This window comes from Myroides odoratimimus (assembly GCF_038039805.1).
In the GTDB taxonomy this organism is placed as follows: domain Bacteria; phylum Bacteroidota; class Bacteroidia; order Flavobacteriales; family Flavobacteriaceae; genus Flavobacterium; species Flavobacterium odoratimimum_B.
Genome location: NZ_JBBPHK010000001.1, coordinates 346,030 through 403,700, shown reverse-complemented (window position 1 = coordinate 403,700; position 57,671 = coordinate 346,030). Strand labels below are relative to the sequence as shown.

Below are 57,671 nucleotides of genomic sequence, written 5' to 3'. Positions count from 1 at the left end.
GTTTCTTTACTAGCTATGCGTTGAGCACGATAGGAGATAGAATGCGTCGCACTCTCTATAAACGACTCTTCTGTATGAAGGCGTTTCCTCACCTCTGTTATCAATCTGTTAGATAATGAATCTAACTCTTGCTTCTTTTGTTTGCCTTGTGCTACTCCATATAGCCTTATCTCCTTCTCTGCTACTTCTAGCCTATGCTGTTCAAGAGTGATATACTGGGCATATGACTGCATAATACCTTCATACATCCTACTGATATCCGTATAGAACATAGCTGTCTTCTCCACGATATAAGCAGCTACAGCGCTCGGGGTCTTAAAGTATCGATTAGCCACAAAGTCTGATAACGAATTATCAGTCTCATGTCCTATCCCTGTAAATACAGGAGTATGACTCATCGCTAGTGTTACTGCTAACTCATAGTGATTAAACACATCCAAGTCTAAAGCTGACCCTCCACCTCTAATCAATACAATCACATCATATATATCGGGCTCTATCTCACTAAATGCTTCTTGTATTGAAGTTATAGCTCCATCGCCCTGCACCTGACAGTCATAATGGTCTATATGATAGACGAAATTATACTCGTTCTCTGTTAGCTGTTTTATAAAATCTACATGACCAGCAGTCCCTTTAGAACTAACTAACGCTATGCGCTGAAGCACAGTAGGTAGATACAGCTCTTTATTTTTCTGATGATATCCTTGCTCTACTAGCTTTCTTAGATTCTCCTGTTTTATGCGTTCTACTTCTCCTAATGAGTAAGACAAGTCTATCCGATGTATATTAATAGACAGCCCATATAGATTACTAAACGTGACTTCGCAGTAACACATGATCTCAGCACCGTTCTTCAATATCTCATTTGCATTCTCACCTAAGGATTTTTTAATCACATAAGCAGTAGATTGCCAGATATTCGCACGACACTTAGCTAATATAACACCATCTCTATGCTCTACGAGTTCTAGATAGAAATGTCCCTTTCGGTCTTCCTTTAGCTGGCCTATCTCTACCCGTAGCCAAAAGTAGTTATTAGATATAGCATTATCCACTATATCCTTTACTCTATGGAGGATAGTGCTTAGTCGATAATACTTATTGTCTATATACATCTGTTTAAAATCTAGAAACTCTATAGACCAAAAATACAATCTTTATTAAGATATCTAAACGAAATTCACAGTCATCGTTTCTCATTATTACATTTATGAATAGCACAAAAATAACTCCGAAAAAAGTCTAAAGTACTTTAGCGAGTAGAATTGCTATAATTTATAACAATTCCTTACTTATACCTTCCCATTTCACGAGGGTTGTCTTTTATTTTATTAGCTTCATTCTTTATGATTACTATTTGCTAGGTTATTGATCGGTAAGTGATCGGCTAGTTTATAGCACTTTTTAGCCGATCACATGCCCATCACTAGCCGACCACAATCCGACCACCCCTATAAAAACATAAAAAACACAATATCATACTCATACTTAATCGCATAATATTCTTTTAATCAGCATAACTTTTTTATCTTTGTTAACCATTAAAAAATAAATATGACTACCGTAAAAATCATCAATAAATCTAAACATTCATTGCCAAATTATGAGACTAATCAGTCTGCAGGTATGGATCTTAGAGCGAACTTAGAAGAACCTATCACACTAAACTCTCTAGAGAGAGCCATCGTACCTACAGGTCTATTTATAGAACTACCTGAGGGATACGAAGCACAGATCAGACCTAGAAGTGGATTAGCTGCAAAAAGAGGAATCACTTTACTAAATAGCCCTGGTACTATTGATGCTGATTATAGAGGTGAAATAGGTATTATCTTAGTCAATCTGTCAAAAGAACCTTTCGTGATAGAGAACGGGGAACGCATTGCTCAAATGGTAATCGCTAAATACGAACAAATCCAATGGCAACCTGTAGAAGTACTTACTGATACAGAGAGAGGTGCTGGAGGTTTTGGGAGCACTGGAGTAAAATAGATATTGTAATATAAAGATACTAGAAAATGAAAATTATTGTACCAATGGCTGGTCGTGGGTCTAGACTTCGTCCTCACACATTAACTGTTCCTAAACCATTAATCCCTATCGCTGGGAAACCAATTGTACACCGATTAGTAGAAGATATCGCTAAAGTTCTTAACGATACGATAGATGAGATTGCATTTATCATCCACGAGAGCTTTGGAAAAAAAGTAGAAGAAGACTTAATCGCTATCGCTGCTAAACTAGGAGCGAAAGGGACTATCTGCTATCAAAACGAAGCTCTAGGAACTGCTCATGCTATCCTATGTGCTAAAGAAGCTATGCAAGGGCCTATCGTGGTAGCGTACGCAGATACGTTATTCCGCGCTGACTTTAACCTAGAGAAAGATGCTGACAGCGTTATTTGGGTAAAGCAGGTAGAAGATCCTAGCGCATTCGGGGTAGTACAACTAAATGATAAAAACGACATCGTAGATTTCGTAGAGAAGCCTAAAGAGTTTGTATCTGATCTAGCGATCATCGGTATCTACTACTTTAAAAGTGGTGAAACGTTGCGCAAAGAATTAGAGTACTTACTAGATAATAATATTATCAAAGGAGGTGAATACCAGCTAACAGACGCACTAGAAAATATGAAGCAAAAAGGAATGCGCTTCGTACCTGGTCAAGTAGATGAGTGGATGGACTGTGGTAATAAGAATGTAACTGTAGACACAAATAACAGAATGTTAGGCTTCTTAGAACAAGAGGACGCTAACTATGTATCTGATAATGTAGTATTAGAGAACAGTACGATCATCCGTCCATGTTATATCGGAGAGAATGTAGTACTAGTGAATACGACTGTAGGGCCTAATGTATCTCTAGGAGACAACTGTAAAGTAGAAAATGCTACAATCAAAAACAGTCTTATCCAAACAAACTCTACGATCAGAAATGCAAATCTAGATAATGCTATGGTGGGTAACCATGCTACTTATGACGGTAAACATACGAGTATCAGTATCGGAGACTACTCTGTACTAGACTAAATCATGATATAGACGTCTCCTGTATATACCGATGATATATCTATTTGACTATATCTTCATCATTATTTAATACAGAAACAGACTCTAAAATATTAAATCCGTTTTAAACTTTATTTAAAACGGATTTTTTTTATCTATCTTGCTACTATAAAATAGTTTTAGACAATTATGAGAAAGATATCCCTACTTATTATCTGTACTTTATTTCTAGTTGTAGGATGTAAGAAGAAGAACATGGATGGTATACTAGACGAGAGTGAGGCTAGTAATGCTAAAACTGTGCTTACAATTCTAAACAACCACAATAAACAAATAGTAGACTTCACTACCACTGCTATTCGCTCTTCTGCTTCTTATGAGGCGGATAACGAATCTAAGAAGTTCTCTATGGATATCTTTATCGAAAAGGATAAACAGATCTTGCTGAACATTCGCTTTATAGGTATTCCGATAGCTAAGGTATATGTAACTCCAGAAGGAGTGCAATACTATGAGAAGTGGAATAAGGTATTCTTCAAAGGAGACTTCAGTATGCTAAGCCAATGGCTAGGGACAGACCTTAACTATACTAAGTTTCAGAATCTGCTACTAGGTCAGGCTCTAGATGCCCAATCGGGAACTAATAAGTATGAAGCATCTATAGAAGAAGGATTGCACAAAATCAAAGCGAAAGTAGAGGAAGATATCCAATCCGCTTACTTCTTCGAAGATCAAAATGGATTATTAAAAAAAGAAGAGATATCTCAGGCATCTAGCAATAGAGTTGTCACTATTTCGTATCCAGAATATAAAAAAGTGGGAAAATATACGACTCCTACTGAAATAAATATAGATGCAAGACAAGAAAAAAGCATACATTTGAACATTCGTTATGACAATGTGACTTTTAATGATAACTTGAACTTTAATTACAAAGTTCCAGCAGGTTATAAACAAGTCGGAATAAAACAATAAGATCAACAAGAAGTAATCTACAAATGAGACGAGCGTATTTATCCTTATTATTAATATGTACTGTTTTTGCTTACGGGCAAAAGAAAGAAACGCAAGAACAACTGGAGCGTAGAAAGCAGCAAATCTTAGTGGAGATAAATATTGTCAAAGATTTACTTAAAAAAGAAAAGACGAAAGAGAGAAATATTCTATTAGAAATAGATGAGAACAACCGTAAGATTAACTTAAATAGACAGTTAATAAACAATGTTCAAAAACAAATATCTGTAACGAATAGCAATATCTCTAAAACAGAAAAAGAGGTTAATACCCTAGAAGCAGAATTGGCTAAGCTTAGAAAAGACTATGCTGATCTGGTATTAAAATCATATAAAACAAAGTCTAGCCAAAGTAGACTGATGTTCGTATTATCATCAGATAACTTCCTTCAAGCTTATAAACGAGTACAGTATATGAAACAATATGCTGACTATAGAAAATCTCAAGCAGATGAGGTGAAGGCTAAAGCTGAATCTCTAAAAGAGGCACTAGCTAGACTAAGTACACAAAAAGCAAAACAACAAAAACTACTTACTGAACAACAACAGAACGAAAAGAATTTACAAGAGGATCTAGGAGAACAAAAGAACCTAATGTCTATCGTACAAAAAGATCAGCAAAAGTATAACAAACACATCAAGCAAAAGCAAGAGGAGACAAAGGCAATCGATAGAAAGATTAAGCAATTGATCAAAGAAGCGATTGAAGAAGCGAACCGTATCGCTAGAGAAAAAGCAGCTAAAGAAGGTAAGAAGACGACTAAGTCTACTGCTTCTACTAAGTCTGCTACTGCCTTTGAGCTTACTCCAGAAGGGAAGATCGTAGCAGATAACTTTAGAGCTAATCAAGGTAAGCTACCTTGGCCTGTAGCTAAGGGATATATATCTCTACCTTATGGAGATCAGCCTCACCCTGTACAGACTCAGCTGACGATACACAATAGCGGTGTAGAGATTACTACTGAGGCAGGCTCTAGAGCTAGAGCGGTATTCGGAGGGGATGTACTTCAGGTACAGGTATTACCTGGTGGTAATAAAGCTGTATTAATACAACATGGAGATTATATAACTGTTTATCAAAACTTAGGTGAGGTATCTGTCAAAAAAGGAGATAAAGTAAGTCTAAAACAAGACATCGGGTCTATCAGTACGAATAGTAATGGTCAGACGGTGTTGAAGTTCTTACTGTCTCGAAATACAGATATCTATAACCCACAAAGTTGGTTGAGCAGAAGTAATTAATTCATATATCATACTATGAGTACACAGTCATCATTCAATATATTTAAATGGGTAAAAGAGAATAAAGATTTATTAAAACCACCTGTTGGCAATAAAAACATTTACCCAGAAGCATCTGATTATATCATTATGGTCGTAGGTGGCCCTAATGCTAGAAAGGATTTTCACTATAATGAAGCTGAAGAGTTCTTCTTTCAACTAGAAGGAACTATCTATATCGATATACAAGAGAATAACGAGCGCAAGCGCATTACCTTAAACGAAGGAGATATTTATCTACTACCTGCTAAGGTACCTCACTCACCTATCCGCACAGAGAACTCTGTAGGCCTAGTAGTAGAGAAAAAGAGAAAAGACCCTGGTGCAAAAGATGGCTTAATGTGGTTCTGCGAAAATTGTAATCATAAACTATATGAGGTCTATTTTGAGCTAACAGATATAGAGAAAGATTTCTTACCTCATTTTAAACATTTCTACTCATCTGAAGAACTGAGAACTTGTGAATGCTGTCAGACTGTGATGCCTACTAATACAAAATTCGTAGAGTAGTAGATTACTGTACATTACACTCCCTGTCATATTTTTTTTTATATTAGCAAGTAACAATCAATTACAAACTATAAATAAAAAACAAATGACGACATCTAATAACCAATTTGGTATTTCGGAAGTATTAGAAAAATTAGGACTCGTGGCAGAGAACAATGGTTCTTCTACAGGTCTTAACTCTTTTTCTAATGGTAGGATTATAGAATCTTATTCTCCAGTAGACGGTCAACTTATCGGAAAAGTAAAAGCTTCTACAAAAGAAGATTACCAAAAAGTAATGGCTACTGCAGAGGAGGCTTTTAAAAGCTGGAGACTAGTGCCTGCTCCTAAACGAGGCGAAATCGTAAGACAAATAGGTGAAGAACTTCGAAATAAAAAAGAATACTTAGGTAAACTAGTATCATACGAGATGGGAAAAAGCCTTCAAGAAGGTCTAGGTGAGGTACAGGAGATGATCGACATCTGTGACTTCGCAGTAGGTCTATCTCGTCAGCTATACGGATTGACGATGCACTCTGAGCGTCCTATGCACCGTATGTATGAACAGTGGCACCCTATCGGAGTGGTAGGTGTTATCTCTGCTTTTAACTTCCCAGTAGCAGTATGGAGTTGGAATACTATGATCGCATGGGTATGTGGTGATGTGTGTATCTGGAAACCTAGTTCTAAAACACCATTATGTGGTGTAGCGTGTCAGAATATCGTAGCTGGCGTATTCAAGAAAAACAATATCCCTGAAGGTGTATGTAACCTAGTTATCGGTAATGAATGTGGTGATCTGATCAACACGGATCCTAGAATTCCTCTAGTGTCATTCACGGGGTCTACTCGTATAGGTAGACATGTATCTAAGACTGTAGCAGAGCGCTTCGGTAATACGATCCTAGAGCTTGGAGGTAATAATGCTATCATCGTATCTGAACATGCTGATATCAATATGGTATTAGTAGGAGCTGTATTCGGAGCTGTAGGTACAGCAGGACAGCGCTGTACTAGTACAAGAAGGCTTATCGTACACGAGAGTGTATATGATAAAACAGTAGATGTACTACAAAAGGCGTATGCTCAATTAAAAATAGGGAACCCATTAGATGCTACTAATCACGTAGGACCACTTATCGATAAAGCAGCTGTAAAAGATTACTTAGACGCTATCGAAAAGGCAAAAGCTGAAGGAGGTAAGGTCATCGTAGAAGGCGGTGTGCTAGAAGGTACGGGGTATGAGAGTGGATGTTATGTAAAACCGTGTATCATAGAAGGTAAGAATACTTACGAAATTATACAGGCTGAGACATTCGCACCTATCTTATACATCATGAAGTACAAAGATATCGAAGAAGCTATCGCAATGCAAAACGGAGTGCCTCAAGGACTATCTTCTTCTATCTTTACGAATAGTATGAGAGAAATGGAGTTATTCTTATCTCATGCTGGCTCTGACTGTGGTATCGCTAATGTAAATATCGGTACATCTGGTGCTGAGATTGGTGGAGCATTCGGTGGTGAGAAAGAGACTGGTGGAGGAAGAGAGTCTGGATCAGACGCATGGAAAGCTTATATGAGGAGACAGACGAATACAATCAACTATGGTACAGAGCTACCATTAGCACAAGGTATTAAATTTGACTTCTAGTCTATACTTATAAAAATAGAGGGTGCTTACAGCTAGTAAGCACCCTCTATTTTATTCTATTATCTAAGTATTTAGAATCTATATCCTAAGTTAATCCCTGCATTAAACTCAATAGCAGAGAATCTGTCATTCACTTCACTACTGAAGTTTCTCGCAATATCTGCAAAAGGATGAATCGTGAATGAGTCCCCTAAAGCCCACTTATACCCGAAGCCTACTCCAAAGATGAAGCTATTCATATCTACTTTAGTTCTGATAGATGTATCTGCTGCTTCTGACCATAGGTTCTCTTTAAAATCTCCAAAGCGATATTTTAAGAAAGGAGATACTACATAACCACTGCCATGTGCATCATTCCCTGACCCAAAATAGTAGTTATAGTTAACAACTAAACTGTTGGTATTAAACTTTTGGTTCTTCCCTCCTTTTTCTTTGTGGTAAGAAAAACGGTCGTTAATATTAAAATTAGCTCCTATCGACTGGTTATGCCCGATAAAGTGCTCATACCCGATTTCTACTGATGCTAGTGCTAGTGTATTAAACACATTCACTTTTACTTCATTAACAGCCTGTGCTCTAGCTCCTACTGTACCTACTAAGAGTAATAGTACTAAATATATTTTCTTCATATAACAAGATTGTGTGTGACAAATATAATAAAAGTGTTTTTTATTTATGGTTCCTTCCCTCCTCTTCTGGATATAGCTCAGCGACTACATCGCTCTGCCAATACTCCTTCGTCTCTATATCTAGAATAGAAATACTTCCTAAGAATGCTGCTCCAGTATCTATATTCCATACATTGGCAAAGTTCATAGGATACTTAAAACCATAATTAGTAACAGGAGTATGCCCTATAAAGATTTCATGATAATGCAACAATCTCTTCGGATATCGAATATCTTCCTTACTGATCGTTGTATCCATAGATAATACCATCTCCCATAACGTTCTATCCCAATAAAGACCTTCTTCAATATACTCGTCCTTCACTCCTCTTAAATTGGTAAAGCCTGCATGAACAAATAGTCTATTGCTCTCATCGATATAATAGTTCTGTAAGTTTCTAAAAAAATGGAGATGTTTCTCTCTCATTTCTTTTGTGATATTATCTAATGAATAGGATTTAATAGAAGCATCGCCTCCATTGCCTTCCCATAATTTATTCTCCTTACCTGTTTCTAACCAATTCACTAAAAGCGTCTCATGGTTACCTCGTAAGAAAGTACAATTATGTGTATCTTTTAAAGCTAATAAATATTCTACTACCTTCTCAGATTCACTCCACCCATCTACATAGTCTCCTAAAAAAATTAATTTATCTGAAGGGGTTACTTTTGCGCGTTCCATCACTTGTAATAACGCTTTATAACCTCCGTGTATATCTCCTATAACTAGTGTTCTACTCATCTATTTCTGTTTCATATTTCAGTTTACGCAAGATACGCATTACTTCCTTAAAGGCTATAAAGAGCTGAGGGTCATTCGAATATTTTAGATAATCTTTAACGGAGATTAGTTCATCTTTAGCATCTTCAAAACCGTTTAGGTAGCACAGCATCATATTAAAGCATAGTTTACCTAAGACACGTTCTTCCTTAGAAGTAAGTTTAAGGTTGTTCTGAAGTTTATAAATAACATTAAGACTAGATCCGTAGATATGTCCAAGGATATTCCTATTATAGGATGGTGCTTTAAATAAGACTGTGTTAGTCATAGAATAAGTCCCGTTCTCTGAGAAAGAAATCATCACTTCTTCGAATGGGTAATAACTCGTCTTATCATTCAACCCTAGATTTAGATACTCCGTTATCACAAACTTATGCCCATTATACGCAATCGTGACGGAGTCTAGATCTGAATAAAACAACTTAATCTGCTCATTGACAAACTCTATATCTACTCTAGAATAAAAAGGCATCCCCCTAACCATCTTTTTATTACCTGCCCAACAGATGATAAATTGTTCTCTAAAAACATTATACCTCGGCTTCATATCTCGATGCGTATCTGTCATAAAGGTGATAACACTATCTAAGATACTCGCTAGATCATTCTGAGAGTTCTTCTCTATGCTTTTTACTATTTCCCTATTCGTGCTACGAGGTACTACTGCATCAGGAACAGAGGTACTGCCTATTCTTACAAAATAACTTCCTTCTGCTATCTCACTGATAGATCGCTTAAACGTCGTTAGTCCGATACCCGATTGAATAGATACAAGTCCTACTACCCTATCTTTGGGTAAGTCATTAAAAGCCACATTATCATAGGTAATAAGCGGAGGATTGTCTAAATAAGCGTTGACTAAATTCTGAATCTTACTGTCATCATAGAAGTCTACACCTACTATTTCGTTATCTTCATCTTCTATCCCTACTAATAAATAGGAGCTATTGTCTGGATTTGAATTCGCTAAAGCACAGATATGTTTTAAAAACTTAGCTTTGCCCGATTTACTGTGCAGATTGAGTTGCCTCTTCTTATCATAAAAGCTATTCTCATCATAATGCGCTAGTAAATTTTTAATAAGTAATCGCTTATTAATCACAACATTCTTGTTTTGTTCTTAAAATTATAAAAAGAAACTCACAATTCAGACCTAAATCAGAAACTCCTTTGTTATATTTAACCATACATTAACAACTTAATAGAGAATATTTTTTGAATTTGCGGTAAGAATCAGAAAAGTATATTACTTTAGAAAAAAAACTATAGATATGGACACAACAGGATCTAATTATGATATCCGTGAATTAAACGAATTAATAGAAAGAGAGAGTGCATTTATCGATATCCTAACCATGGAGATGAATAAAGTTATTGTTGGTCAGAAACATATGATCGATAGACTTTTAATTGGTTTGTTAGGACAGGGGCATATTTTATTAGAAGGAGTACCTGGATTAGCAAAAACTTTAGCCATTAATACTTTATCTAAAGCAGTACATGGAACATTTAACCGTATCCAGTTTACGCCTGACTTATTGCCAGCAGACGTTATCGGTACAATGATCTATAACGTAAAAGAAAATGACTTTTCGATCAGAAAGGGACCTATATTCGCTAACTTCATTCTAGCGGATGAGATTAACCGTGCTCCTGCTAAGGTACAGTCTGCATTACTAGAAGCAATGCAAGAGAAACAAGTTACTATCAGTGATGACACTTTCAAACTAGACAAGCCGTTCTTAGTTATGGCTACTCAAAACCCAGTGGAGCAAGAAGGTACTTACCCTCTACCAGAAGCACAGATGGACCGTTTTATGCTTAAGACAGTTATAGATTATCCTAAATTAGAGGATGAAAGACTTGTTATCCGTCAAAACTTAGCTGGTGAGAAACCTCAAGTTAATGCTGTAGTAACTCTAGAACAAATACAACGAGCTCAAGAGGCTGTTAAGAAAGTATATATGGATGAAAAAATAGAGAAGTATATCTTAGATATTATCTTCGCTACTCGTTATCCAGAACAATTTAAATTAGAGAAGTTAAAACCTATGATTAGCTTCGGTGCATCTCCTCGTGGAAGTATCAACTTAGCTCTAGCGGCTAAATGTTATGCGTTTATCAAAAAGAGAGGATATGTAATTCCAGAAGATGTAAGGGCAGTAGTAATAGATGTATTACGCCATAGAATCGGGGTTACTTATGAAGCAGAGGCTGAGAATATTACTTCTGTAGATATTATTAACCAAATCGTAAATGAAATAGAAGTTCCTTAGTAGAACAAGGATAACTTTTAATATACAAAACCTATTTATAGTTAAGTGTAGATAGGTTTTGATGATTTTGTTAATTTGAAAGCTGTATAGTCATGGAAACCAAAGATATCTTAAAGAAAGTCAAGAAGATCGAAATAAAAACAAAACGATTAAGTGACCATATTTTTTCGGGAGAGTATCACACTTCTTTTAAAGGGAAAGGTATGACCTTTTCAGAAGTGCGTCAATATCAGTTTGGCGATGATGTAAGGGCTATAGACTGGAATGTCACTGCACGTTATAATGAACCTTATATCAAGGTATTTGAAGAAGAGCGTGAGCTAACAATGATGCTCTTAGTAGATGTAAGTGGTTCGGAAGCATTCGGGTCTACTGATCAGTTCAAAGAGGATATTGTACTCGAAATAGCTGCGACACTTGCCTTCTCTGCTACTCAGAACAATGATAAAATAGGTCTAATACTGTTCTCTGATCAGATAGAGTTATTCATTCCTCCTAAAAAGGGAAAAACACATGTACTGAGAATCATTAGAGAACTTATCGACTTCAAACCTAAAAGTCTAAAGACAGATGTAGGCTTTGCTCTTGAGTATCTTTCGAAGGTAGTCAAGAAGAAAGCTATTGTTTTTGTACTATCAGACTTCATTACACACTCTTTTGAACAGACTTTGAGAATATCGGCAAAAAAACACGATATTACAGGCATAAGAATCTATGATAAAAGAGAAAAAGAGCTGCCTAATGTAGGTCTTATTAATGTATTCGATGCAGAGACTCATACAGAACAGCTAATCAATACTTCTGATGCTAGCGTGAGAAAAGCCTATGCTTCTCACTTCCACAAGCAAGAAGAAAACTTTACCAAAGTATTTCAAAAATGCGGAGCAGGAACTATCAATATTGAAGTGAATGATAGTTATGTCAAAAAATTACTAGGATACTTTAAATCGAGATAAGGACAATGAAATCTAATTTTCTATATATCGCTATTATTTTTTTAGTTGCTACTTTCTCTACTCTAGCCCAAAATAGAATAGAAACACAAGTAGATACTACTGCTATAAAAATAGGAGACACCTTTCTATACACCATAAAGGCCCATTCTAACACAGGAAGTTTAATTACATTCCCTGCAACAGAACAAATAGGGAACTTTGATGTAGTAGAATCATTCCCTATTGATACGATTAAGAATGATAATACACAGGAGTTAATTAAAAAGTATCACCTGACTCAGTTTGATGCTGGTGATTTTAGTATTCCTGCTGTACCTGTTATTGTAGATGCTAAGCTATTTCACACAGACTCTATACAGATACATGTACAAGATGTAGCAGTAGATACATTAAAACAACCTCTTTATGAGATAAAGTCAATCTCTAAAGAAGGTGCTTCTTTCTCTACAGATTGGTACTATCTATTGTTTATCTTCATCGCTGTACTAGCAGGGATAGGTATCTATATCTATATCAAAAGACAACAAGAGAAGAACCTTACGGAGGATGATAAGTACAAAACTCCTTATGAGAAGGCAGTTAAAAAGCTTAAGAAATTAGAAGAGAAGAAAAACTGGAATAGAGGTGATGCTAAACCATACTATTCTGATATGAGTATTATTACTAGAGGGTTTATAGAAGATACTTTTGGAATCTCAGCAAAAGAATTGACGACTTTCGAAATTATCACTATTCTTAAAGCAACTTTAAATGATAAGAAGGTAAAACTAGATCCTGTGGTAATTAAAGAATTAAAACGAGTTCTAGAGTCCGCAGACTTAGTTAAGTTCGCTAAATCTCAACCTACTGAAGGCGAAATAACAGCAGATACTTCTAAAATACAGAATGTCATAGACAGTATTAATACAGCTTATCCTATCTCTGCTGCAACACAAACAGAGTTAATCAGAAGAAGAGAGGAAAGTAAAAAGAAAAAGAAAAGAATACGTATATGGATCCCTACAGCTATCACAGCTTTCTTAGTTGTTGTGACCGGGATAGTGTATATTATCAATACTTCTGCTAAAGAAGACTATCATTGGTTTACATTCAACAATACGAAGAAACTGATGAACAAAGAATGGATTACTAGTACATATGGTACTGCTCCAGGACTGACTATCTCAACTCCTGAAGTTCTAATCCGTAAGAATGAACCTTTATTGCAAGAAGGAAAACCAGATGGTATATCATCACTTAATCAATTTAAATATGGTGTACTAGAAGACCCTATTCACATTGTATTAAATAATGTAGTTACCACTAAGGAATATAAATATACTGATAAGGAATTGATTACTTATTCTATTTCATTGCTGACACAAAACAATAAAATAGAAAACTTAGAGTATAAAGATGAACGCTTTGAGAATGCAAATGGTATTCTTGGAACACTTGTTTATGGTGAGTTTGCATTCAAAAACCCAACTAATCAAGTAGAAGAGAAAGTAATGTTCGAAGGAGTATTAACAGACAATGGTGCTAACAAAGATCAAGTATGGATATTCTATCTAGCAGAAGATGAGATAGCTCCTAAGCTAGTAGAACGTATGTTTGATTCAATACAGTATAAAAAAGAGGAGAAATAACAATGATACAGAATATAACTTTTGCCAATCCTGAGTTCTTCTGGTTATTTATACTATTACCAATAGTTCTATTTGTATGGTATAAAAACAGAAAGAAACAGCGTGCTACTGTCAAGCTAAGCACTATACAAGGTGTACAAGAGCATACTTCACTATTAGTAAAGTTATTGCCTATTTCTATTATCTTACGAGTACTCGCTCTTAGTGCCATTATAGTAGGTATGGCTAGACCTCAAATCGTGAATGTAGATTCACAGATACACTCTACTCATGGTATCGATATCGTGATGGCTATGGACGTATCAGGGAGTATGTTAGCACGAGATCTAAAACCAAACCGTTTAGAAGCACTAAAGACTGTAGCTGCAGACTTCGTATCACAGCGTGTGACAGATCGTATAGGATTAGTTATTTATGCTGCTGAGGCATATACTAAGACCCCCGTGACAAGTGATAAATTACTTATACTAAATGATCTTAAGAGTATAAAATATGACAATGTACTAAGAGATGGTACTGCTATAGGTGTAGGTTTAGCCACATCAGTAAACAGATTAAAAGACAGCCCTGCCAAAAGTAAGATTATCATACTTCTTACAGATGGTGTCAATAATACAGGTACAGTAGACCCTACATTAGCTGCCGAGATCTCTAAAGAGTACAATATTAAAGTATATACTATTGGTATCGGTACTAATGGATTAGCAGAGTCTCCAGTAGGAATAAGAGAGAACGGTGAAATAGTATATGAGAAAATACCAGTAGAACTAGATGAAGAGCTTATGAAGTCTATTGCTAAGACAACAGGAGGAAAGTACTTTAGAGCAACAGATACTAGTAAGCTTAAAGCAATTTATGAAGAAATCAATCAATTAGAAAAAACGAAGATTGACGAACAGAAGTTCGTTAAATCTGATGACAAGTTTCAATTCTTAGTGTTACTTGCTTTTATTCTATTGTGTATTGATTTCACATTACAAAAAACATTATTCAGAGGATTCATATAATAGATTATGTGGGAGTTAGACAATAAACAATATCTTTTTCTATTTTCAATCATAGCAATATTGATCTTAATCTTTATTGGGGATATCTTGTGGAAGAGAAAGAAGCAACAATCATTTGCTACAGCTAAAGCAATTAAAACTTTGGCACCTAATCAATCTAAGAATAAACCAATCATTAAGGCTTCTATTTATCTAGTAGCTCTAATATCTATTGTAATCGCTTTAATCAATCCTAAGATAGGAACAAAGGTAGTTACTGTCAAAAGACAAGGTGTTGATATCGTATTCACACTAGATGTATCTAAGAGTATGCTAGCACAAGATATGGCTCCTGATAGATTGGCAAAGATGAAACAACTAGTCTCTCAGATTATCAATAATCTAGGACCAGATAGAATTGGTATAGTAGGATATGCAGGTACAGCATTCCCGATGTTACCTATCACTACAGATCATTATGTTGCTAAGATGTATCTTCAGACGATGAACACAGATATGGTCTCTTCACAAGGTACAGCATTTGAGGATGCTATCTATGTAGCTTCTAATTTCTATGACAATCCCAATACAAGCAAAGTTATGATCCTTATCTCTGATGGAGAAGACCACGGAGAAGAAATGGAAAATGCCATCAAAATAGCAAAAGAAAAGAAAGTAAAGATTATCACCATCGGTGTAGGAACAGAGGCAGGAGGACCTATCCCTATTAAGACACCTAAAGGCGTAGAATATAAAAGAGATTGGAACAATGAGATCGTTACTACCAAGCTCAATCCATCTACGCTTAAATATATAGCTGATGCTACTGGAGGAAAGTATTATTACGGTTCGAATACACAAGAGATAGTAGACCTTATTAAAAACGACCTTAGCAAAATAGAAAAAACAGATTTTGAAGATCAACAAATCGCAGAGTACCAATCTCAATATCAGTGGTTCTTAGGATTTGCTTTCTTACTGATCTTTATCGATTTATTCATACTAGAAAGAAAGACTATCTGGATGAAGAAACTTAATTTGTTCAATGAAAAAGAATAGCATGCGATTAATTATGAAAAACTCATTCTACATCACGATATTTTTATTGTTTACTGCTTACTCATTTGCACAGTCTGCTGGTAGAGCGCTGAGTACAGGTAATGAAGTATTCGAGAACAAACATTATACTCATGCAGAATCTTCTTATAGAATAGCTAATTCTAAAGACAGTAAGTCTGTAGCTGATTATAACTTAGGAAATTCTTTATACAAACAGCAATTAACCAAAGAAGCAGAAGCTGCCTACCTTAGAGCGATACAAAAAGCAACAACCAAAGAAGCTAAGCACCAAGCCTATCATAACTTGGGGAATGCTTATATGAAATCGAAGAATTATCAAGCAGCAGAACAAGCTTATAAAAAGGCCTTATTAAACAATCCTAAAGATGATGAGACTCGTTACAACTATGCTGTAGCGAAGAAAATGAACAAAGAGAATCCTCAAGACAATCAAGACAACAAGGATAATCAAGATCAAAACAAAGATCAGAATAAGGATAATCAGGATCAGAATAAAGACCAAAACAAGGACAACAAAGATCAAGACCAAAATAAAGATAATAAAGACAAAGGGGATAAAGGAGACCAAGACAAGAAAGATCAAGATCAAAATGATAAAGGCGATCAGGATGACAAGAACAAAGATGGTCAGAATGATAAAGATAAAGACGATAAAGGAGATCAAGACAAGAAAGATCAACCTAAACAGAATAACCCTAAAACGCCTAATCAAGATCAGATGGATCGAATATTAGATGCGATGAATAAAAATGAAAAAGATGTACAGCAGAGACTCATTAATAGAGGTCCTAAAGGTGGTAAACCAGAGAAAGGACAACCTGCTGGACAAAATGAACAAAGAAAAAAAGACTGGTAGAATACAATGAAAACACTGCGTTACTACATATTATTATTCGCTCTGATTTGCACTCAAGCAATCTTAGCTCAAATCAGCTTTGAAGCAACAGTAAGTAGAGATAACATACCGCTTAACGACAATGTTCGCGTTGACTTTGCTATGAACCAAGATGGAGATAACTTCTCTCCTCCTCGTTTTGACAATTTCACTGTAGTTGGAGGTCCTAACCAATCTGTTAGTTACTCTTGGGTAAATGGTAAAAAATCTTTTAATAAAACCTATTCTTACTTCTTACAACCGAAGAAGAAAGGAACTCTATCTATAGGTTCAGCATCTATAGAAATAGAAGGACAGGTCTATAAAACCAAACCGATTACCATCACAGTATCTGATGCTGTAGCAAAGCAAGACCCTAGACAGCAATATAATCAAGTACAGCAGAAAGCTCTAGATGAAATACATCTAGTCGCTGAGGTGACGAATCAGAATCCTTATATAAACGAACCTGTAACGATAACGTATAAACTGTACTTCAATACCAATATCGCAGGATATACAGGAAGAAAAATACCTACTTATGAGAAGTTCTGGGTGCACAATGTAGACATCCCTAGACGACCTGAAGTGAAGCTAGGTAAGTATAAAGGGACAGATTATAACTACATTGTATTAAAACAAGATGTATTAATGGCTCAAGAAGCAGGTAATCTTAGTATAGATCCTCTTGAGTTAATGATACAAGCAGAAGTTCCTACAGGTAGACGTGATTTCTTTGGATATCCAGAGTTTGGGTATATGGAGAAAGAATACAGTACAGGTAGAGTAACTATCAAGGCAAAAGACCTTCCAGAAGCAGGTAAGCCTGACAACTTCTCTGGAGGTGTTGGGACATTTACATTTAAAGTAACTCCAACTAAGACAAGCCTTAAATCAGGTGAACAACTAAACCTAAAAGTTGAAGTTGCAGGTAAGGGTAACTTGAATTTATTGACTATACCTACCCCTACAGCACACTCTGCTCTAGAGATGTATGACCCTACTAGTTCAGATAAGATTACTTCTGGAGTACACGGTATGCAAGGTAGCAGAGTGAACGATTACATCATTATCCCTCAGTATAAAGGGGATTATATGATTGATCCTATGGAATTCTCATACTTTGACTTAAGTACTAAGAAGTATAAGACTATTCACATTGACAGTTTAGCGATTAATGTACTAGAGGGACCTACCCTACCAACTAATACAGAGGCAAAAGACACAGACGTAGTAGATAAGAGCGAATTGTTCCAACCGAATAAAGCTACACCTACAGTAGTAGAAGCTTCTACTAGCACATATTGGGACACTACGTTATTCTACGTCCTTACAGTACTACCATTCGCAGCTATACCGTTATTCTTACTTGTCGTGATACAGCGTCGTAGATATGCATCAGACACTGATGGTATCCGATTGAGAAACAACAATAAACTAGCTAGAAAATACTTAGGAGAAGCGAAGAAAAACATCAATAACAAAGAATTGTTCTATGAAGCACTAGAGCGCTGTCTACACAATTTCCTAAAAGCGAAGTTAGACATGGTGACTAGTGAAATGAGCAATGAAAACATTACAGAGATTCTAACGGATAGAAATATTACTGAAGAAGCTATTAAGAACTTTATGGATATTAAGAACGCTTGTGAATGGGCACGCTACGCTCCGACTGATCAAGTTAATATCAATAAGGACTATGACAATGCAATTACAGTAATCTCTGAATTAGAAAAACAATTCAAATAGACCAACATGAAACACATCATCACTCTTTTTATATTTGTTTTGAGCTTTCATACATGGGCACAAACGGATTCTTGGAAACATCAATTTGACAAGGGGAATGCCTTGTATCAAAAAGAAAAATATAGCGAAGCGATCACAGCCTTTAAAGCCATAGAGAAACAAGAAACTTCTTCACCAGAAGTATTCTTTAATCTAGCGAATGCTTATTATAAGACACGTGATTATGTCAATGCTGTTTACTACTATGAGAAGGCCTTAAAGCTTAATCCTAGTGACACTGCTACAGAGACTAATCTAAACTATGCGCGCAAAGAGCTTATAGACGATATTACGATAGTGAAGCAGTATGATAACGAAGACATACTTCACCAGACGTTAGGGAAGCTATCCGTTGACCAATGGGCTACACTAGCTACAGTAATGGCCTTTGTCGTACTATTGTGTTTTGTGGTATATTATCTGAATCACAGCAGTACTATTAAGCGTATTAGCTTTGTATTGATGCTTGTTTCTATCCTAGTGATAGGAGGTAGCGTATACGCTGCTACTTTTGAGCAGAAGTACGCTTCTAAGACTACAGCTGCTATCTTATTTACTGAAAAGGTAAACCTTAAAGAAGACGCGAAGAACACCTCTCGTACACTAAAAGAACTACACGAGGGTACTAAAGTGTATATCTTAGAGAAAAAAGCATTGTGGATCAGAGTGAAACTAGATGATCAACAAGAAGGATGGATAGAAGAGAATACGATTAAGTATATCTAGATCGTTTCCGGTTCTTTTATATCTTGTATCATATCAATACTCTTAGAGAACAGAGATTTAACTAAGTCATATAAGCTAGGTAATAATGACTCAGACAGAGATACATATATTTTATAACTAGTTGAGTTCATTAATGTCTCATGACTGACGAACTTAAATATCGAGTTAACCTCATCGAATATAGAGAGAAAGATACTTCCTACTAAGATCACGATCAAGATCTGAAATACAGCCCCAAAGAGTCTGTTAAACAGTCCTAAGAATACCGCTTGTACAAACTTAGTTGCTAACTGAGCAATGAATCGTGCGGCTAATACTGCCAGCACAAAAGCCAATACAAAAGCGAGTAAAGGAATAGAAGGTGATTCCCATCCTAGAGAATTCATCAGAAATTCTTTAATAATATTTGAGAATTTCAATGCTCCTATTATTCCGATAAATAGAGATAGAAAAGAAACTACCGAAATAAAAAAACCATCTCTAGCTCCTTTTATAATAGCAAAAATAACGGCGATAAGGCATATAATATCTAAAAACATAAATACTCAAATATATTCTGTGCGAAGATATTACAATTCTATTAATTACAATAGAGCAGAACTGTAGTATATTTGTCACCATTACAACTAACAATATGGCAAGAGACGAACAATTAAAAGCTAGATGGGACGCTGTCGTTCAGAAAGTATCTGACCGATTCGGAGACGGAGAGACACTAGACTTAGAAGCTATCATATATTTAATCGGAGTACAAGAACTAGGTAAAATCAAAAAGAGATATAAAAAAGACGACAAAGTGAACTTAATGCATATTGCTATCTGTCGTCTGTTAGAGCCTTATGGTTATTACGAGTTTGATCACTTTGACCAGGACGGATGGCCACACTATAATGTAAAAGAAAACCTACCTAGCCTTAAAGCTGGTGAACAATCGGTTTTAATGAAAGAAGCGATAGTCAATTACTTCTTAGAAAGTAAGTTTATTGACTAACATAAGAAACAATTATAAAAATTATAGCTGTTTATAATTTTATGTCTAATTGAAAAGCAGTAAATTTGCTTTTTACTTTACTTAAGATGATAGATAAAATAAAAGAATACATCGGTGAAGCGGAACACTTTAACACCGATAATAAAGAGACGCTTGAAACATTTAGAATTAAATTCTTATCTAAAAAAGGAATTTTAAACGACTTATTTGCACACTTTAAAACGGTGCCTAATGAGCAGAAAAAAGAGTTTGGTCAAGCTATCAATCTATTAAAAAGCACTGTCGAGAATAAAGTAAAATCTATTCAAGATGAACTAGAATCTAAAGATGTGCAAGGTCTTTATGGAGACTTAACACGTCCAGGTTACCCTCTAGAGATCGGGTCTAGACACCCTATCTCAATTGTTAAGAACCAAATCGTTGATATCTTTAATAACATTGGTTTTAACATCTCTGAAGGTCCAGAGATTGAAGATGATTGGCATAACTTCTCTGCGTTGAACTTCCCAGAGTATCACCCAGCTCGTGATATGCAAGATACATTCTTCGTTCAGACGAATCCAGAACAACTATTACGTACACATACTTCATCTGTACAGACTCGTTATATGGAGAAGAATACACCACCTCTGAGAACTATATCTCCAGGGCGTGTATTTAGAAACGAAGCTATATCATCTCGCTCACACTGTATATTCCACCAAGTAGAAGGTCTTTACATTGATAAAGATGTTTCTTTTGCTGACTTAAAACAGACTTTGTTATACTTCACTAAAGAGATGTTTGGTAAATCTAAGATTAGATTACGTCCATCATACTTCCCATTTACTGAGCCTAGTGCTGAGGTAGATATCTATTGGGGATTAAAGACTGAGACAGACTACCGTATTACTAAAGGTACAGGGTGGTTAGAGATCATGGGATGTGGTATGGTTGACCCTAACGTTCTTAAGAACTGTAATATCGACCCTACTGAGTACAGTGGTTTTGCCTTTGGTATGGGGATAGAGCGTATTGCTATGCTATTATACCAAATCGGAGATATCCGTATGTTCTTTGAGAACGATGTACGTTTCTTAGAACAATTTAAATCGAACTTCTAATAAGAAAACGATATATATTAAAAACACCTCATCTGATCTAGATGAGGTGTTTTTTTATATTCTTATACATATAGACCCTTATAATCACAATATGCATCATAAGGGCTATCTATATCTAACAATAGTGGATGATTAACTAGAAGCTCTTCTTCACTCCTATCATAATACCATCTCTAGCAAACGCCCCTCCTTGATAAGAGCGTACATAGTCTATACGGAAGAAATTAATCTTACCAAATCCGAAGTTAGACAGACCTGCTGTAAACTCGTGATATGGCTTTATATCGCTTACCATCGCATTGTGGTACCCTAATACTACATTCCATCCTGTCTCTCTTAGCAATGGAACCTTATTAATCAAGAATCCCTTAAAATCATACTCAAAATGACTCTCTACATAAGACTTATTCGTACTCAGAGCATAATATGGTAATAAATTAAACGAAGTCAGTCTATCATTCGTGATGTTTAGATGAGTCTCGTTACCTGTGAAGTGTTTTCTATCCACATAAGAGATATTATCAGCACCAAAATATTTACCCATTAATACATTATACTCAAATCTCCCTTTATTGCTCACCGTTAGTCCTTGGCTAAATCTAGCTTCTAGCTTATCATACTCTAATCCTTTCTCACTGCCACTGAATCCCTTTTCATAGTTCACCTCTATCAGAGGATAGTTAGGATTGTGCATATAGATACGCTTAGTAGGATAGCTTACATAGTTCATCCCTAAGGATAGCGTAGTACCTACCCTAAACTTGTATAGATGATGATTCGTAATCGGGCTACTGTTTATATCTAGAGGAGCTAGTGGGTCATTAGAAGTATAGGCTCTACTACCCTTATAGAATGAGCCATTCGCATTATTATACAGCGGACTTCTATCCTCATACCCTATCGCACTGTGTACCTTTAGAGCTTCATTGAAGAACTGACCGTAATACCCCACATACACATCATTGTGATTATAATACTTCGCATAGTTCTTTCTCATTAATAGGGAGAATGCAGTATTCAGTAGTTCTGGTATATTCTCCTTATTATACTGTTCTATCTTACTCCCTCCTTCTATATATACTGCTGACTTAGATGCTCCCCTAAACTGGCGCAATAGCTTTCCATACACTCTCAGCCTATCAGAGGCAAACCCGTAGTCAAAACTAGCTCTACCATAAGTATACCCTATCTTATCCTTATCGTAGATAGAACCATACACAGCTGTATTCATATTGAACCCCTGCACAGTATTAAACCCAGGTTTATCCATTCCTATTAACCCTGTGTAGCCGATACTATACTTATTATCTTCTCCTCTATAGTTATACCCACCGAACACATCACCTATTTTAAATCTATTGTGTTTCTTGCGAATACTATCTTTATATGCAGGAGACTCTTTCACTAATCTTATACTATCCTTCACGCGATAATCATTCAACTCTTCTTCTGACAAAGCAAATAATCTATTCTCTTTCCAGAAATCATCCCCTTTCTTATTCACATCCTTCGCAAAGGATAAAATCTCTTTATCAAAGCTCGCTCTAGTGAAATTAGGTGTGAAATTATAGTTGTTAAACACACTTAAGAACACCGCTTGTATCCGTACTCCTAATGCTCCAAAGACTAAGTCAAGGTTCTGCGAGCGCTTCACCCAGCTCTTATTATCCTCATTATAACTAAAGTTCTGACTCACATTGATCTCCTCTATCAATGGCTGCTGTACACTTATCCCTGTTACCTTTAAATCTATACCATAGATAGCCCCTATCCCATCTACTAAGTATAGATCACCTGAGAACACAGGCTGAACTGATGACTTAGGCGTTACCTTGATTTTATTAATCAATACCCCTTGATCTCTGAAGGTAGCCTCTAGCGTATATTTATAGTATGAGAACGCTGCATCTGCTATCGGAGAGATTAGTTTAGTATCCATATCTCCGATCACGATATGATTATCATAGAAGTCATAGAAGGACTCATCCGCAGTATTAAAGCTATATCCACTATTACTCCCACTCACCTTAGATGCGATGATATGTTCCTTTAGTTTATGTGGTTTTTGATACTTTAGGCTAGACACTGTCTCTGACAGATACACTATCCCTCTACCTAGTGAATCCATACCAGATAATCCACTGCCATTCACCTGTACTTTCTTTTGAAAAAACTTAGACATCTTCAGCGTCTTCAGCATCCCCTTAGAATAAAAATCTGCAGTGAAAGCAGACATTCCTTCTGTATTCTTCTGCTTGTTCTTTATCGCTAGACGGATCAGATCATCTGCAGGATTCTTACCTGCTGTGATTACGATATCTTCTAGTATAAAGTCTTCAGACTCTAGTACTACATTTACCTCTTGGACAGCACCAGTATAAGTAATATTCTTTCGCAGCGTCTTATAGCCTAAGAATTGATATACGACTGTGTACTCTCCCTTCTGAGGTAAGCTTAACTCATATAGTCCCTGTTCATTACTTATTGTATTCTGTTGGCTTTTTTCTAGATACACCGTAGTATAACTAATGGGATTACCCTCTGAGTCTTTTATACTTCCCTTTAGTTGGCCGAATACAGTCAAACCAAACAGAAGCATAAAAAGTGTAACAAATTGTTTCATTGGTTAGGTTTTATTTAATAGTAACTATTAGACATTGTATTTATTGCGTTGTTACACCTTGACCACGATATTATACTAAATAGCAGAACACCTCATACAGACTTCATACCTCATCACATCGCTAACCTTCATATTCATTGACTTCATACCACTATATCCTCTCACAGAATAAGACAATAACTAAGTAGAGAAAGTTCTAAAGCGTTAATTAACTGTAAAAGAATTAGTCATTATAACATTAAATACACCTTTAACTCATTCTCTTTTGTATTTTTGTCAGTTCAAACTAAACTACCTATGTCAAGATTCAACCTATTAACTGTAAAAGAAGTTCGCAGAGAGACTCCTAATGCAGTATCAATAGCATTTGATATTCCTGCCAACCTAAAAGAGGAATTTGCATTCACAGCAGGTCAATATCTTAATATTAAATACCAACACGAAGGGAAAGAGATTCGTAGAGCTTACTCTATCTGCTCTACTCCTACTAGTGGAGAAGTACGTGTAGCAGTAAAAAAAGTAGAACACGGAGTGTTCTCTACTTTTGCAAACGAAACACTGAAAGCTGGTGACCAACTAGAAGTAGAGAATCCAGAAGGAAGATTCACTTTTGAGCCAAATGATTCAGTAGCGAATAACTATGCAGCCTTTGCAGCAGGTAGTGGTATCACTCCTGTGATGTCTATACTAAAAACAGTATTAGAGCAAGAGCCTAACAGCAAGTTCGTACTATTATACGGTAATAAAAATGCGGAAGAGACTATCTTCCATGACGAATTATACAAACTACAAGAACAATACGCAGAGCGCCTATTCATCCACTTCGTTTACTCACGTATTAGAGAGAACGATTCTATCTTCGGACGTATAGATAAAGCAGCGATCAACTTCGTTGTAAACAACAAACACAAAGAAAAAGAGTTCGCTCGTTTCTTCTTATGTGGTCCAGAAGATATGATCGATACTGTAAGTGCTACTCTACAAGATAGAGGAGTTGCTAAAGACAAAATCGCTTTTGAGATCTTCACTCCTAACACAGATGGTATAAATCCTGTACAGGCAGAAGGAGGTACTACTAAGGTGACTGCGCTAGTAGATGACGAAGAAGCTACTTTCGAGATGCCGAAGAGTGAAGTATTACTAAACGGTGTACTTAAAGCAGGTATAGATGCTCCATACTCATGTCAGGGAGGTATCTGTAGCTCATGTATGTGTAAGATCGTTAAAGGATCTGCTGTGATGAAGAAGAACAGTATCCTTACAGATGATGAGATAGCAGACGGACTTATCCTATCATGCCAAGCTATCGTGACATCAGACGAAATCTATATAGACTACGACGATATATAATAGATATACGCTATAATCTAAGCTCTCCCACAGTGGAGAGCTTTTTTTTGCGATAATACACCGAGGTGATAGCCTATTGCATACTATATGATTGGCTAGTGATAGGTTATTTTTAGAACTTTTAAGCCGACCACCCCCATAAAAAAAGGTAATAAAAGCACATTTAATACTTTAAAAACAACGCATAGATTGCAAATCCGCGCGATCGATATAACACAGACAGTTCACCCTGTCTATAATACATACTGTATGTCGTTGACGCAGATTTGCAGTGTCATTGGCGCGGATTTGCAGTGTCGTTGGCGCGGATTTGTAATCCGTGCCAAGATATAAAACACAATACTGATATTCAGCCCTGAAAATAGTATCGTTTATTACAGAATAATAAAGCTTATTCTCCTCGCCTAGTATATCACTAAACGCCCCCTTATCGAAGATCTTTATAGCAGAATTATACACCTTGTCATAATCCCTTTCACTTAGCTTAAATGTGAATGTATAATGACCATCTCCTATAGCTATAAGCTCATGCTCAGCCATCACCTCATATTCATCCTCTACACTTATACCTAGGATAGTCTCTATGCGAAGAATAGCTTTTTCTCTAACTTCTACATTACTACACGACAAGAATAATAACCCTCACAATAAATATAAATACGTCATTTAACTCTTAATCCCATTATTACTTATTACAACTATTTAACCTCATTTTCTTAAACAGTCTATCTCTATTATGATATAAACACTAATAATAGATCCTTCGAATACAACTTGAGTATGGTTCAGAAAAAAGGCTGTTTTCCCAATGAATATGGGGCTATATCCGAACATTTCCCGAACAAAAGTAAACCAATCTACTGCAAACAGTTAATTTACAATGTTTTATAATAAAAACATATAACCAAACTAAGCCAATAAAACCATTTTAGAGCGTTATCTCCATATTATAGCAAAAGCAGATATATTCTTATAATACTTTATTAAACTTGGAATATTAATTCTTTTTCTTTGGTGCAGATTTGCAACCTAGTTGGCGTGGATTTGCAATGTCGTTGGCGCGGATTTAAAATCCGTGCCGAGATATAAAACACAATACTGATATACTAATACTTTAAAAACAACGCACGGATTGCAAATCCACGCGATCGATATAACACAGACAGTTCACCCTGTCTATAATACATACTGTATGTCGTTGATGCGGATTTGCAGTGTCATTGGCGCGGATTTGCAGTGTCGTTGGCGCGGATTTGCAGTGTCGTTGGCGCGGATTTGTAATCCGTGCCGAGATATAAAACACATTAAAACATCACAATAAAAAAGAGTTGCATGAAGCATTACACTCTATACAACTCTCTAAGAATTACAGATAACATAACTAACTATATCTGATGTTAATAAATAGCAAGAGGCTCTCCCACCGCGTGGAAAAGCCTCTTTCAATCTATCACAACACTAAACTTACTAGTTTCTCATTTACTTGGTCAAAGTTGAATGACGTGTACACACGGTCAAACTCTCCTTTGATTGCTTCATTCATCAGGTTACCTACACTACCTTCGTGTGTATGGTTTACCTCTTTTGACGGTTGATAAGTACCTGCCTCTATCGACAGCCCTATCTCTTTATATGCTTCTCTAAAAGGCATCCCCTTTAGCACATAATCATTCACTACCTCAACGCTAAACAAATAGTCGTATTTCGGATCGCTTAATATATCTTTATTCACCTCTATATTGTCCAACATCAATTTCAGAATATCTAAACACTCTTTCAATGAAGTGAAAGCTGGGAACAAGTTCTCTTTTAATAACTGAAGATCTCTGTGGTACCCAGAAGGCAAATTAGTAGTCATTAAGGCTATTTCGTTAGGCAAGGCTTGTATCTTATTACATCTTGAACGAATAAGCTCTAAAACGTCTGGATTCTTCTTATGTGGCATAATGCTCGAACCTGTAGTCAAATGATCTGGGAATTTGATAAAGCCCATGTTCTGACTCATATACAAGCATCCATCCATCGCGAACTTAGCTAAAGTAGCTGCAATAGCGCTTAACCCTTGTGCTAAGATACGCTCCGTCTTCCCTCTGCCCATCTGTGCATAGACTACATTATAGTTCATAGACTGAAAGCCTAATAGGTCTGTAGTCATCTGTCTGTTTAGTGGAAATGATGAGCCATAACCTGCAGCTGATCCCAAAGGATTCTTATTCGTCACCTTCCACGCAGCCAGCATCATTTCTAAATCGTCTACAAGGCTCTCTGCATACGCCCCAAACCACAAGCCAAATGACGAAGGCATTGCAATTTGTAAATGCGTATAGCCAGGCAGTAAAACATCTTTATACTGATTGCTCAATTGCTGTAGAGTATCAAATACCTCCTTCGTCTTAGTCACGATCTCCTCTATCTCATGGCGAAAATAAAGTTTAAGGTCTACTAATACTTGGTCGTTTCTTGAACGTCCTGAATGTATCTTCTTACCAGCCTCACCTATTCTTCTGGTCAATAATAACTCTACTTGAGAGTGTATATCTTCTACATCATCTTCTATCTCGAATTGACCAGCTAATATCTCTTGGTATATCTGTTTTAATTCTTTTTGAATTACTACTAAGTCCTCAGCCTCCAGTAATCCTATACTTTCTAACATCTGTGTATGTGCTAATGACCCCATAACGTCAAATGCCGCCAGGTTCATATCTAACACTCTATCTTGTCCTACTGTGAAAGTATCTACATTACTATCTACAGTGGTATTCTTTTGCCATAATTTCATTTGCTACACGATTTGCGTTAACATCTCTATATACAAGGCTATTCCCTCTTCTATCTCCTTTACATAGACGAATTCGTCTGCTGTATGCGAGCGAGCAGAGTCGCCAGGTCCACACTTAAGCGATGGAATACTTAACAAGGCTTGGTCACTCGTCGTAGGTGAGCCATACGTCTCTCTACCCAAGGCTATACCCGCCTGTACGATAGGGTGATCTTTAGCTATAGACGAAGGCTTTAATCGAGTAGAACGCGCATTGACCTCACAGTCCACATGCTGTCTCACTATCTCTAATACTTCTTCGTTTGTATAAGCATCTGTCACACGTACATCTACTACAAAGTCACAAGTAGAAGGCACCACATTATGCTGTGTACCCGCATTGATCATTGTCACACTCATCTTGATCGGTCCAAACTCTTCAGATACCTTAGGGAACTGATAGGTATTAAACCACTCTATATCTTTTATCGCTTTAAATATCGCATTGTCACCTTCATTACGCGCTGCATGTCCTGAGCGCCCATGAGCTACACAGTCGAGTACCATTAGTCCTCGTTCTGCTACAGCTAAGTGCATTTGTGTAGGTTCTCCTACGATAGCGAATTCTAGTTCTCCCAATTTAGGTATTACAAATTCTAAGCCATCATTACCCGATATCTCTTCTTCTGCCGTAGCAGCGATACAGAAGTTATACTTCATCCCCTCTTTCTCATAGAAGTGTAGAAATGTAGCGATTAAAGAGACCAAGCACCCTCCAGCATCATTACTCCCCAATCCGAACAACTTGCCATCTATAATCTCAGGCTTAAAAGGGTCACGAGTATAGTCTTTATTTGGTCTCACAGTATCGTGGTGAGAGTTCAATAAGATCGTAGGCTTACTCGGATCATAATGCTTATTAAACGCCCATACATTAAAAAGCTCTCGGTGAATAGCTACTCCATGAGACTCTAAAAAATTGGCTATTAGATCAGAAGTCAAGTGCTCTTCTTTACTAAAAGATGGTGATGCTATAAGGCTTTCTAATAAAGCTATTGCCTGTTGTGATAAGTTGTCTTTCATTGTGGTTTTATATAGTTATGGGTCGTTGTCTTGTTATATTCTATTAAAGTTGAATCGTAGTACCAGCTTTTATATCTAATAGATCCTCTGCTTTCTTGATACATACCTTATCTACTCCTTGGTTGACAGCCGCCAAAGCGTTCTCTATCTTTGGCAACATACCATCAGCTATCACCCCTTGTTGTTTTAGTTGTGTAAAGTTCTCTTGATCAATGGTAGTGATCACAGAGTTCTCATCGTTAATGTCCTGCAATACCCCTTTGCGTTCAAAGCAATAGACTAAGGCTACTTTATACTTAGTAGCGAGAGCAACTGCTATATTAGAGGCAATAGTATCTGCATTGGTGTTTAGTAGTTGGCCTTCCTTATCAGCCGTAATCGCAGAGAATACAGGACTAATCCCTATCTCTAACAATTGTTGTAATCGAACCACATTCACATCACTTGCCTCAAAGTCCCCGACATAGCCGTAGTCTATCGGCTCGGTAGGGCGTTTATGACTCTGTATCAGCTTAGCGTCTGCTCCTGAGATTCCCATCGCATCACAACCTCTCGCTTGAAGTTGTGCTGTGATTTGTTTGTTTATCAAACCTGCATACACCATTACAGCTATAGGTAACATCGCTTCATTAGTGATACGACGCCCATTGACCATCTGAGTTTCTATCCCTAACTGAGTAGCCATACGCGTAGCTAATTTACCTCCACCGTGTACTAAGACCTTAGGGCCTTCTATACGAGCATAGATGTCTAAAAAAGCGTTTAACGCAGACTCGTCATCGACGATATTACCTCCTATCTTAATAACTGTAAGGCTTTGCATAATTTATTGGTTTTTAAGCATTTCTTTTAATACAGCTTGTGCTGCCCATACTCTGTTTCCTGCTTCTTGTATCACAATAGAACTATCGCTATCTAATACTTCTGACGAGATCACTAAATCACGTCTAACAGGTAAGCAGTGCATTACTTTGGCTTGATTCGTTGCTTCTAATTTATCCAAAGTCAACATCCAAGATTGATCTGTACATGTTATCTGTCCGTAGTCTTCATAACTCGACCAGTTCTTTACATATACGAAGTCAGCATCTGCTAAAGCTTCATCCTGATTAGTAGTCACTGTAGCTCCTGCTGTAAACTCCTCTTTCAGCGCATAACCTTCTGGATGAGTCACTACGAAATCTACTAGACCCTCTGCCTGAGCTCTACACATCCACTCTGCGAAAGAGTTCGGTACTGCCTGTGGCAATGCCTTAACGTGCGGTGCCCATGTCAATACTACTTTAGGTTTTTTGCCTTGAGGTACTAATTTATCTTGTGCAGCGTCATAGTTATAATCGAAGTGCTCTACGATAGTGATTAAGTCCGTGAAGCTCTGTAAGGGATGTCTTGTCGCGCTCTCTAAGCTCACTACAGGTTTGCCACAGTACTTAGCGAACTTGCTAAACAATTCTTCGCTATAGTCTTCCTCAGCATCTTTTAACCCTGGGAACGAACGAAGTCCTAATATATCACAGTACTCTCCCATCACCGCAGCAGCTTCTCTAATATGCTCTGCTGTATTTCCGTCCATCACTACGCCGTCTTTAGTCTCTAAAGCCCAACCGTCTGATGTCATATTCATCACCATTACATTCATCCCTAAATTAGCAGCAGCCTTCTGAGTACTCATCCTTGTACGCAAACTTGGGTTTAAGAATACTAAACCTATTGTTTTGTGCTTGCCAAGAGTTTCTTCTGCAAAAGGGTTTGCCTTACACGCTAATGCGCTATTTATTGCTTTAGATAGAGAAGGTATATCGTTAACGGAAAAAAATTGTTTCATTGTAATTGTCTTTTTAGAATTGTTGTAATCTGTTGTTGAATTTATCCAAGAATAAATCTGCATCAGCTTGAGTCAGATTTAATGCTGGTAACAACCGAATTACATTAGGGCTTGCATTACCCGTAAAGATGTGATCTTTCACTAATAGTTCTTTGCGAACCTCTTTTAACTCAGGAGCAAGGTCTATTCCGATCATCAGTCCTTTTCCTCTTACTTCCTGTATCTTATCTAATTTCTTTAATTCATTGATTAAGTAGTTCCCTACTTGTGCGGTATTCGCCATTAGATTGTCTTGCTTCATAACCTCTAATACAGATAAGGCTGCTACACAAGCTAAATGGTTTCCTCCAAAAGTAGTTCCTAACTGTCCATGCCATGGCTTAAACTGCTCTCCTATCGCTATCGCTCCGATAGGAAATCCGTTCCCCATACCTTTCGCCATCGTATAGATATCAGCACTCACTCCACCGTCATTCACAGCATAGAAAGAACCTGTACGTCCATATCCACACTGTACTTCGTCTGCGATAAATACAGCTCCGTACTGTGTAGTAAGACTTCTAATCTTCGCTAAGAAGCTATCAGTCGCTACTTGTATTCCTCCTACACCTTGTATCCCTTCTATAATCACTGCTGTTACTTCATCACCATAAGAGGCAAAAGCTTGTTCAAGAGCTTGCTCATCGTTAAAAGGCAAGAACACAATGTTCTCCGTTTGATTGACTGGGGCAACTATCTTTGGGTTATCAGTAGCAGAAACGGCAAGAGAAGTTCTCCCGTGAAAAGCTTTATCAAAAGCGATAACTTTCTTTTTACCATTATAGAAAGAAGCTAATTTTAAAGCGTTTTCATTTGCTTCTGCTCCTGAATTACACAAAAACAATTGATAATTGTCCAACCCAGCTACTTCCCCTAATAAGGCAGCTAATTGCTGTTGTAGAGGAATTTCTATAGAATTAGAATAAAATCCGATTTTGTTTAATTGGTCAGTTAATCTCGCTACATAGTGCGGATGAGTATGTCCGATAGAGATCACAGCGTGCCCTCCATATAAGTCTAAATACTCTTGACCGTTGTTGTCATATACTCTACTCCCTAATCCTTTTACAATCTCGATAGGGTTCAGTGGGTATACATCATATAATTTCATCATAATAAATCGTTGTTAGAAAGCCGAAGCTTTAAGTTGTAAACCTGTTTTTTCGTCTAATCCGAATAGCAGGTTCATGTTTTGAACAGCTTGTCCGCTTGCTCCTTTTAGTAGGTTATCTATCGCGCTGGTCACTAATACATCATTTCCATTCTTTACGATAGACACCAAGCATTTATTCGTATTTACCACTTGCTTTAGGTCAATACCCTTTTTGCTTATGTGTGTAAATGGATGCGATGCATAATACTTCTCATAAACATTATACAGTTCCTCTTCTGTCAAAGTCGATTCAAACATCACACTGGCAAAAATCCCTCTCGCAAAGTCTCCTCTCTCTGGGATAAACTTGATATTCTGTACATAGTCTGGCTGTAACTGTACAAGGCTTTCTCCTATCTCACTAAGGTGTTGGTGAGTGAAGGCTTTATATACGGATATATTATTCGCTCTCCAACTAAAGTGAGATGTAGTAGATAGACTCTGACCTGCACCAGTAGACCCTGTCAAAGCATTGATATAAACAGACTCAGGCATCTTAGCTGCATGTGCTAAAGGCAACAAGGCTAACTGAAGTGCTGTAGCAAAACAACCTGGATTAGCAATGTAATTCGCTTTCTTTATCTTCTCTTTATTCAGCTCTGGCAATCCGTAAACGAACTCTCCAGCTGTGTCTTTTAATCTAAAGTCTTGGCTGAGGTCTATAATCTTAATCTCCTTATCAATGTTATTCTCTGCTAAGAATACTTTAGAATCGCCATGCCCCATACACAAGAACAGTACATCGATATCCTGCATCAAGATATTCGTAAACTGTAAGTCTGTATCTCCAAACAAGTCTGTATGCACCTCATATACAGGCTTACCTGCACTACTATTAGAGTGTACAAAGGCAATCTCTACTGCTGGATGAGGTAAGAGAAGTCTTAGTAACTCTCCTCCTGTATAACCAGCACCTCCTACTATTCCTGCTTTTATTGTTTGCATAGTTTTATTGGTCTTGGTTATTAACTTTGTGCCAAATCATTACTTGGTTACCGAAGATCTTAGAGAACCCTTTTACATCTTCGCCTGTCCATGCATTGTTCATCTCTCCATAGCTACCAAACTTATTAGACATCAGATCATGCGCTGACTCAATACCTATCACTACAAAACGGTGTGGGTGTAACTCTACTGTAACTTTTCCACTTACTGTCGCCTGTGTACTACTCAAAAATGCTTCCATATCTCTCATTACTGGATCGTGGAATTGCCCTTCGTGTAAGTAGTTACCATAGAATGAAGCTAATTGTTCTTTCCAGCTCAATTGCCATTTGGTCAACGTATGTTTCTCTAAAGTGTGGTGAGCTTTCACTAAAATAATAGGTCCTGCTGCTTCAAAACCAACTCTACCTTTGATACCAATGATCGTATCCCCTACGTGGATATCTCTACCGATACCAAATGGTTGTGCCATATCTTGTAATTGTTGGATAACCTCAGTAGGTTTTAGTTGCTTACCATTTAGAGCTACTGGCTCACCTTTCTCAAAAGTAATCTCCACTGTTTCAGGAGTAACTTTAGTAATCGGTGTAGGCCATGCCTCTTCAGGTAAATATAAATGAGAAGTTAGGGTTTCTTTTCCACCTACTGAAGTTCCCCATAATCCTTTATTAATTGAGTATTTTGCTTTCTCTGCATTGATTTCAACACCGTGTTTTTGCAAGAAGTCAATCTCCTCTTCTCTACTTAACTTTAAATCTCTAATCGGTGTAATAATCTGAACATTAGGCACCAAAATATTAAAGATCATATCGAAACGCACCTGATCATTTCCAGCACCTGTACTACCATGCGCTACCGCTTCTGCCCCTATCTTCTTAGCGTAATTAGCAATAGCTGTAGCTTGACATACACGCTCAGCACTTACTGATAATGGGTAAGTCGCATTCTTCAATACGTTACCAAATATCAAGTACTTCACACTATCGTTATAGTAATCTTCTGTCTCATCTATAGTCGTATGAGAAGCCACCCCTAAGGCGTACGCTTTCTCCTCGATAACCTTCACTTCCTCAGCGTCGAAGCCCCCAGTGTTTACCACTACAGAGTGTACTTCATACCCTAATTCTTCTTTTAAATAAATGACGCAGAAGCTCGTGTCTAATCCTCCGCTAAATGCTAATACTACTTTCTTATTGTTCATGATAGATAGGTTTAAAATTAAAATAGATTCGTTTTTTTGACTGTCTTCTTTAATTGCATTTGCAATCTCTTGAGCAAAGAATACTTTTTTTGCATTCCTTTGAGTCTTTCTTTTGCTTTCGCCTTTTGGTCTATTTTATTGCGAAGCTCTTTTTCTTTGTCCTCAGGGTTCCAAAGCATAGCTGTACACAGACAGTTCTTCTTCTCTTTGCTCTGTAAAATTTGGAAGTTAACACAACTCTCACACCCTTTCCAGAACATCTCATCTTGTGTCAATTCTGAATAAGGAACAGGCTCATAGCCTAATTCTGAGTTGATCTTCATCACAGCAAACCCAGTAGTTAGACCGAATATTTTAGCCTTTGGATACTTCTCTCTTGACAATTCGAATACGCGTTTTTTAATCGCTTTGGCCAGCCCTTCTTTTCTAAAAGTAGGATTGACAATCAGTCCAGAGTTGGCTACGTAATCACCGTGACTCCATGTCTCGATATAACAAAAACCAGCCCACGTACCATCTACGTGCAAAGCGATAACAGCCTTGCCCTCAACCATTTTAGTAGCTACGTACTCTGGTTTTCTTCTTGCGATACCCGTCCCTCTGGCAAGAGCCGACTGAGCCATCTCTTCACAAATTTGTTCCGCATATCCTACGTGTGTTTCATTCGCAGGAATAACGATAAACTGATTTGAATTCATTTCAAAACAAGTGATTAGGAATCAAACGCGCTGAAATATTGATACCGAATAGGTACAACAATATACAAACTGTCTGAAAAGCATTAAAAATCAATGATATATGTACAGATATAATGCCAAAGAAGGCATTATATTAAAAAAGGCTAAAAAAGATTAAGCCCGGACGCGAGATACCCGCGATGTAGAAACAGAAGAAACCGCAACAAATGCAAGAGCAATGTTGTCAGAAATAAAAGTCATATTTAAATCGGTTTTCTTCATATCGTATTTGTGCTTAAAGAAGCATGGACAAAGTTTTCTAATTTAAATCGGATTATGCAAGCTTTTTCTTAAAAAAATAAAACAGCCCTCAATGCCTTATATACTACAAGATTGGGTAGCATAAGCGAAAAAATATTTAATAAAAAATTTACCTATATTTGTTTTAAAACGTCATATTCTCCTTCTAACCAGATGAAAACAACACTAAAAAAACTTTCTGATTCGAGAAGGTAAAACACTGTCATGAAAGTAAATTTTGCTTCTAAGTGATGCAAATCTGTTGGCATAGTGGTCGCGTAGTGATCGCATAAAAATACGCCAAAACTATGCGACCACTATGCGATCATAATCCGATCACTATGCGACCACTCCTCTCAAAATAAACAAAAAAACCCTATTCAATATCACGAATTTCGAGATACTGAATAGGGTTTATAGCTGTATTTATAATTAATTAGTAACTGATTAGACTCTTCACGTCATAATTAGCTAACTTATCTCTTCCGTGTAAGAATGATAGTTCCATTAAAAAGTTTACTTGTACTATCTCTCCACCTAAACGCTCTACAAGCTTGCAAACAGCCTCAGCTGTACCGCCAGTAGCTAATACGTCATCGTGGATTAATACCTTCTCTCCTGGTTTAATCGAATCGGTATGTATCTCTAGAATATCTGTTCCATATTCTAGTCCATACGCTTCAGATATAGTGTCAAAAGGAAGCTTACCTGGCTTGCGCACAGGAACAAATCCTGCTCCTAGCTTCTCCGCTAATAAGGTTGCAAAAAAATAACCTCGACTCTCCATCCCCACCACTCTATCGATCTTCTTATCACCTACTAATGCCAATAGCTGATTAGTAGCTTCTACCATAGCTGCATGGTCGTTTAATAATGGAGTGATATCTTTAAAACCAATACCTTCCTTCGGAAAATCTTGAATATCTCTAATATAATCTGCTATGTTCATAGTCAATATTTTATACTGCAAAAATACAATTATTTATCTGATTTTATTACTTCTATAACCTTGTCACACACGACTTGTGGATCTATCGTATGCATCGCCTTTTCGTACCCTTCTACAACCTTATTTCCATACACAGAAGTAGGTAATAACGGATACTGTGATCTATCTGCAGTGATACAATAATCTGCAGGTTGATTAAACGGAGCAAAACCTGCGTAAGGATGTGTCGCTCCCCAAAGAGTTACAACTTTCTTGCCAAGCATAGCGGCTATATGTGCATTACCTGAATCCATAGATAGCATTACGTCTAAATGCTGAATAAGATTAATCTCTATATCAAACTTCACCTTACCTGCCATCACGATTACATTATAATTATCGCGTTTTAGTTGGTTTAGTAAAGCTATCTCTTTCTCACCTCCTCCGAATAAGAAAATAATAGACTTCTCGCGTTCTGCTAAAGAATCTACTACTTGTTGCATCAGGCTAAGAGGGTATACTTTGGTATCATACTGTGCGAAGGGAGCAATCCCTATCCATACGGTATCTTTCTCTTTTACATATTGCAATAACTCTGAGGCCAAAGGAGGGGTTGCAGGAAATTGAGGATTCGTTAAGTCTACTTTAAAGCCAAGTTTAGCTAATGTGTTCTGATGATTAGAAAACATCGTAGGTAACTGTTTAAAAACTTTGTTCTCTGCTCGGGTAAGTTCTTTCTTTCCTTCTCTTCCTTTGTCTAAGGCAGCAACTTTAGTACCGCTCAAACTAAATAAAGATCTGATAATCTGTGCTCGTAGTACATTGTGAAAATCAGCAAAATAATCAACCTTAAGTTTCTTTAAATCACTAAATAATCTAATCAAACCTAAGAACCCCTTGTGTCGTTTCTTTACATCAACTGCAAAGAAATCAACTCTGTCTATATCTTTAAAAAAAGGTTTGAAAAAAGGACGAGATACTACAGTCACTCGTACATCTGGATGCTGTGCTACCAAAGCACGCACTACAGGAACAGTCATAGCGACATCTCCCATAGCAGACAGCCTAAATATCAATATATGTTTTAATTGTGCCACAACAAGTTAAATTAGGTTATGAACAAGAAAAGCGTGAATACTCACGCTTTCTATATTTTTTTATCAAAGATAATATTATTTCTTGTTTTGGTACAATACTGGGTTTAATTCCTCATCATTATACATTTTCATTTGCTTGTACACTTTCATATACTTATCTCCATTAGCGATATCATTTAATAAATCATCGATAGCTGTAGTTAAGTCTTTCTTTTGTTCTAAAAGAACGTCTAATTTAGCTTGACATTTATCTCTGTGGTCTTGAGTAGCTTCAGGTCTAGTAGCTTCTTCGTTCATGTGATAAATCTTAAGTGCTAAGATAGATAGTCTATCAATAGCCCAAGCAGGACTTTCAGAATTGATTTTAGCACCAGCCTTTACTTGAACATCTTTATGTTTTTGTAAAAAGTAACTATCTATGTACTCAACCATATCTGTACGCTCTTGATTCGAAGCATCAATTCTTCTTTTCAATGTTAATGCAGCAACAGGATCGATCTGTGGATCGCGGATAATATCTTCGAAATGCCATTGAACAGTGTCAATCCAGTTCTTTAAATACAATAAATGTTTAATATCATCTTTTGGATATGGGTTGTTGATTGGCTGGTCAACATTATCAAATTTATGATAGTCACGAATACTCTCTTCGAATATTGGAAATGCTAATTCTGAAAACATACTAATTATTTTATTTACAAATATAGTTTTTATACCTTTATCGTACTAATTATACCGAGATGAAAATTCATTATATTTCAGCAGAAAACAGTATCCTAAACCACTTTTTAGCACAACTTAGAGACGTTAATATCCAAAAAGATAGCATGCGATTTAGAAAAAATATCGAGCGAATCGGAGAGATTATGTCTTATGAGTTAAGCAAAAAATTACCGTATAAGGATATCGCTGTACAAACTCCTTTAGGAGTAAAACACACGACTTGTATTGAAGACAATGTAGTATTATGTTCTATCCTACGCGCTGGATTAGCTCTGCACACAGGTTTTATGAACTTCTTTGACAATGCTGAGAACGGATTCGTATCTGCTTATCGCCGTCATGGAAAACACGGTGAGGCTAGTGAGATATTAGTAGAATATCAAGCGGCACCTTCATTCCAAGACAAAATATTGATTCTTATTGACCCAATGTTAGCTACAGGACAATCTCTAGTGGCTGTAATCAATAAGTTAATGGCAGAAGAAAAGCCTAAAGAACTACATATCGCAGTAGTTATCGCTGCTCCTGAAGGAGTACAATACTTAGAAGAAAACCTTCCTGATAATGTAAATCTATGGGTAGCTACTCTAGATGAGAAATTAGACGATCACAACTATATCGTACCAGGATTAGGTGATGCTGGAGATCTAGCATACGGACATAAACTATAATACTAACTGCATAAAATAGAAGAATAGCCCTAGTCCGAATACGCTGTATACTATGGCTTCTCTTCTCCACTTCTGTGGAATATCTTCTATATAGTTAGCTCCTAACACAGCTAATGGGAAGAAAGTAAATATTAAAGTTCCGTTGTTTTTATCAGCAGAAATCACATAAATAGCAACGCCTATAAGGAAAGATAACAGTATTTTCTTATAGGTGCTTTGCATATTAAAAGGTTTTGAAGAAATACTTGCCGCTTGACTAACAAAGAACAGTAAAGCGATAGGAACATAAACTGCCAAAGCGACATTCTGATATACGTTCTCAAAATACATAAAGTCAAAACTCACTTTGCACTTCTCCCAAAACCAATCATAATAACTACCATCTGTAACCACTAAGTATAATTCTAAAAAAATAGAGACACAGAAAAAAGCAATGATTGGAATAAACCAATTTCTATAATCTTTCGCTCCAAAATAGGTTATCGCAAAGAACAATAGAAGCAAGAATAGCACACTCCAAAAATGAAATAAACCTGCTACAAAAATCCACAAAGAGGTATCAAACATTTTTTCCTTAGACTGCTTCAATGAATGTAATGAGAATATTCTTCTCAATGCTAGCATGATAAAATAGTTGGCTATAATAACCTTACTATGTACTAGAACCGTAGGAAATAACATTAAAAAAGATACAAATAGTAGAGGTACATAAGCATTATCCCTTACTAATCGATTACGAGTAGCAATAAACTGGGACAAATACATCATCACCATTAGCAAAGCCAGTAAAACAGTTCTTTTACCAAACTCATAAGTAGTCCAAACCAGCTGATCTTGGTCTATAAATAAATACAAAACACTGATTAATAGAATTAAAATGGTCAGTATAATGTAATTAATTGGTTTTGTTTTACTAAAAATACTTGCTAACATTTATATATTTTATATTTTTGTACATATTAAACCTATACTTCCTCTTTTTGGGTTGCGTAAGTTTAGTAACGGATTAATAAAATAATTTTATTTAATTTAAAATAAAGTACAATGACTTCATTTTTTCTTGGATTAGGATTCCTTTTTGAAAAAGTTCTATTTATTCCAATGGATCTTTTTGCAAAATTAGAATTAACAAATTGGTGGACTGCAAATATTATTACTTGGGCGTTTATCCTTATTACTTGCTACTATTTTGCTTTTTGGTTAAAACAACTAAAAATCTTCAAAGCAAATAATGAAGATGACCAAGATACTACAGCCCACTCATTTTTAAAATAGTTTCGATTTTTACAAATCGAAACCTATATCTGAACGGAAATAAATCTTATCGAAATTTAGCTTAGCTATGTTTTGATAAGATTTTTTTAATGCCTCATCGTAACTATTTCCATAAGATGTAACAGCTAATACACGACCTCCATTAGTCACTACCTCTCCATCTTTTAACGCTGTTCCAGCATGGAATACAATAGAGTCTGTTACATCGTCTATACCTGTAATTACTTTCCCTTTCTCATAATCTTCTGGATAACCACCCGATACTAACATTACTGTCGTAGCTGTACGCTCATCTAGTTCTATGTCCATCGTGTCTAAAGTCTCATTCGCTACTGCTTCAAAAAGGTCTACTAAATCAGTCTTTACTCTAGGCATCACCACTTCTGTCTCAGGATCTCCCATACGCACATTATACTCAATCACGAATGGATCATCACCTACCTTAATCAATCCAATGAATACAAAACCTTTAAAGTCTAAGTTATCTTCTTGTAATCCTCTTACAGTCGGAATAACTACTCTCTCTTCTACTTTCTTTAAAAAGTCATCAGTCGCAAAAGGAACTGGAGAAACTGCTCCCATACCTCCTGTATTTAACCCTTTATCTCCTTCTCCTATTCTCTTGTAGTCTTTTGCTGTTGGTAATAACTTATACGATTTACCATCAGTTAATACAAAACAGCTCAGTTCTATACCAGACAAGAATTCTTCAATAACTACCTTAGAACTAGCATCACCAAACTTAGCATCTACTAGCATATTCTCTAACTCTGCCTTAGCTTCATTAATGTCCTCTAAAATAACTACACCTTTACCAGCTGCTAACCCATCTGCTTTCAATACATAAGGAGCTTTAACTGTCTCTAAGAACTTCTTTCCTTCCTCTACCGTATCTTTAGTAAAAGTAGCATAACCTGCTGTCGGTATATTATGTTTAAATAAAAACTCTTTAGCGAAGTCTTTACTTCCTTCTAATTGAGCTCCTTTCATAGAAGGCCCAATTACAGGAATATGATTTACTTGATCATCTCCTTTAAAGAAATCTACAATTCCTTTTACAAGAGGATCTTCAGGTCCTACTACCACCATATCAATCTTATGTTCTAAAACAGTAGCTTTCACTGCCTCAAAATCATTTGGATTGACAGCTATATTCTTAGCAATCTTCGCTGTACCAGCATTTCCTGGTGCCACGAATAATTCTTCACATTTAGAACTTTGAAGCATTTTCCAAGCAAGTGCGTGCTCACGTCCTCCTGAACCTAATAGTAAAATTTTCATTAATTGTGTTGTTTGTTATTAAACACCAAAAATAAATATAATTAAATCAATAAAGAAAGTTACACTAAATAAAAAAGCATCTAATTTAGTTTAGATGCTTTTTTATTAATATGCTTTTTTTTCTCCTTTAAAAACATTGTAAACAGTAAGATACACAATCTTTAAATCTAAGAGTATAGACCAGTTCTCTAAATAAAACAAATCATACTTGAATCGATTAATAATATCTCTATCCGTTTCTATTTCTCCTCTATATCCGTGTGTCTGTGCCATCCCAGTAATTCCAGGTTTAATAAGGTGGCGTAGCATGAATTTATTCACCCTTTTAGAATATAACTTCGTATGAACCACCATATGAGGTCTAGGCCCAACAATAGACATATCTCCTAAAAAGACATTAATAAACTGAGGGAATTCATCTAAGCTAGTTTTACGAATAAAAGCTCCTATTTTAGTTACACGCATATCGTTCTTAGTCGCTTGCTTCTGATCACAATCATCATTTACAGCCATAGACCTGAACTTATAACATATAAACTCTTCATCATTGACTCCTGTTCTCTTTTGTTTAAAGAATACAGGTCCTTTTGATTCTCTTTTGATCAAAATAGCGAGTAAAGGAAATAACCAAGATAATACAAATACAATCACTAAAGATGAAAAGACAATATCAAATAGTCTTTTTAATAACTTATTATAGGGTTTATCTAAAGGAATAACACGTCTAGGAACAATCGCTATCAGGTCGTAATAGTCTACCTTAAGATTATGTGTAATAATCTGTTTTTGGGTAGGTACATACTTTAATGTTACTAGGTTATTATCTGCTAACTCTAATAATCTATGATAATCCTCTCCTTGAATTATAGAGAATTGTATATAGATCTCATCTACCTTATTCTCCAAGATAAGTTGTTCTATCTCATCTACTTTTTCTAAACATAATACATCATCATAAGTAGCAACTATTCTATATCCAAGGTCACCTCGTTTTATAAACAGTTTATTTAATAAAGATATTTCCTTGCTCTTTCCTATTAAAATTATATTTCTAGAGTTACCACCTAGTACCTTTCTGAAATATTTTAAAGAAAAAAAGATAAAGAACTTCACTCCTGTAATAATTCCAAAAGCGTATACACAATATAAGAATATCTCTAAAGGTTCTGCAAACCTAGCTGCAATCCCGTTAAACGAGGTGATCAATACTAAGATTAGAACGAATTGCTTTACTATTTTCTCTCCAATCTTAAATACTCGTGTATGTCTGAAGACTCCGTAAAAGTCACTCATCCATGCTGCAATAATCCAACCAATAGTAATGACTAAATGAAATAGGTATACTCCCTCTAAACTAGAGAAGTATAAAGCCGCCATTGTATTGATTACAAACAAATCAATAGCTATAGTCAATGGTCTAATTAAATACGAATATCTACCTGAATTTTTACTCACTAATATATATACTTTGAAAAATCTTTATGCTCTTCTCTTAATAAATCCTCGCTAGAATAGGCCTTAAAGTACTCATACGTCAACTTCATACCTTCACTTCGACCAACTTTTGGTTCCCAACCTAATATTTTCTGAGCCTTTTCAATACTAGGACAACGTTGTAAAGGATCATTTATTGGTAAATCCTTATAAATAATCTTTTGTTCTGACTGGGTAAGGGCTATAATCTCTTTGGCAAAATCTAATATTGTAATCTCATCTGGGTTTCCAATATTAACTGGTAGATGATAATCTGATAACAGTAATCTATAAATACCGTCAACTTGATCATCTACATAACAGAAAGATCTAGTCTGACTACCATCTCCAAAAACAGTTAAATCTTCTCCTCTTAGTGCTTGTCCAATAAACGCAGGTATAACACGTCCATCATTAAGTCTCATACGAGGGCCATAAGTGTTGAAAATACGTACTATTCTTGTTTCTACATTATGGAATGTATGATATGCCATTGTAATAGATTCTTGGAATCGCTTAGCTTCATCATATACTCCTCTCGGTCCTATCGTATTTACATTTCCGTAGTACTCTTCTGTCTGTGGATGTACTAATGGATCTCCATATATCTCTGATGTAGATGCTATCAAAATACGCGCTCCTTTTACACGAGCTAAGCCAAGTAGATTATGTGTTCCTAATGAACCTACTTTTAGCGTCTGAATAGGTATCTTTAAATAGTCTATTGGACTTGCTGGTGATGCAAAATGAAGTATATAATCTAATTTTCCAGGTATATGAACAAACTTCGTTACATCATGATGGTAAAACTCGAAGTTCTCTAATTGAAATAAGTGTTGGATATTCTTTAAATCACCTGTGATTAAATTATCCATTCCTATCACATGATATCCTTCATTTATAAATCGATCACATAGATGTGAACCTAAAAAACCTGCTGCTCCTGTTATTAATATTTTTTTCATCCTTACTATTTCATTGCATCTGCTAATTTACAGAGACTTTATTTCTCAAACTATACTTTATTTTATAAAAACTTCACTTGAAATAAGTAAATTTACCACTTATTCCTTTATAACATGAAAGTAGTTCATATAGTAGAATCTTTTGGTGGAGGTGTTTACACATACTTTAAAGATCTAGCTCTTTTTTTTTCTAATGTTCCTGAAGTTGAAACTTATATTATCTACAGTAATAACCGAAACGAAGTTACATCTCAGCAAATTTTAAACGACTTCCCTTCCAATATTAATATGATCTGTTTAGGTATGGAAAAAGACTTAAAACCAATTAAGGATATAAGAGCTTCTTTTAAAATTGCTAAAACAATCAATCAAATTAAACCAGATATTATACATCTTCATTCTTCTAAAGCAGGTGTTATTGGCCGTGTAGCAGCATTTCTAAATTTTAAAAGAAAAAATATCTACTACACTCCACATGGTTATTCATTTCTTAAATTAGATATTTCTCCTTTAAAAAGAAAGATCTTCTATGGTATTGAAAAATTATCACAATTATTATTAGGTGGTACTACAATCGCTTGTGGTGATACAGAATATGCAATAGCTCAAAGGATTGGTAAAAGTTTTTTAGTTAGAAATGGAATTAATATTAAAAACCTACTAAATCATTTTAATCCCACACAAACAAAAGGTTCTAATCGTTTAAAAATTGGAACTATTGGAAGAATTATGCCTCAAAAAAACCCAAAACTATTTAATCATATTGCCGAACTATTTCCACAGTATGATTTCATATGGATAGGAGATGGTGATCAAAAAAATCTATTACAAGCTAACAATATTAAAATTACAGGATGGTTACATAATTCCACTGACATTTTTTCATACTTAAATGATATAGATCTATACATACAAACTTCATTATGGGAAGGTTTACCTATTGCTATATTAGAAGCAATGGCTTTCCATAAACCTATTATTGCAACAAATGTAATTGGTAATAAAGATGTTGTTATAAATGGCTATAATGGCTTTTTATTCAATGAAGCAAATGACCTAAAAGACATCTTACCTTTATTCGAAAACAAAAACCTAATAGCTGAACTTGGTAACAATGCTTTCAATGACTGTAATTCTAAATATAACTGGGATAAAAACTTTAAAATATTATTAGATATTTACAACTCTTAATAACATTCTAATACTGACCACTCTTTCTTATAGTTAATATCATATACAAACTAAATCCAAATAAATACGCTCCTAATTGTCTATCTAATAAGTTTTCAACAAAACAAAAATTAAATAGACAGACCAATAATCCTATTGAAAAAAAACTCTTCCTAACTCTTAAGGCAGTTCTAACAAATAAACTTAACAATAGCACTACCCCAATAGTTCCTGATAACAAATAATATTCAATAAACTGATTATGGGTATTAAATAATGCATCAAGAAAATACTGTCTCATTTTATTACCATGTGTAGAATCATCATAACATTGAGCTAATTTTTTGTCTATAATACCAATATTACCTACTCCAACTATAGGACTAAAGTCTTTTTCTTTTGCTATAGAACTAGCGCATCTCCATATTATTATTCTAGGTTCTTTTTCTGCTAACTTATCAATCACATTTGTCCCGATTAAAGTATCTACTTCAAAGCGATTCCTAAGAGTTGGACTCACTGATACTATTCCTATACTGAAAGATAGTAACAATATCAGTAAACCAAACTTATAAAGTACCTTCATCTTATTATAGAAAACATAATAGATTATTCCAATACATGCTAATGAAACTAATTGAATACGGATAGCTATAAACACCATATAGCATACAAAAAGCAGTGCTGCCCCTAAATATATATACCTCACTTTACTCTTAATCTTTGAAAACATAAAAAGAGAAAGAATTATACCTATATTCAGTATAAACCCTAAATAAGGTCTTGCAACAATAAGCATAGGATCAATATGTCCTCCTGTACTCATATTGAATTCATCACTGCTAATAAAATAGTTATATATATTAAATCCTCCTCCTAAAATTAAACCAAAAACCACAAAAATAATTGTTTTGCACAAAAAATGGACATTAGTAACTTTAAATAAGCAAATAAACGAAGTAATTAATAAACCTAAAAAACCTATTCTTTTATCCCCTAAATCATCGCCAAGAAAAGCTATTAGTAATTGATAAAAAATTAGAGCTAACAACATAAAAATCACGCCCTTATTCTCTCTAAAATAATCCTTAAATTCTATGAGACCATCTTTATAATTAAGAAATGATGTTATAAAAACTAATGGAAGAACAATATTAACTATCTTTAAATCAAATAATAAAAAAGCTAAATAAATAATAACTAAACTTAAATTTAACTTCTTCAAAAATTCTTTACCCTTAACAGACATATTTCATAAAAATTTACTAATAAACACCCTACGAAAATACTTCAAAATCGAAAAACAATAGCAAATAACTAATTCAAATAAACTCAATTTACCTTTCATATAGAAATATCTAAAATTAGACAGTTCTCCTTTCTCCATCTTATTTAGATCCCCTGACAAACCAGAGTCACCAAAATCACGTTTATTTAAAATACTATTGGATAAATTATCTTCTAAAATAACACCTACTTTTCCATCTTTTAGGAGCTCCCAAAAAAAACGATAGTCTTCCGAATGCTTTTGATTAACATTGAAAAACAAACCTTTTAAACTATTCCTATTAACCATTGTAGAAGACGTTAAAAAGTAATTTTTAAGTCTCATCTGTTTAAAATTTACCTTAAACTTTTTAATACTAGATAACTGCTCGTTCAACTTTCCTTTCCCACCTCCTATACTAACAATAGAGTCATCCAATAAAATAACATTTACTTGTGTTTTTACTTTATCTAGATGCCACATATCATCTGAATCTAAAAATGCAATCCAATCACCAGTAGAAACTCTAATACCATTATTTCTAGCCTCCGAAGGCCCCCTATTTTCTTGGTTCTTGATGATTATTTTTGTATCATGTCTCGTTTGATACTTACTCTGCAACTCCTTCAATTTAATCAATGTCCCATCTGTAGAACCATCATTCACTAGAATAATTTCATATATCGGATAGCTCTGATTATAAGCACTATCAAAACACACTTCTATTGTTTCAACACAATTATAGCATGGAATTACAACTGAAATCTTAACATTATACATTTTCTAAACTATCTTTTTTTAATAACAACAAGAAACCGTAACTAATCCAAAATCCGTACAGAATATAATCATCATTTTGTCCCCAATTTATAATAAGACCAACAAAAGAAATCAATAATACTTTAGCAAATAGTTGATTAATACTTAGCCCTCTTTTTATTTCATAAATACTTTCTTTTACAACAACTACTAGAAAAATAATAAATACGGTAAATCCTACAATTCCTAATTCTGCTAACAACTTTGTATATAAATTAAAAGCAGGCGGATACATTCTCTCATTTTCATTCAAATAAATATTTGTAAACTCATAGTTATCTTTTACAGCCCATTCAGGATAATAACCTCTTTTATAATAAGTTTCTTGTCCAAGGCCAACACCATAAACAGGTGAATCCATAAAAACCTTTATAGACGCTACTTGCATTCCAATTCTACTTTTATTCGAAATACTAGTACCTATTATGGATTCAACCCCTTCCTTATTTAGTTGATTCTTTATCGCCCAACCAGCTAAACTCAATATAAATATACCTCCTAGAACTATTATACTAATACATACTTTTTTATACTTATTTATGAAGTTTCTAATTGGAGACAGAAACAATAAAATTACAATAACTTGTGGTATCACAGAAAGAATAGCTGATCGAGCACCACTAAAATAAACTAACAATAAAACCATTGTAAATGGAACAAAACGCCATGTGCTTTTATGTGTCAAAGTATAACTAAACATCCAACCACTAATAAAAACTAAATATGTACCTAAAGCAGGAACCTCATAAGATACGGAATTAAGTCTTCCTTGACTATAAAAAAGAGTTCCCCTAACAAAAGGAAGAACATCTAAAGAATAATATACTGCTCTTAATTCCTCAAAACCCAATCTCAAAATTAAAAACTGAATCACTGCATAAAAGAAAACAAAAATAAATGATGCTAACAATACTTTTCTTACTGTCTTAAATATAACTTCAATCTGAATATCTTTAAATACTGTCAAAATTAATATAACCAATCCTACTCCAGCATAAAGCAACATAAATAAATTAACAAGAAACATATGTATCCCCGTCTTCTGCTTAAAAAATTGAGTAAGTACATCTCCTATATTTAAAAATGTTGATAATACTGCAACTATAATAAATAAACAAAATACACGATAAGATTCTTTAATTGGTGGAAACATAATATCCCCTTTAAAAAACAGTATTCTGAAAGACATTAATAATAGTATTGGTATCCAAAAATAGGCAACTCCATTAGTTTTAAAAATACTCAGTACTTTATAACCTTCTATATTATTAAAAGGAAGAAAAAACAAACCTAAAAAAAACAAACCTAGTATTATTCTCTTAAAATCCATTTAATTCAATTTTCTAATTAACTCTATCAAGCCTATTTTTTTTAAAAAAAATAAAATCAAAACTATAGTATTCAAAATTATTACATTTTTAAATCGAATGTTATGGACTACTATTCTTTCAAATTTTGAAGCTCTAGAAAAATACTCTTTATCTAGTTGACCTACTGCTTTTTGTACAGTAATATTTTCCACTATCATTTTTATGTAATTATTTTTTTCTTTTAAAGTGATTCTAATATCTGACATTCGATATATTAGAAAACAAACACTATAAATTAAACGTGCAGACTTAAAACGAATAAGCTCATCTTCTGTAAAATTTAAATCAAAAAAAGATTTATAATTATATTCATATTTTTTAATTAATTCTTTAAATACGTTACTTTTAATAAAATCTCTAGTAACACTCGATTGATTATCTGAATAGAAATAACCTGCATAAGAAATATTTTTAATTGAACTCATACGAGTAAAAACATTCAGATTAAACATTCCATCCTCTTCTAATGATAATTCACCATCAAATAGAATATAATTATCTTCTAAAAAGCTTCTTCTATATAATTTATTAACTACTGAAAGTAAATCGATCACTTCTATTGATAAGTATACGGGTAGTATTTCATTAGCAAAACTATCTCTTGAATAAGTAAAATTATCCTTAAGTATACTTTCCTTTTGAATATATTTTCCATCACGTTCAATATTTAAATAAGAACTTACAACATCACACTCTTTTGCATTATTATATAATGTTGAATACATATCATACTTTACATAATCATCTGCATCAACAAATCCAATATATTCTCCTAAAGCTAAGCTAATTCCAATATTTCTAGCAATACTAACTCCTTCATTGTTCTTACTTATAATTCTTAATCTTTCGTCTTTTATATCACTGAGAACTTCTAATGTTCTATCTGTAGAGCCATCATTAACAATAATAATTTCAAGTTCAAGCAGGTTTTGATTTAAAAGAGAGTCTACTGCTCTTTTAATATACTTTTCTCCATTATATACAGGAACTATAATACTAACTTTTGGTGTCATACTCATATTTAAAAAATGGCCTTGAATAATACCACATACCTATAACTAATAATAATTGTGCTATCACATTACTTACTGATGTTCCAATAAATCCAAAAAAATATGTAAATGAAAATGAAAACAAAACGCTAATAATAGAAGTAAAGAAAAACACACTAAAAAACAATTTTTCTTTTCCATTTGTTAGCAAGACTAACTTACCAAATACCTGATCTAGAAAAGATAACATTGGAAATAAAATCATAATTCTAAAAACAACAACACTCGATTTATTTGGTTCACCGAATAGTACACTAAAAATAAAGTCAGCAGATATGAATAATAGAATTGCTCCAATGATATCAATTATTACTCCAAAATATGCTATCTTTTTTATCTGTCTGATTGCCTTATTTTTATCATTAATCATCAACTTAGATATATAAGGATATACTGCATTAATTATTGGAGCTTGAAAATTAGACACTGCACGTATCACTTTCTCTGCAGTAGCATAATAACCAACCGCTGTATTATTAAGTAAAAAACCAATAATCAATACATTCAAATTAGCTATAAGTGCTATTTGAAACTCAGAAAAGAACAAATACTTTCCTTTAATTAATTGGTATTTTATTCTACTCAAACTAGCTATCCTAAAAGAATAACCAAACTTTTTATTCACAATAACTAAAGCACTAACTCCACTAAATAAAAATCCTAGAGAAGTAAACAAGGGTGCTAATTGGTAATCAGATGATTTATTTACAAAAAAGAAAATAGCTATTGTAAAGATTGTTTTAAACAACACATTTAAATAAGTAATATACTTCATCTGTTGTATTCCTTGAAACAACCAAATAGGAAATATAGTCTGTCCTACTACACTTAGATAAGTAAATATATATACCCATCTATCTCCTGAGAACTTAGGGATTAGCAAAACAGTTAATAAAAATACTACTGTACATACTACTAATAAAAAGATTTTTGCAGTTAATACTTCGCTAAAAATTCTCTCCACATCCTTTTTCTTTTCAGACACAACAGAGATATCACGTGTTGCTGTATTATTAAATCCATATTCAACAACAATCTGAAAAAATGTTACAAATGCTAATGCAAAACTAATTAGTCCAAACTTTTCAACACCTACAACTCTTAACAGATAAGGAATAGTAAGAAAAGGTAAAAGGATATTTAAACCTTGAAGCACTGCAAGTGATAAGAAATTGCTAACTAAAACCTTATAATCCTTTTCATTCAAAAAAGCCTTTATCTTTTCCATGAAGTCCTATTCTCTATCCAACACACTATACCTCGGCCTATTAGCCCTAGTAGGATATTCCTCAGTAGTGATTGGATTCACTTTTATATTAATATTATTCTCTTTAAATATGGATACAGCAAAGTCGTACCAAGAGCAGATTACATCATCTCTATAATGATAAACCCCATAATCATGATTTCCTTGCATCAGAGACACTAAAAAATGACATAATTCTATTGCATCAGTAGGACAACCTATTTGATCCATAACAACACTTACTTCACTTCTAGTTTCTGCTAATCTCAGCATCGTTTTCTTAAAATTATGCCCAAAATCAGAGTACACCCATGAAGTACGCACGATATAGTAACGCTCCATATTCGATTTTATGTATAATTCTCCTTTTAATTTAGAAGCACCATACACATTTATAGGGTTTGGGATATCAGAGACAGTATAAGGAGTCTGTTTATGACCATCAAATACAAAATCAGTAGACAGATGCACTAACGTAGTATTATATAGTTTACATACTCTTGCTAAGTACATTACTCCTTCAGCATTTACCTTGTACGCTAACTCTTTCTCATCCTCTGCTCTATCTACAGCAGTATAAGCAGCAAAATTAAAACAATAATCAGGGCACACTTTACTGAAAACCTCATCTATCGAAACTTCATTCGTTATATCTAACTGACTAGAACCATAGAAAAAATATTCCACTCCATCATATTCATGACTTATAGATTGTAAGCATTGTCCTACTTGTCCTGTAGCCCCTGTGACTAATATCTTGATCATATTGGCAAAGCATTTTCGAATAGTGGTAATACCTTATCTTTATCAGAAACGATAACCTCATCAAGATTAAACTCCCAATCAATCCCTAAACTTGGATCATTATAGATAATGCCCCCTTCTGATTCTTTATTATAAACGTTATCGCACTTATAAGCGAATATTGCTGTCTCACTCTTTACTAAAAAACCATGCGCACATCCTCTGGGGATAAACACCTGTTTAAAATTATCTGCTGATAGCACTTGAGTGAACTGCTGTCCATACGTATTAGAATCCTTTCGTAGATCTACCACTACATCTAATACTTCACCTTGTAATACTCTTACTAACTTAGCTTGTTGATAAGCTCCTCTTTGATAGTGAAGCCCTCTTAGAACGCCTGTAGAAGACTTAGATTGGTTGTCTTGAATAAAACGTACAGCTAACCCTGTTTCTTTCTCAAAAACAGCCTCATTAAAGCTCTCTAAGAAATATCCTCTCTCATCGAAGAATACCTTTGGTTCTATGATAACACAATCTTGTATAGGAGTAGTAAATACCTTCATCTTTTCAACTAAATTCTAAGACTATAAAATTACACTTAAATTCACAATTTAACATATAAATCAAAATAAAAAGCCACCACATATATTCTGTGATGGCTCATTTATCTTAAACTATTTAGAATTTAATTACTTAATATTAAATATCTGCTCTAGTATTTTGATGGTAATTAAGTAAGTAGGCTTTACTCCTGTCGTACCTAACCCTCCTGAAGCTAATGTACTACCTGTCTCTAATGGATTATCAGAAGCATAGTAAGCATATCTTACTTTCACATCAGGATTAATACTTTTTCTGATTTTAGAAGCAGACTGTATTGCTTTTTGGTAGTGAGCACCTTCCATCTCTAGACCGATTACACCCCACGTAGAATCGTGGAAGAACTTTAATAAATCCTTGTTCTGAAGTGATGTACCTAATACAGTAACCATTGTTCCTCCAAATACAGGGATATCATCATTCTTAAACATATCTACTGTCAATTCATTGTCAAAAGGATAATTATCCCCTGTTCCCTCATTAATATGAGCGAATGGAATCATAATATCACCTTTATCTCCTACTAAGATACCTGCTTTACCCATAATAGACACAGATTCCACATCTATCATCGTTGTTTTCTTATAAGGCTTTAAAAGCTCATCGATAGTCTCATAAGCCTGCTCACCGAAAGCGTAATCCATAACGATAATCACAGGATACTCTCCTTCTATTTGCTGAGCCTTAAAGTTTGTAGTAGCGAAATCTATCTTAGCAGTATCAAATATTTGAACGTCAATGTTCGTTCCTGACTCATCTCTTAAGAAAGTCATTCCTTCATTTTCAGCACGTTCATTAACTAAATCTCTAAGGTGTTTATTCTCAGGCTTACTTAATTCTTCGTACACCTCTAGTTCAGAACTCACCTCTACTTCACTCTTTACAACTGAAGGAGCAAAGATAGAATTCATCACACTGTGCATATTCGCACTGATGATATGGATTGGACGCTCTAATAATCCTTTTGCTGTAAGTACTTCTTTAATTCTATCAGACCACATTTCTCCATAGATATGGTGACCTAGACGCTCTCTAAGTAGTGGACTAAAAGTGATTGTACGTTTATCGTTATACACATCTTCCTCTATAGCTAACTTTCCTAACCAATAAATCACGTCTAAGAAACGGTCTGGATTCTCAGGAATAGCAAACTTCTCATATACATCAAGAACCTCAGCAAAAGAACGTCCTAATACATTAGCTAAGTGAGACATGATTACCTCTTTCTCCTCTAATTCTAAAAACTCTTCTTTTTTAGCAGCAGTTTCTATCTTTTTCCAATCGCGAGTTACCTTTCCATCCTCTCCTATCAATACACGATCTTTAATCTTATGTGATTCAATAAATATAAATGTCAAGTGAGTCAAAACATCATAGATATCAGATCTACCTCTAGTGATCTCGATATTCATCTGCTCCTCATCTATTCGATAACAGTTTCTTCTTCTCTTAGGCGGTACGATGGCTGTAAAGTGAGAGAATGAATACCCCTCATCAGATGTCAAGTTAATATAACGACACTCCTCTATTCCGATCGGAAGGCGTTCTATAACATATAACAATCCGTTTAACTCTACTTTTTCTTCTGCGATAGTACCATATATTTCCGGACGCAATTCTAATAGCGCTTCTCTTAATGTATCTCCTGACACTCCCATCGGTTTATAGAAACCTCTGTTAAACAAATGGCGCATTGTAATATACATACGCTCCACAGCTGCAGACGACACTTGCGCTCTCGTTCTAGATATATTCTTTATCTCTTTCATATACTTCTCCTTTTTACGTCTTATTATTTCTTTTTACTAATATAATTTTAATTGATCAGCGATGATTCTATCATTGCTTAATCTAGGCAACTTATTTTGCCCTCCTAGCTTCCCTATACTCTTCATATAGTTATTAAAGCCTTCTTGTTTCACTTTAGAGATGACTAATGTCTTCAACACCTTTCCAACAATTAAGTCATCATAATACATATTCTGCTTTCTTAAAGCATTATCTATCTTTAAAGCAAAAGCTTCTAAATCTTCAGGTTCATTGCCGAACTCTATCAACCATTCATGGTAAGGCAATCCCTCTTCTGGACTAATCTGTGGTGCTACAGTAAACTCATTAACAGTTACTGAAGTACCCTCCATTGCTTCTTGTATAGCCGACTCTACCTCCTTACCGATCACATGTTCTCCGAATGCAGAGATAAAATGCTTTATACGCCCAGATACTACTACTCTATAAGGCTTCAGATTAACGAATTGTACCGTATCACCGATATTGTATCCCCATAGTCCAGCGTTGGTAGAGATAATTAATACATAATTCACACCTAGCTCTACCTCTCCTATGGTATATCTTCTAGCATCCTCATTAAAGAACTCCTCTACCTTTATAAACTCATAGAAGATACCAGCATTTAGCAGTAATAACATCCCTTTCTCTGTCTGTGTATCTTGATAAGCGAAGAACCCCTCTGAAGCTGGGAACAACTCTATAGATGGTACCTTACGCCCTATCATTTGTTCAAATTTACCTCTATAAGGCTCATAGTTTACACCGCCATAAATAAACAAATTAAAATTAGGGAATATATCTCCTACAGGTTTACCCTTTTTCTCCTTTAGTTTTTCGAAGTACATCTGCACCCAGCTCGGAATACCAGAGATCACACTCATATTCTGATCTACTGTTTCCTCTACTATAGCATCTACTTTGGTCTCCCAGTCTTCTATACAGTTTGTTTCTAGACTAGGCAATCTATTTTTCTGTAAATAAGCAGGTACATAGTGAGCTACTATACCTGATAGTCTACCTAATTTTATACCATTTTTTTCATCTAGTATAGGACTGCCTTGTAAGAAGATCATTTTACCATCTACGAAGTCCGCTTTACCTGTCTCATGTACATAAGCTAATATTGCATTACGAGCAGCTTCTATATGATAAGGCATAGACTCTTTGGTCAATGGGATATACTTAGCACCCGAAGTTGTACCCGAAGTCTTTGCGAAATATAAAGGTTTCCCTTTCCACAACACATCACTCTCACCAGCTACCACTCTATCTACATAAGGTCTTAACCCCTCATAATCTCGCACAGGTACTTGCTTTACAAAATCTTTGTAGCTATTAATATAAGCAAAATTATGGTCTTTTCCAAATGCAGTGTGCTTAGCATTCTCTAGCAATTGTTCCAAAACCTTCTTTTGCGTATTAATAGGGTCATTGACCCACTTTTGTGTTTTCTTATGTATAATTGAAGCAAATACTTTAGCTCCAAATGACTTTATTGACATATTCTCTTATTCTAAATCTATAAATAATGAGCTATCTAATGGATAAGCATCTTTCCAAAGTTCGAAGTGGAAGTATTTTGTAGAAGCATTTAATGCAGTAGCCTCACTACTTCCATCAAACAGACCTATCACTTCTCCTGACCTTACACTTTCATACTCTCCTTTAGTAAGAGATGTCAAGTGCTTATATACAGATATTAAACCTTCATCGTGTAATAAGATGATTGTATAACCATCTTTTATAGTCCAGTCTACGAATAGCACAGTCCCTTTACTAATTGCTTTTACAGGTGTATTAGCAGGTGCTCTAAAGTCAATCCCGAAATGCATTGCTCTACTATCGTACTTTCTTACTATTTCTGCATTAATTGGGCTAAACAGGACTTGGCTAACTTTAGGTTTACTCTCTTCGAAGAGATTATACTTATCCTCTAGTCTAACCATTTCTCTTAGCTTCATATCTGTTTCACTAGGATCTTTATGTTCGATTTGATTCAGTGGTTTCTGAGTTAGTTTTAAAGAATCTATACTAGCCTCTGTCACCTGTATTTCTCCTAACAATGCGCTTTTGATCGCACTTAGATACTGTTGATTCTGTCTAGATTCATTCTCTAGCGAATCTACTTTTAGAGCTAACTCTACAGCCCTTTGTTTTAACTCAGCAGAAGAATATCCCGGTATATATTCCTTTAACGGAGTCAATACCAACAGTAAAACAGTTGATAGAATAAACAAAAATACCAATGTAGTACTGGCGCCAAAAACATTAAGTAAATTAAGCTTAAAAGATTTTACATCTTCAAAGGTCTTATCATTAACGATAACAATACGGTATTTACTTAAAAGTGTACTTTTCCACTTTTTTCTTTTATGTCCCTTTCCTAACATCTGTACCTATTTTACTACACAAATATAATAATTATAAAATTTGACTCTGTCACTTTACCTAAATATTCACAGTTTAAAAGAAAATTCCTTACTAGATAAACGTTAAAAGTTAAATAAAACCTATTACGAATAAACGTTTTACATTTTTCTTACTATATTTGTCCCTACTTAATGTTTCAAAAAGATTATTATGAACTCATTACACATATTTTTAGGAATGGTTGGGCCATGGCAAATTATAGTTATTGTAGCTATCATTCTATTGTTATTCGGAGGTAAAAAGATCCCTGAATTAATGAGAGGACTTGGTTCTGGTATCAAAGAATTTAAAGATGCTACTAAAGACGAAAACGCTCAACAGACAACTAAAAAAGAGAATACACAAGATAACTCTAAGACAGAATAATTCTGTTCTAAACTTATATATTTTACGCGTTATATGGCTTGCTGTATAACGCTTTTTTGTTTTTATACGTCACTATAGCACAAAAAAAAGTACCTATCTTGACAATAAAAGATAGGCACTTCACTTATAAAACATAATAAAAACACTACTTACCTGCTTGTTTTCTTTTTCAATAACAACATTATTGTTTCAAACTCAAGTACTAGTTTAAAAACAAGTATCGTGCCAAAAACAAGATTTAGAAATGTTTTTTTTATTTTTTTAAACCTAGAATATGCGATAGACCTATTAACGAGAGTAAATTCTACAAAAAAGCTCTGAATTTATTCTTAGTATGGGCCGAATGCGGAATCTGGGTTTAATCTAATATCATAGACAGTTGTATTCTTTTTTTAGCCACATCTACATCCGTCACCTTCACTTGTACATGCTGGTGTAACTTTACTACTTCATTCACGTCTGATACAAAGCCTGCTTTAAGTTGAGAGATATGCACTAGACCACTCTCCTTAATTCCAACATCTACAAAACAACCAAAGTTGGTAATATTATTGATAATACCAGGCAGTACTTGACCTATTTTTAAGTCTGTAATCTGTTTCACACTAGGATCAAACTCGAATACCTTAGCACTGCGTCTAGGATCTAGACCAGGCTTCTCTAATTCTTTTAAGATATCTTGAAGCGCTAATGCTCCTACCTCACCCGTAGTATATTTATTAGCATCTACTTTAGCGATAAGCTCTTTATTAGAGATCATATCCCCTATAGATACCTTCATATCTTTAGCGATCTTCTCTACCACACCATAAGCCTCAGGATGTACAGCAGAGTCGTCTAGTGGATTCTTAGCATTCTTAATACGCACAAATGCAGCTGCCTGCTGGAAGGCTTTATCTCCTAGTCGAGGTACTTTCTTAAGCTCTGTTCTACTCTCGAATGGCCCATTCTCTGTTCTGTATTGCACTATATTCTCAGCCATCTTCTCACCTATCCCAGATACATAGCTCAGTAGCGATTTACTAGCAGTATTAAGATTAACTCCTACTGAGTTTACACACTTCATCACCACATTATCTAGCTCTTTTTTAAGCAATGTTTGGTCTACATCGTGTTGATACTGTCCCACTCCGATAGA

54 protein-coding genes (2 of these 54 only partly in view) are annotated in these 57,671 nt (G+C 35.1%); 21 read left to right on the top strand and 33 right to left on the bottom strand.

The genetic code is table 11. The annotated features are described in order from the left end of the window. Positions 1–1,118, bottom strand: partial view of an exodeoxyribonuclease VII large subunit gene (gene xseA, locus AABL85_RS01825; RefSeq protein ID WP_341308930.1) — the 5' portion only. It extends 364 nt beyond the left edge of the window; the window shows 1,118 of its 1,482 coding nt (coding positions 1–1,118); it begins with the start codon at positions 1,116–1,118; its stop codon lies off the left edge, out of view. 439 nt (positions 1,119–1,557) lie between these two features. Here xseA and dut point away from each other — a divergent pair, with 439 nt between their 5' ends. The 6 genes from dut to amaB all read left to right on the top strand — a co-directional run bounded on the left by dut (position 1,558) and on the right by amaB (position 7,448). After that, positions 1,558–1,995, top strand: a complete 438-nt coding sequence (gene dut, locus AABL85_RS01820) for a dUTP diphosphatase (protein WP_006258022.1) — start codon at positions 1,558–1,560, stop codon at positions 1,993–1,995. A gap of 26 nt (positions 1,996–2,021) precedes the next feature. Further along, on the top strand, positions 2,022–3,032 hold the full coding sequence (locus AABL85_RS01815) for a sugar nucleotidyltransferase (protein WP_286415213.1): 1,011 nt from the start codon (positions 2,022–2,024) through the stop codon (positions 3,030–3,032). 168 nt (positions 3,033–3,200) lie between these two features. Further along, the gene (locus AABL85_RS01810) at positions 3,201–3,986 is read left to right on the top strand and encodes a DUF4292 domain-containing protein (RefSeq protein ID WP_286415212.1); all 786 of its coding nucleotides are present in this window, start codon (positions 3,201–3,203) and stop codon (positions 3,984–3,986) included. A gap of 23 nt (positions 3,987–4,009) precedes the next feature. Next, complete coding sequence (locus AABL85_RS01805; protein ID WP_286415211.1) at positions 4,010–5,266, top strand: murein hydrolase activator EnvC family protein; 1,257 nt, start codon at positions 4,010–4,012, stop codon at positions 5,264–5,266. Positions 5,267–5,281: 15 nt separating this feature from the next. Next, a complete protein-coding gene (locus AABL85_RS01800; protein WP_286415209.1) occupies positions 5,282–5,815 on the top strand; it encodes a 3-hydroxyanthranilate 3,4-dioxygenase in 534 nt (177 codons plus the stop codon). A gap of 85 nt (positions 5,816–5,900) precedes the next feature. Next, on the top strand, positions 5,901–7,448 hold the full coding sequence (amaB, locus tag AABL85_RS01795) for an L-piperidine-6-carboxylate dehydrogenase (protein ID WP_341308929.1): 1,548 nt from the start codon (positions 5,901–5,903) through the stop codon (positions 7,446–7,448). A gap of 71 nt (positions 7,449–7,519) precedes the next feature. Here amaB and AABL85_RS01790 read toward each other — a convergent pair whose 3' ends face one another. The 3 genes from AABL85_RS01790 to AABL85_RS01780 are packed head-to-tail and all read right to left on the bottom strand — an operon-like array spanning position 7,520 to position 9,999. Further along, positions 7,520–8,077, bottom strand: a complete 558-nt coding sequence (locus AABL85_RS01790; RefSeq protein WP_006258016.1) for a DUF3575 domain-containing protein — start codon at positions 8,075–8,077, stop codon at positions 7,520–7,522. A gap of 40 nt (positions 8,078–8,117) precedes the next feature. Further along, complete coding sequence (locus tag AABL85_RS01785; RefSeq protein ID WP_341308928.1) at positions 8,118–8,858, bottom strand: metallophosphoesterase family protein; 741 nt, start codon at positions 8,856–8,858, stop codon at positions 8,118–8,120. After that, the gene (locus tag AABL85_RS01780; protein ID WP_341308927.1) at positions 8,851–9,999 is read right to left on the bottom strand and encodes a DUF5929 domain-containing protein; all 1,149 of its coding nucleotides are present in this window, start codon (positions 9,997–9,999) and stop codon (positions 8,851–8,853) included. Before AABL85_RS01780 ends, AABL85_RS01785 begins: the two co-directional genes overlap by 8 nt. Positions 10,000–10,168: 169 nt before the next feature. Between AABL85_RS01780 and AABL85_RS01775 the strand changes: the two genes are divergently transcribed. From AABL85_RS01775 to AABL85_RS01740, 8 genes are all read left to right on the top strand, one after another. Then, entirely contained in the window at positions 10,169–11,173 is a 1,005-nt protein-coding gene (locus AABL85_RS01775; RefSeq protein ID WP_006258013.1) for an AAA family ATPase, read from the top strand. Between the two features lie 92 nt (positions 11,174–11,265). Beyond that, positions 11,266–12,129, top strand: coding sequence for a DUF58 domain-containing protein (locus tag AABL85_RS01770; protein WP_006258012.1), 864 nt, complete (start codon positions 11,266–11,268; stop codon positions 12,127–12,129). Between the two features lie 5 nt (positions 12,130–12,134). Next, complete coding sequence (locus tag AABL85_RS01765; RefSeq protein WP_341308926.1) at positions 12,135–13,757, top strand: BatD family protein; 1,623 nt, start codon at positions 12,135–12,137, stop codon at positions 13,755–13,757. Between the two features lie 2 nt (positions 13,758–13,759). Beyond that, complete coding sequence (locus tag AABL85_RS01760; RefSeq protein WP_286415202.1) at positions 13,760–14,764, top strand: vWA domain-containing protein; 1,005 nt, start codon at positions 13,760–13,762, stop codon at positions 14,762–14,764. Between the two features lie 6 nt (positions 14,765–14,770). Then, the gene (locus AABL85_RS01755; protein WP_286415200.1) at positions 14,771–15,802 is read left to right on the top strand and encodes a VWA domain-containing protein; all 1,032 of its coding nucleotides are present in this window, start codon (positions 14,771–14,773) and stop codon (positions 15,800–15,802) included. Position 15,803: 1 nt separating this feature from the next. Then, positions 15,804–16,679 (top strand): tetratricopeptide repeat protein, encoded by an 876-nt coding sequence (locus AABL85_RS01750; RefSeq protein ID WP_341308941.1) that lies wholly within the window; start codon positions 15,804–15,806, stop codon positions 16,677–16,679. Positions 16,680–16,685: 6 nt separating this feature from the next. After that, the gene (locus AABL85_RS01745; RefSeq protein WP_341308925.1) at positions 16,686–18,446 is read left to right on the top strand and encodes a BatD family protein; all 1,761 of its coding nucleotides are present in this window, start codon (positions 16,686–16,688) and stop codon (positions 18,444–18,446) included. A gap of 6 nt (positions 18,447–18,452) precedes the next feature. Beyond that, complete coding sequence (locus AABL85_RS01740; RefSeq protein WP_341308924.1) at positions 18,453–19,211, top strand: tetratricopeptide repeat protein; 759 nt, start codon at positions 18,453–18,455, stop codon at positions 19,209–19,211. Here the strand turns inward: AABL85_RS01740 and AABL85_RS01735 are convergent. Beyond that, on the bottom strand, positions 19,208–19,750 hold the full coding sequence (locus tag AABL85_RS01735; RefSeq protein WP_341308923.1) for a CvpA family protein: 543 nt from the start codon (positions 19,748–19,750) through the stop codon (positions 19,208–19,210). The genes AABL85_RS01740 and AABL85_RS01735 overlap by 4 nt on opposite strands. Positions 19,751–19,845: 95 nt before the next feature. Between AABL85_RS01735 and AABL85_RS01730 the strand changes: the two genes are divergently transcribed. Together AABL85_RS01730 and pheS are read left to right on the top strand one after the other, a co-directional pair. After that, a complete protein-coding gene (locus AABL85_RS01730; protein WP_006258004.1) occupies positions 19,846–20,202 on the top strand; it encodes a hypothetical protein in 357 nt (118 codons plus the stop codon). A gap of 86 nt (positions 20,203–20,288) precedes the next feature. Then, positions 20,289–21,305, top strand: a complete 1,017-nt coding sequence (gene pheS / locus AABL85_RS01725; RefSeq protein ID WP_286415190.1) for a phenylalanine--tRNA ligase subunit alpha — start codon at positions 20,289–20,291, stop codon at positions 21,303–21,305. A 136-nt stretch (positions 21,306–21,441) separates the two neighbouring features. Here the strand turns inward: pheS and AABL85_RS01720 are convergent, their stop codons facing one another. Further along, positions 21,442–23,928, bottom strand: coding sequence for a DUF5686 and carboxypeptidase regulatory-like domain-containing protein (locus tag AABL85_RS01720; protein WP_341308922.1), 2,487 nt, complete (start codon positions 23,926–23,928; stop codon positions 21,442–21,444). A 297-nt stretch (positions 23,929–24,225) separates the two neighbouring features. Here AABL85_RS01720 and AABL85_RS01715 point away from each other — a divergent pair, with 297 nt between their 5' ends. Then, positions 24,226–25,278: a ferredoxin--NADP reductase gene (locus tag AABL85_RS01715; protein ID WP_341308921.1), complete on the top strand. Its 1,053-nt coding sequence runs from the start codon at positions 24,226–24,228 to the stop codon at positions 25,276–25,278. A gap of 171 nt (positions 25,279–25,449) precedes the next feature. On the opposite strand, the gene AABL85_RS01710 is transcribed toward AABL85_RS01715, so the two are convergent. From AABL85_RS01710 to AABL85_RS01655, 12 genes are all read right to left on the bottom strand, one after another. Next, the gene (locus AABL85_RS01710) at positions 25,450–25,908 is read right to left on the bottom strand and encodes a hypothetical protein (protein ID WP_341308920.1); all 459 of its coding nucleotides are present in this window, start codon (positions 25,906–25,908) and stop codon (positions 25,450–25,452) included. Positions 25,909–26,728: 820 nt separating this feature from the next. Continuing rightward, positions 26,729–28,060, bottom strand: coding sequence for an argininosuccinate lyase (gene argH, locus AABL85_RS01705; protein ID WP_341308919.1), 1,332 nt, complete (start codon positions 28,058–28,060; stop codon positions 26,729–26,731). A 3-nt stretch (positions 28,061–28,063) separates the two neighbouring features. Beyond that, the gene (locus AABL85_RS01700) at positions 28,064–29,122 is read right to left on the bottom strand and encodes a M20 family metallo-hydrolase (protein ID WP_286415181.1); all 1,059 of its coding nucleotides are present in this window, start codon (positions 29,120–29,122) and stop codon (positions 28,064–28,066) included. Between the two features lie 43 nt (positions 29,123–29,165). After that, positions 29,166–29,945: an acetylglutamate kinase gene (argB, locus tag AABL85_RS01695; RefSeq protein ID WP_341308918.1), complete on the bottom strand. Its 780-nt coding sequence runs from the start codon at positions 29,943–29,945 to the stop codon at positions 29,166–29,168. 3 nt (positions 29,946–29,948) lie between these two features. Beyond that, positions 29,949–30,947 (bottom strand): acetylornithine carbamoyltransferase, encoded by a 999-nt coding sequence (locus AABL85_RS01690; protein ID WP_341308917.1) that lies wholly within the window; start codon positions 30,945–30,947, stop codon positions 29,949–29,951. Between the two features lie 13 nt (positions 30,948–30,960). After that, complete coding sequence (locus tag AABL85_RS01685; protein WP_341308916.1) at positions 30,961–32,100, bottom strand: aspartate aminotransferase family protein; 1,140 nt, start codon at positions 32,098–32,100, stop codon at positions 30,961–30,963. A gap of 12 nt (positions 32,101–32,112) precedes the next feature. Then, complete coding sequence (gene argC, locus AABL85_RS01680; RefSeq protein WP_341308915.1) at positions 32,113–33,084, bottom strand: N-acetyl-gamma-glutamyl-phosphate reductase; 972 nt, start codon at positions 33,082–33,084, stop codon at positions 32,113–32,115. A 4-nt stretch (positions 33,085–33,088) separates the two neighbouring features. Next, complete coding sequence (argG, locus tag AABL85_RS01675; RefSeq protein WP_341308914.1) at positions 33,089–34,285, bottom strand: argininosuccinate synthase; 1,197 nt, start codon at positions 34,283–34,285, stop codon at positions 33,089–33,091. 17 nt (positions 34,286–34,302) lie between these two features. Next, positions 34,303–34,983 carry a GNAT family N-acetyltransferase gene (locus AABL85_RS01670; RefSeq protein WP_155091951.1) on the bottom strand — a complete coding sequence of 227 codons (681 nt, stop codon included), beginning with the start codon at positions 34,981–34,983 and terminating at the stop codon, positions 34,303–34,305. Between the two features lie 715 nt (positions 34,984–35,698). Beyond that, a complete protein-coding gene (locus AABL85_RS01665; RefSeq protein WP_341308913.1) occupies positions 35,699–36,211 on the bottom strand; it encodes an adenine phosphoribosyltransferase in 513 nt (170 codons plus the stop codon). A 29-nt stretch (positions 36,212–36,240) separates the two neighbouring features. Beyond that, positions 36,241–37,287 (bottom strand): glycosyltransferase family 9 protein, encoded by a 1,047-nt coding sequence (locus AABL85_RS01660; RefSeq protein WP_341308912.1) that lies wholly within the window; start codon positions 37,285–37,287, stop codon positions 36,241–36,243. Positions 37,288–37,362: 75 nt separating this feature from the next. Further along, positions 37,363–37,968 (bottom strand): DUF4254 domain-containing protein, encoded by a 606-nt coding sequence (locus tag AABL85_RS01655; protein WP_286415167.1) that lies wholly within the window; start codon positions 37,966–37,968, stop codon positions 37,363–37,365. Positions 37,969–38,027: 59 nt separating this feature from the next. On the opposite strand from AABL85_RS01655, the gene upp reads away from it, so the two are divergent. Then, the gene (gene upp / locus AABL85_RS01650; protein ID WP_006257988.1) at positions 38,028–38,681 is read left to right on the top strand and encodes a uracil phosphoribosyltransferase; all 654 of its coding nucleotides are present in this window, start codon (positions 38,028–38,030) and stop codon (positions 38,679–38,681) included. Here upp and AABL85_RS01645 read toward each other — a convergent pair. After that, positions 38,676–39,614: a DUF6427 family protein gene (locus tag AABL85_RS01645; RefSeq protein ID WP_286415165.1), complete on the bottom strand. Its 939-nt coding sequence runs from the start codon at positions 39,612–39,614 to the stop codon at positions 38,676–38,678. The two genes, upp and AABL85_RS01645, sit on opposite strands and share 6 nt — an antisense overlap. A 111-nt stretch (positions 39,615–39,725) precedes the next feature. Here AABL85_RS01645 and AABL85_RS01640 point away from each other — a divergent pair, with 111 nt between their 5' ends. Continuing rightward, positions 39,726–39,956, top strand: coding sequence for a DUF6341 family protein (locus tag AABL85_RS01640; protein ID WP_006257986.1), 231 nt, complete (start codon positions 39,726–39,728; stop codon positions 39,954–39,956). Positions 39,957–39,965: 9 nt separating this feature from the next. On the opposite strand, the gene purD is transcribed toward AABL85_RS01640, so the two are convergent. The 3 genes from purD to AABL85_RS01625 form a co-directional block, all read right to left on the bottom strand. After that, complete coding sequence (purD, locus tag AABL85_RS01635; protein WP_286415164.1) at positions 39,966–41,237, bottom strand: phosphoribosylamine--glycine ligase; 1,272 nt, start codon at positions 41,235–41,237, stop codon at positions 39,966–39,968. Between the two features lie 105 nt (positions 41,238–41,342). Beyond that, positions 41,343–42,692, bottom strand: a complete 1,350-nt coding sequence (locus AABL85_RS01630) for an exopolysaccharide biosynthesis polyprenyl glycosylphosphotransferase (protein WP_341308911.1) — start codon at positions 42,690–42,692, stop codon at positions 41,343–41,345. After that, positions 42,692–43,675, bottom strand: a complete 984-nt coding sequence (locus tag AABL85_RS01625; protein WP_341308910.1) for a UDP-glucuronic acid decarboxylase family protein — start codon at positions 43,673–43,675, stop codon at positions 42,692–42,694. Before AABL85_RS01625 ends, AABL85_RS01630 begins: the two co-directional genes overlap by 1 nt. A 114-nt stretch (positions 43,676–43,789) precedes the next feature. Between AABL85_RS01625 and AABL85_RS01620 the strand changes: the two genes are divergently transcribed. Then, positions 43,790–44,866, top strand: a complete 1,077-nt coding sequence (locus AABL85_RS01620) for a glycosyltransferase (protein ID WP_341308909.1) — start codon at positions 43,790–43,792, stop codon at positions 44,864–44,866. Positions 44,867–44,873: 7 nt separating this feature from the next. Here the strand turns inward: AABL85_RS01620 and AABL85_RS01615 are convergent, their stop codons facing one another. From AABL85_RS01615 to AABL85_RS01570, 10 genes are all read right to left on the bottom strand, one after another. Next, positions 44,874–46,094, bottom strand: coding sequence for an O-antigen ligase family protein (locus AABL85_RS01615; RefSeq protein ID WP_341308908.1), 1,221 nt, complete (start codon positions 46,092–46,094; stop codon positions 44,874–44,876). 3 nt (positions 46,095–46,097) lie between these two features. Continuing rightward, positions 46,098–46,892: a glycosyltransferase family A protein gene (locus AABL85_RS01610; protein WP_341308907.1), complete on the bottom strand. Its 795-nt coding sequence runs from the start codon at positions 46,890–46,892 to the stop codon at positions 46,098–46,100. Further along, a complete protein-coding gene (locus tag AABL85_RS01605; protein ID WP_341308906.1) occupies positions 46,885–48,261 on the bottom strand; it encodes an O-antigen ligase family protein in 1,377 nt (458 codons plus the stop codon). The genes AABL85_RS01610 and AABL85_RS01605 overlap by 8 nt, the downstream gene beginning before the upstream one ends. Further along, on the bottom strand, positions 48,262–49,314 hold the full coding sequence (locus AABL85_RS01600; RefSeq protein WP_341308905.1) for a glycosyltransferase family 2 protein: 1,053 nt from the start codon (positions 49,312–49,314) through the stop codon (positions 48,262–48,264). Beyond that, positions 49,298–50,581 carry a flippase gene (locus tag AABL85_RS01595; RefSeq protein ID WP_341308904.1) on the bottom strand — a complete coding sequence of 428 codons (1,284 nt, stop codon included), beginning with the start codon at positions 50,579–50,581 and terminating at the stop codon, positions 49,298–49,300. Before AABL85_RS01595 ends, AABL85_RS01600 begins: the two co-directional genes overlap by 17 nt. 6 nt (positions 50,582–50,587) lie before the next feature. Then, positions 50,588–51,364, bottom strand: coding sequence for a dTDP-4-dehydrorhamnose reductase (gene rfbD / locus AABL85_RS01590; RefSeq protein ID WP_341308903.1), 777 nt, complete (start codon positions 51,362–51,364; stop codon positions 50,588–50,590). Further along, the gene (gene rfbC, locus AABL85_RS01585) at positions 51,361–51,909 is read right to left on the bottom strand and encodes a dTDP-4-dehydrorhamnose 3,5-epimerase (protein ID WP_341308902.1); all 549 of its coding nucleotides are present in this window, start codon (positions 51,907–51,909) and stop codon (positions 51,361–51,363) included. Before rfbC ends, rfbD begins: the two co-directional genes overlap by 4 nt. A gap of 126 nt (positions 51,910–52,035) precedes the next feature. Next, positions 52,036–53,715 (bottom strand): DUF6909 family protein, encoded by a 1,680-nt coding sequence (locus tag AABL85_RS01580; RefSeq protein ID WP_006260441.1) that lies wholly within the window; start codon positions 53,713–53,715, stop codon positions 52,036–52,038. 36 nt (positions 53,716–53,751) lie between these two features. Then, complete coding sequence (locus tag AABL85_RS01575) at positions 53,752–55,239, bottom strand: GH3 auxin-responsive promoter family protein (RefSeq protein ID WP_341308901.1); 1,488 nt, start codon at positions 55,237–55,239, stop codon at positions 53,752–53,754. A 6-nt stretch (positions 55,240–55,245) separates the two neighbouring features. Beyond that, entirely contained in the window at positions 55,246–56,127 is an 882-nt protein-coding gene (locus tag AABL85_RS01570; protein WP_341308900.1) for a M23 family metallopeptidase, read from the bottom strand. 190 nt (positions 56,128–56,317) lie between these two features. Between AABL85_RS01570 and AABL85_RS01565 the strand changes: the two genes are divergently transcribed. Beyond that, the gene (locus AABL85_RS01565) at positions 56,318–56,533 is read left to right on the top strand and encodes a twin-arginine translocase TatA/TatE family subunit (RefSeq protein WP_341308899.1); all 216 of its coding nucleotides are present in this window, start codon (positions 56,318–56,320) and stop codon (positions 56,531–56,533) included. Between the two features lie 358 nt (positions 56,534–56,891). Here AABL85_RS01565 and AABL85_RS01560 read toward each other — a convergent pair whose 3' ends face one another. Next, positions 56,892–57,671, bottom strand: partial view of a Tex family protein gene (locus tag AABL85_RS01560; RefSeq protein WP_341308898.1) — the final stretch only. 1,347 nt of this gene lie beyond the right edge of the window; 780 of the gene's 2,127 nt are visible here — the last part of the coding sequence; the start codon falls outside the window, past its right edge — the gene reads right to left on this strand; the stop codon is at positions 56,892–56,894.

What these genes read in the sequence shown, in the direction of transcription:
- AABL85_RS01755 (WP_286415200.1), top strand. Translation starts at nt 14,771, where the DNA reads ATGTGGGAGTTAGACAATAAACAATATCTTTTTCTATTTTCAATCATA.
- AABL85_RS01665 (WP_341308913.1), bottom strand. Translation starts at nt 36,211, where the DNA reads ATGAACATAGCAGATTATATTAGAGATATTCAAGATTTTCCGAAGGAA.
- AABL85_RS01600 (WP_341308905.1), bottom strand. Translation starts at nt 49,314, where the DNA reads ATGACACCAAAAGTTAGTATTATAGTTCCTGTATATAATGGAGAAAAG.
- argC (WP_341308915.1), bottom strand. Translation starts at nt 33,084, where the DNA reads ATGCAAACAATAAAAGCAGGAATAGTAGGAGGTGCTGGTTATACAGGA.
- AABL85_RS01625 (WP_341308910.1), bottom strand. Translation starts at nt 43,675, where the DNA reads ATGAAAAAAATATTAATAACAGGAGCAGCAGGTTTTTTAGGTTCACAT.
- AABL85_RS01760 (WP_286415202.1), top strand. Translation starts at nt 13,760, where the DNA reads ATGATACAGAATATAACTTTTGCCAATCCTGAGTTCTTCTGGTTATTT.
- AABL85_RS01815 (WP_286415213.1), top strand. Translation starts at nt 2,022, where the DNA reads ATGAAAATTATTGTACCAATGGCTGGTCGTGGGTCTAGACTTCGTCCT.
- amaB (WP_341308929.1), top strand. Translation starts at nt 5,901, where the DNA reads ATGACGACATCTAATAACCAATTTGGTATTTCGGAAGTATTAGAAAAA.
- AABL85_RS01750 (WP_341308941.1), top strand. Translation starts at nt 15,804, where the DNA reads ATGCGATTAATTATGAAAAACTCATTCTACATCACGATATTTTTATTG.
- AABL85_RS01620 (WP_341308909.1), top strand. Translation starts at nt 43,790, where the DNA reads ATGAAAGTAGTTCATATAGTAGAATCTTTTGGTGGAGGTGTTTACACA.
- AABL85_RS01610 (WP_341308907.1), bottom strand. Translation starts at nt 46,892, where the DNA reads ATGTATAATGTTAAGATTTCAGTTGTAATTCCATGCTATAATTGTGTT.
- AABL85_RS01810 (WP_286415212.1), top strand. Translation starts at nt 3,201, where the DNA reads ATGAGAAAGATATCCCTACTTATTATCTGTACTTTATTTCTAGTTGTA.
- AABL85_RS01720 (WP_341308922.1), bottom strand. Translation starts at nt 23,928, where the DNA reads ATGAAACAATTTGTTACACTTTTTATGCTTCTGTTTGGTTTGACTGTA.
- AABL85_RS01785 (WP_341308928.1), bottom strand. Translation starts at nt 8,858, where the DNA reads ATGAGTAGAACACTAGTTATAGGAGATATACACGGAGGTTATAAAGCG.
- argG (WP_341308914.1), bottom strand. Translation starts at nt 34,285, where the DNA reads ATGAACAATAAGAAAGTAGTATTAGCATTTAGCGGAGGATTAGACACG.
- upp (WP_006257988.1), top strand. Translation starts at nt 38,028, where the DNA reads ATGAAAATTCATTATATTTCAGCAGAAAACAGTATCCTAAACCACTTT.
- AABL85_RS01735 (WP_341308923.1), bottom strand. Translation starts at nt 19,750, where the DNA reads ATGTTTTTAGATATTATATGCCTTATCGCCGTTATTTTTGCTATTATA.
- rfbD (WP_341308903.1), bottom strand. Translation starts at nt 51,364, where the DNA reads ATGATCAAGATATTAGTCACAGGGGCTACAGGACAAGTAGGACAATGC.
- argH (WP_341308919.1), bottom strand. Translation starts at nt 28,060, where the DNA reads ATGAAATTATGGCAAAAGAATACCACTGTAGATAGTAATGTAGATACT.
- AABL85_RS01790 (WP_006258016.1), bottom strand. Translation starts at nt 8,077, where the DNA reads ATGAAGAAAATATATTTAGTACTATTACTCTTAGTAGGTACAGTAGGA.
- AABL85_RS01715 (WP_341308921.1), top strand. Translation starts at nt 24,226, where the DNA reads ATGTCAAGATTCAACCTATTAACTGTAAAAGAAGTTCGCAGAGAGACT.
- purD (WP_286415164.1), bottom strand. Translation starts at nt 41,237, where the DNA reads ATGAAAATTTTACTATTAGGTTCAGGAGGACGTGAGCACGCACTTGCT.
- AABL85_RS01690 (WP_341308917.1), bottom strand. Translation starts at nt 30,947, where the DNA reads ATGAAACAATTTTTTTCCGTTAACGATATACCTTCTCTATCTAAAGCA.
- rfbC (WP_341308902.1), bottom strand. Translation starts at nt 51,909, where the DNA reads ATGAAGGTATTTACTACTCCTATACAAGATTGTGTTATCATAGAACCA.
- AABL85_RS01765 (WP_341308926.1), top strand. Translation starts at nt 12,135, where the DNA reads ATGAAATCTAATTTTCTATATATCGCTATTATTTTTTTAGTTGCTACT.
- AABL85_RS01575 (WP_341308901.1), bottom strand. Translation starts at nt 55,239, where the DNA reads ATGTCAATAAAGTCATTTGGAGCTAAAGTATTTGCTTCAATTATACAT.
- AABL85_RS01565 (WP_341308899.1), top strand. Translation starts at nt 56,318, where the DNA reads ATGAACTCATTACACATATTTTTAGGAATGGTTGGGCCATGGCAAATT.
- dut (WP_006258022.1), top strand. Translation starts at nt 1,558, where the DNA reads ATGACTACCGTAAAAATCATCAATAAATCTAAACATTCATTGCCAAAT.
- AABL85_RS01800 (WP_286415209.1), top strand. Translation starts at nt 5,282, where the DNA reads ATGAGTACACAGTCATCATTCAATATATTTAAATGGGTAAAAGAGAAT.
- AABL85_RS01730 (WP_006258004.1), top strand. Translation starts at nt 19,846, where the DNA reads ATGGCAAGAGACGAACAATTAAAAGCTAGATGGGACGCTGTCGTTCAG.
- pheS (WP_286415190.1), top strand. Translation starts at nt 20,289, where the DNA reads ATGATAGATAAAATAAAAGAATACATCGGTGAAGCGGAACACTTTAAC.
- AABL85_RS01645 (WP_286415165.1), bottom strand. Translation starts at nt 39,614, where the DNA reads ATGTTAGCAAGTATTTTTAGTAAAACAAAACCAATTAATTACATTATA.
- AABL85_RS01740 (WP_341308924.1), top strand. Translation starts at nt 18,453, where the DNA reads ATGAAACACATCATCACTCTTTTTATATTTGTTTTGAGCTTTCATACA.
- AABL85_RS01770 (WP_006258012.1), top strand. Translation starts at nt 11,266, where the DNA reads ATGGAAACCAAAGATATCTTAAAGAAAGTCAAGAAGATCGAAATAAAA.
- AABL85_RS01775 (WP_006258013.1), top strand. Translation starts at nt 10,169, where the DNA reads ATGGACACAACAGGATCTAATTATGATATCCGTGAATTAAACGAATTA.
- AABL85_RS01595 (WP_341308904.1), bottom strand. Translation starts at nt 50,581, where the DNA reads ATGGAAAAGATAAAGGCTTTTTTGAATGAAAAGGATTATAAGGTTTTA.
- AABL85_RS01700 (WP_286415181.1), bottom strand. Translation starts at nt 29,122, where the DNA reads ATGAAAGACAACTTATCACAACAGGCAATAGCTTTATTAGAAAGCCTT.
- AABL85_RS01685 (WP_341308916.1), bottom strand. Translation starts at nt 32,100, where the DNA reads ATGATGAAATTATATGATGTATACCCACTGAACCCTATCGAGATTGTA.
- AABL85_RS01640 (WP_006257986.1), top strand. Translation starts at nt 39,726, where the DNA reads ATGACTTCATTTTTTCTTGGATTAGGATTCCTTTTTGAAAAAGTTCTA.
- AABL85_RS01605 (WP_341308906.1), bottom strand. Translation starts at nt 48,261, where the DNA reads ATGGATTTTAAGAGAATAATACTAGGTTTGTTTTTTTTAGGTTTGTTT.
- AABL85_RS01580 (WP_006260441.1), bottom strand. Translation starts at nt 53,715, where the DNA reads ATGAAAGAGATAAAGAATATATCTAGAACGAGAGCGCAAGTGTCGTCT.
- AABL85_RS01655 (WP_286415167.1), bottom strand. Translation starts at nt 37,968, where the DNA reads ATGTTTTCAGAATTAGCATTTCCAATATTCGAAGAGAGTATTCGTGAC.
- AABL85_RS01745 (WP_341308925.1), top strand. Translation starts at nt 16,686, where the DNA reads ATGAAAACACTGCGTTACTACATATTATTATTCGCTCTGATTTGCACT.
- AABL85_RS01615 (WP_341308908.1), bottom strand. Translation starts at nt 46,094, where the DNA reads ATGTCTGTTAAGGGTAAAGAATTTTTGAAGAAGTTAAATTTAAGTTTA.
- argB (WP_341308918.1), bottom strand. Translation starts at nt 29,945, where the DNA reads ATGCAAAGCCTTACAGTTATTAAGATAGGAGGTAATATCGTCGATGAC.
- AABL85_RS01805 (WP_286415211.1), top strand. Translation starts at nt 4,010, where the DNA reads ATGAGACGAGCGTATTTATCCTTATTATTAATATGTACTGTTTTTGCT.
- AABL85_RS01670 (WP_155091951.1), bottom strand. Translation starts at nt 34,983, where the DNA reads ATGAATTCAAATCAGTTTATCGTTATTCCTGCGAATGAAACACACGTA.
- AABL85_RS01570 (WP_341308900.1), bottom strand. Translation starts at nt 56,127, where the DNA reads ATGTTAGGAAAGGGACATAAAAGAAAAAAGTGGAAAAGTACACTTTTA.